The organism is Clostridium sp. M62/1 (genome assembly GCF_020736365.1).
Taxonomy (GTDB): domain Bacteria; phylum Bacillota; class Clostridia; order Lachnospirales; family Lachnospiraceae; genus Otoolea; species Otoolea saccharolyticum_A.
This window is the reverse complement of the sequence record NZ_CP085988.1, coordinates 2,191,789-2,249,459: the sequence shown is the minus strand read 5'-3', so window position 1 is coordinate 2,249,459 and position 57,671 is coordinate 2,191,789. Positions and strand designations below refer to the sequence as shown.

At 52.0% G+C, this 57,671-nt stretch carries 51 protein-coding genes (2 of these 51 only partly in view); 3 read left to right on the top strand and 48 right to left on the bottom strand.

Annotation, left to right across the window (positions count from 1 at the left end):
* From mutS to LK436_RS10345, 31 genes are all read right to left on the bottom strand, one after another.
* Positions 1-1,299, bottom strand: partial view of a DNA mismatch repair protein MutS gene (gene mutS, locus LK436_RS10495; RefSeq protein ID WP_008398170.1) — the start only. 1,347 nt of this gene lie to the left of the window's left edge; only the first 1,299 of its 2,646 coding nucleotides appear in the window; the start codon lies at positions 1,297-1,299; its stop codon lies beyond the left edge, outside the window.
* Positions 1,300-1,451: 152 nt separating this feature from the next.
* On the bottom strand, positions 1,452-2,834 hold the full coding sequence (locus LK436_RS10490) for a L,D-transpeptidase (RefSeq protein ID WP_008398168.1): 1,383 nt from the start codon (positions 2,832-2,834) through the stop codon (positions 1,452-1,454).
* Positions 2,835-2,847: 13 nt separating this feature from the next.
* Positions 2,848-4,299 (bottom strand): tRNA (N6-isopentenyl adenosine(37)-C2)-methylthiotransferase MiaB, encoded by a 1,452-nt coding sequence (gene miaB / locus LK436_RS10485; RefSeq protein ID WP_008398165.1) that lies wholly within the window; start codon positions 4,297-4,299, stop codon positions 2,848-2,850.
* Between the two features lie 297 nt (positions 4,300-4,596).
* A complete protein-coding gene (locus tag LK436_RS10480) occupies positions 4,597-5,838 on the bottom strand; it encodes a glutamate-5-semialdehyde dehydrogenase (RefSeq protein ID WP_008398161.1) in 1,242 nt (413 codons plus the stop codon).
* A 30-nt stretch (positions 5,839-5,868) separates the two neighbouring features.
* Positions 5,869-6,468, bottom strand: a complete 600-nt coding sequence (locus tag LK436_RS10475) for a 5-formyltetrahydrofolate cyclo-ligase (RefSeq protein WP_008398160.1) — start codon at positions 6,466-6,468, stop codon at positions 5,869-5,871.
* A 30-nt stretch (positions 6,469-6,498) separates the two neighbouring features.
* Positions 6,499-6,726: a DUF896 domain-containing protein gene (locus tag LK436_RS10470; RefSeq protein ID WP_015544417.1), complete on the bottom strand. Its 228-nt coding sequence runs from the start codon at positions 6,724-6,726 to the stop codon at positions 6,499-6,501.
* Between the two features lie 42 nt (positions 6,727-6,768).
* The gene (gene proB, locus LK436_RS10465) at positions 6,769-7,611 is read right to left on the bottom strand and encodes a glutamate 5-kinase (RefSeq protein ID WP_044931379.1); all 843 of its coding nucleotides are present in this window, start codon (positions 7,609-7,611) and stop codon (positions 6,769-6,771) included.
* A gap of 111 nt (positions 7,612-7,722) precedes the next feature.
* Entirely contained in the window at positions 7,723-9,339 is a 1,617-nt protein-coding gene (locus tag LK436_RS10460) for an NAD(P)/FAD-dependent oxidoreductase (RefSeq protein WP_008398157.1), read from the bottom strand.
* Positions 9,336-10,571 carry an NAD(P)/FAD-dependent oxidoreductase gene (locus tag LK436_RS10455; protein ID WP_008398156.1) on the bottom strand — a complete coding sequence of 412 codons (1,236 nt, stop codon included), beginning with the start codon at positions 10,569-10,571 and terminating at the stop codon, positions 9,336-9,338. The genes LK436_RS10460 and LK436_RS10455 overlap by 4 nt, the downstream gene beginning before the upstream one ends.
* A gap of 375 nt (positions 10,572-10,946) precedes the next feature.
* Positions 10,947-11,480, bottom strand: a complete 534-nt coding sequence (locus LK436_RS10450; RefSeq protein ID WP_008398153.1) for a hypothetical protein — start codon at positions 11,478-11,480, stop codon at positions 10,947-10,949.
* A gap of 118 nt (positions 11,481-11,598) precedes the next feature.
* A complete protein-coding gene (locus LK436_RS10445; RefSeq protein ID WP_008398152.1) occupies positions 11,599-13,758 on the bottom strand; it encodes a polysaccharide biosynthesis protein in 2,160 nt (719 codons plus the stop codon).
* 12 nt (positions 13,759-13,770) lie between these two features.
* Complete coding sequence (gene ybeY / locus LK436_RS10440) at positions 13,771-14,268, bottom strand: rRNA maturation RNase YbeY (protein ID WP_008398151.1); 498 nt, start codon at positions 14,266-14,268, stop codon at positions 13,771-13,773.
* A 33-nt stretch (positions 14,269-14,301) separates the two neighbouring features.
* Entirely contained in the window at positions 14,302-15,390 is a 1,089-nt protein-coding gene (locus LK436_RS10435) for a PhoH family protein (protein ID WP_008398150.1), read from the bottom strand.
* Between the two features lie 55 nt (positions 15,391-15,445).
* Positions 15,446-16,675 carry a sporulation protein YqfD gene (locus tag LK436_RS10430; protein ID WP_008398149.1) on the bottom strand — a complete coding sequence of 410 codons (1,230 nt, stop codon included), beginning with the start codon at positions 16,673-16,675 and terminating at the stop codon, positions 15,446-15,448.
* A 12-nt stretch (positions 16,676-16,687) separates the two neighbouring features.
* Positions 16,688-16,960, bottom strand: coding sequence for a YabP/YqfC family sporulation protein (locus tag LK436_RS10425; protein ID WP_021966797.1), 273 nt, complete (start codon positions 16,958-16,960; stop codon positions 16,688-16,690).
* 152 nt (positions 16,961-17,112) lie between these two features.
* Complete coding sequence (gene rpsU / locus LK436_RS10420) at positions 17,113-17,289, bottom strand: 30S ribosomal protein S21 (protein ID WP_003504099.1); 177 nt, start codon at positions 17,287-17,289, stop codon at positions 17,113-17,115.
* 183 nt (positions 17,290-17,472) lie between these two features.
* Positions 17,473-20,079, bottom strand: coding sequence for an alanine--tRNA ligase (gene alaS / locus LK436_RS10415; protein WP_008398146.1), 2,607 nt, complete (start codon positions 20,077-20,079; stop codon positions 17,473-17,475).
* A gap of 229 nt (positions 20,080-20,308) precedes the next feature.
* Complete coding sequence (locus tag LK436_RS10410) at positions 20,309-21,637, bottom strand: lysozyme inhibitor LprI family protein (protein WP_021966799.1); 1,329 nt, start codon at positions 21,635-21,637, stop codon at positions 20,309-20,311.
* 175 nt (positions 21,638-21,812) lie between these two features.
* On the bottom strand, positions 21,813-23,192 hold the full coding sequence (locus LK436_RS10405; RefSeq protein WP_008394736.1) for a transposase: 1,380 nt from the start codon (positions 23,190-23,192) through the stop codon (positions 21,813-21,815).
* A gap of 273 nt (positions 23,193-23,465) precedes the next feature.
* Positions 23,466-23,942 (bottom strand): ribonuclease HI, encoded by a 477-nt coding sequence (gene rnhA / locus LK436_RS10400; RefSeq protein WP_008398144.1) that lies wholly within the window; start codon positions 23,940-23,942, stop codon positions 23,466-23,468.
* Between the two features lie 36 nt (positions 23,943-23,978).
* The gene (locus LK436_RS10395) at positions 23,979-25,586 is read right to left on the bottom strand and encodes an MBL fold metallo-hydrolase RNA specificity domain-containing protein (protein WP_008398143.1); all 1,608 of its coding nucleotides are present in this window, start codon (positions 25,584-25,586) and stop codon (positions 23,979-23,981) included.
* 200 nt (positions 25,587-25,786) lie between these two features.
* The gene (spoIVA, locus tag LK436_RS10390) at positions 25,787-27,262 is read right to left on the bottom strand and encodes a stage IV sporulation protein A (protein WP_008398141.1); all 1,476 of its coding nucleotides are present in this window, start codon (positions 27,260-27,262) and stop codon (positions 25,787-25,789) included.
* 324 nt (positions 27,263-27,586) lie between these two features.
* The gene (locus LK436_RS10385) at positions 27,587-28,297 is read right to left on the bottom strand and encodes an ABC transporter ATP-binding protein (RefSeq protein ID WP_008398139.1); all 711 of its coding nucleotides are present in this window, start codon (positions 28,295-28,297) and stop codon (positions 27,587-27,589) included.
* A 108-nt stretch (positions 28,298-28,405) separates the two neighbouring features.
* Positions 28,406-29,164, bottom strand: coding sequence for an ABC transporter ATP-binding protein (locus LK436_RS10380; protein ID WP_008398138.1), 759 nt, complete (start codon positions 29,162-29,164; stop codon positions 28,406-28,408).
* A 2-nt stretch (positions 29,165-29,166) separates the two neighbouring features.
* Positions 29,167-30,267, bottom strand: a complete 1,101-nt coding sequence (locus LK436_RS10375) for a branched-chain amino acid ABC transporter permease (protein ID WP_021966575.1) — start codon at positions 30,265-30,267, stop codon at positions 29,167-29,169.
* 9 nt (positions 30,268-30,276) lie between these two features.
* Positions 30,277-31,158: a branched-chain amino acid ABC transporter permease gene (locus LK436_RS10370; RefSeq protein ID WP_044931459.1), complete on the bottom strand. Its 882-nt coding sequence runs from the start codon at positions 31,156-31,158 to the stop codon at positions 30,277-30,279.
* A gap of 237 nt (positions 31,159-31,395) precedes the next feature.
* Entirely contained in the window at positions 31,396-32,595 is a 1,200-nt protein-coding gene (locus LK436_RS10365) for an ABC transporter substrate-binding protein (RefSeq protein WP_008398134.1), read from the bottom strand.
* Positions 32,596-32,879: 284 nt separating this feature from the next.
* The gene (locus tag LK436_RS10360) at positions 32,880-33,887 is read right to left on the bottom strand and encodes an NAD(P)H-dependent glycerol-3-phosphate dehydrogenase (protein ID WP_008398133.1); all 1,008 of its coding nucleotides are present in this window, start codon (positions 33,885-33,887) and stop codon (positions 32,880-32,882) included.
* A 48-nt stretch (positions 33,888-33,935) separates the two neighbouring features.
* Positions 33,936-34,595, bottom strand: coding sequence for a glycerol-3-phosphate 1-O-acyltransferase PlsY (gene plsY / locus LK436_RS10355; protein ID WP_008398132.1), 660 nt, complete (start codon positions 34,593-34,595; stop codon positions 33,936-33,938).
* A gap of 3 nt (positions 34,596-34,598) precedes the next feature.
* Positions 34,599-35,933 carry a ribosome biogenesis GTPase Der gene (gene der / locus LK436_RS10350; protein WP_044931375.1) on the bottom strand — a complete coding sequence of 445 codons (1,335 nt, stop codon included), beginning with the start codon at positions 35,931-35,933 and terminating at the stop codon, positions 34,599-34,601.
* Between the two features lie 126 nt (positions 35,934-36,059).
* Positions 36,060-37,457 carry a radical SAM protein gene (locus tag LK436_RS10345; RefSeq protein WP_008398130.1) on the bottom strand — a complete coding sequence of 466 codons (1,398 nt, stop codon included), beginning with the start codon at positions 37,455-37,457 and terminating at the stop codon, positions 36,060-36,062.
* Between the two features lie 294 nt (positions 37,458-37,751).
* Between LK436_RS10345 and LK436_RS10340 the strand changes: the two genes are divergently transcribed.
* Positions 37,752-38,939, top strand: a complete 1,188-nt coding sequence (locus LK436_RS10340; protein WP_015574216.1) for a ribose-phosphate pyrophosphokinase — start codon at positions 37,752-37,754, stop codon at positions 38,937-38,939.
* Between the two features lie 121 nt (positions 38,940-39,060).
* On the opposite strand, the gene LK436_RS10335 is transcribed toward LK436_RS10340, so the two are convergent.
* From LK436_RS10335 to LK436_RS10320, 4 genes are all read right to left on the bottom strand, one after another.
* On the bottom strand, positions 39,061-40,008 hold the full coding sequence (locus tag LK436_RS10335; protein WP_008398126.1) for an LD-carboxypeptidase: 948 nt from the start codon (positions 40,006-40,008) through the stop codon (positions 39,061-39,063).
* Positions 40,009-40,051: 43 nt separating this feature from the next.
* Entirely contained in the window at positions 40,052-42,106 is a 2,055-nt protein-coding gene (recG, locus tag LK436_RS10330; protein WP_044931453.1) for an ATP-dependent DNA helicase RecG, read from the bottom strand.
* Between the two features lie 158 nt (positions 42,107-42,264).
* Positions 42,265-43,995 (bottom strand): DAK2 domain-containing protein, encoded by a 1,731-nt coding sequence (locus tag LK436_RS10325; RefSeq protein WP_021966571.1) that lies wholly within the window; start codon positions 43,993-43,995, stop codon positions 42,265-42,267.
* Between the two features lie 20 nt (positions 43,996-44,015).
* Positions 44,016-44,372: an Asp23/Gls24 family envelope stress response protein gene (locus tag LK436_RS10320; RefSeq protein ID WP_015574219.1), complete on the bottom strand. Its 357-nt coding sequence runs from the start codon at positions 44,370-44,372 to the stop codon at positions 44,016-44,018.
* 194 nt (positions 44,373-44,566) lie between these two features.
* On the opposite strand from LK436_RS10320, the gene rpmB reads away from it, so the two are divergent.
* The gene (gene rpmB / locus LK436_RS10315) at positions 44,567-44,752 is read left to right on the top strand and encodes a 50S ribosomal protein L28 (RefSeq protein WP_083794769.1); all 186 of its coding nucleotides are present in this window, start codon (positions 44,567-44,569) and stop codon (positions 44,750-44,752) included.
* Between the two features lie 189 nt (positions 44,753-44,941).
* Here rpmB and LK436_RS10310 read toward each other — a convergent pair whose 3' ends face one another.
* The 11 genes from LK436_RS10310 to LK436_RS10260 form a co-directional block, all read right to left on the bottom strand.
* The gene (locus LK436_RS10310) at positions 44,942-45,079 is read right to left on the bottom strand and encodes a hypothetical protein (protein WP_008398121.1); all 138 of its coding nucleotides are present in this window, start codon (positions 45,077-45,079) and stop codon (positions 44,942-44,944) included.
* 207 nt (positions 45,080-45,286) lie between these two features.
* On the bottom strand, positions 45,287-46,744 hold the full coding sequence (locus tag LK436_RS10305; RefSeq protein ID WP_008398119.1) for an alanine/glycine:cation symporter family protein: 1,458 nt from the start codon (positions 46,742-46,744) through the stop codon (positions 45,287-45,289).
* A 486-nt stretch (positions 46,745-47,230) separates the two neighbouring features.
* Positions 47,231-47,644, bottom strand: a complete 414-nt coding sequence (locus LK436_RS10300; protein WP_008398117.1) for a GerW family sporulation protein — start codon at positions 47,642-47,644, stop codon at positions 47,231-47,233.
* 4 nt (positions 47,645-47,648) lie between these two features.
* Positions 47,649-48,746 carry a hypothetical protein gene (locus LK436_RS10295; protein ID WP_008398116.1) on the bottom strand — a complete coding sequence of 366 codons (1,098 nt, stop codon included), beginning with the start codon at positions 48,744-48,746 and terminating at the stop codon, positions 47,649-47,651.
* A 9-nt stretch (positions 48,747-48,755) separates the two neighbouring features.
* Positions 48,756-49,073 (bottom strand): hypothetical protein, encoded by a 318-nt coding sequence (locus LK436_RS10290; protein ID WP_015574222.1) that lies wholly within the window; start codon positions 49,071-49,073, stop codon positions 48,756-48,758.
* A gap of 127 nt (positions 49,074-49,200) precedes the next feature.
* On the bottom strand, positions 49,201-50,445 hold the full coding sequence (locus tag LK436_RS10285) for a competence/damage-inducible protein A (RefSeq protein WP_008398114.1): 1,245 nt from the start codon (positions 50,443-50,445) through the stop codon (positions 49,201-49,203).
* A gap of 2 nt (positions 50,446-50,447) precedes the next feature.
* A complete protein-coding gene (gene pgsA, locus LK436_RS10280) occupies positions 50,448-50,990 on the bottom strand; it encodes a CDP-diacylglycerol--glycerol-3-phosphate 3-phosphatidyltransferase (protein ID WP_008398113.1) in 543 nt (180 codons plus the stop codon).
* Positions 50,974-52,314, bottom strand: a complete 1,341-nt coding sequence (gene rimO / locus LK436_RS10275) for a 30S ribosomal protein S12 methylthiotransferase RimO (protein WP_008398112.1) — start codon at positions 52,312-52,314, stop codon at positions 50,974-50,976. The genes pgsA and rimO overlap by 17 nt, the downstream gene beginning before the upstream one ends.
* Positions 52,315-52,426: 112 nt before the next feature.
* On the bottom strand, positions 52,427-52,687 hold the full coding sequence (gene rpoZ, locus LK436_RS10270) for a DNA-directed RNA polymerase subunit omega (protein WP_015574225.1): 261 nt from the start codon (positions 52,685-52,687) through the stop codon (positions 52,427-52,429).
* Between the two features lie 103 nt (positions 52,688-52,790).
* Positions 52,791-53,426 (bottom strand): guanylate kinase, encoded by a 636-nt coding sequence (gene gmk, locus LK436_RS10265; RefSeq protein WP_008398110.1) that lies wholly within the window; start codon positions 53,424-53,426, stop codon positions 52,791-52,793.
* A 49-nt stretch (positions 53,427-53,475) separates the two neighbouring features.
* The gene (locus tag LK436_RS10260) at positions 53,476-54,354 is read right to left on the bottom strand and encodes a YicC/YloC family endoribonuclease (RefSeq protein WP_044931371.1); all 879 of its coding nucleotides are present in this window, start codon (positions 54,352-54,354) and stop codon (positions 53,476-53,478) included.
* A 188-nt stretch (positions 54,355-54,542) separates the two neighbouring features.
* Between LK436_RS10260 and LK436_RS10255 the strand changes: the two genes are divergently transcribed.
* A complete protein-coding gene (locus LK436_RS10255) occupies positions 54,543-55,490 on the top strand; it encodes a LysR family transcriptional regulator (protein WP_008398108.1) in 948 nt (315 codons plus the stop codon).
* Between the two features lie 323 nt (positions 55,491-55,813).
* Here LK436_RS10255 and citF read toward each other — a convergent pair whose 3' ends face one another.
* Entirely contained in the window at positions 55,814-57,376 is a 1,563-nt protein-coding gene (gene citF, locus LK436_RS10250) for a citrate lyase subunit alpha (protein WP_015545128.1), read from the bottom strand.
* A gap of 1 nt (position 57,377) precedes the next feature.
* On the bottom strand, positions 57,378-57,671 hold the 3' portion of the coding sequence (locus LK436_RS10245; RefSeq protein ID WP_008398106.1) for an aldolase/citrate lyase family protein. The gene runs 609 nt beyond the window's last position; 294 of the gene's 903 nt are visible here — the last part of the coding sequence; the start codon falls outside the window, past its right edge; its stop codon occupies positions 57,378-57,380.

The following is a 57,671-nucleotide window of genomic DNA, read 5'->3' as shown; positions in this document are numbered from 1 at the left end:
CCGGTCAGCCTCCTCGCTGTAGCCGTCCTTGATGATGCCTCCATCCCGGACAGAGATCGGCGGATCGTCCACAATTGCATGTTCAATCAGCGCCGTCAGCTCCTCCAGGGTGTCCATGCCGGAATCCACCTCCCGCAGCAGGTCTGCTCCAAACTCCCCTAAAATTTTCTTGATGTGCGGCAGCATGGCAAGGGAATTTTTAAAGGCAATCAGGTCCCTCGGATTGGCCGTCTTGTAGCTGATCCGGCCAATCAGCCGTTCCAGGTCGTAAATGGCGTTCAGGTACTCTGCCATCTCCTCCCTGGAAATATAATTCATATTCAGCTCCTCAATGGCATTCTGCCTTGCAAGGATTCCTTCCCTGTCAATCAGCGGCTGCTCCACGAAGGAGCGCAGCATCCTGGCTCCCATGGCCGTCTTCGTCTTATCCAGCACCCAGAGCAGCGTCCCTCTCTTCTGCTTCTCCCGGAGGGTCTCCGTCAGCTCCAGATTTCTTCTGGTGGAGGTGTCAAGCATCATATACTGCCCTGTGGTGTAAGGTGTGATGGCAGTCAGATGATCGAGGGTGCTCTTCTGGGTTTCATAGAGATAGGAGAGCACGGCTCCGGCTGCGATAGTCCCGGCCTCGTACTCGGAAAGCCCCAGTCCGTCCAGGTGGTTTACATGGAAGTGCTCCCTGAGGAGTCTCCGGCAGGAATCATCAGAAAAGAACCTGTTTTCAAGGGCCGTCACCACCACATGCAAGCGGTTCTTCAGCTCCTCCAGGTCGACACCGGACATATAAAACGCTTCATTGCAGATAATCTCCGACGGGGCAAACTTGAATATCTCGTCGAGAAGCGTCCGCTCCGACTTTACCTCTGTCACCAGATAATCTCCTGTACTGATGTCAACAGATGAGATGCCGAACATCCCGTCCATATACACAATTCCCATCAGGTAATTATTCTTTGACTCCTCAAGGGCCTGGGAATTCGTGATCGTTCCGGGCGTCACCACGCGGATAACCTCCCGCTTTACAAGGCCCTTGGCTGTCTTTGGATCCTCCATCTGCTCGGCGATGGCCACCTTATACCCCTTCTGCACCAGCTTGTTCAGGTAGCTTTCCACCGCGTGATAGGGAACTCCGCACATGGGGGCGCGCTCCTCCAGACCGCACTCCTTGCCGGTCAGGGTGATCTCAAGCTCCCTTGAGGCCGTCTTGGCGTCCTCGAAGAACATCTCGTAGAAATCGCCCAGCCTGTAAAAAAGGATGCAGTCGGGATACTGTTTTTTCGTTTCCAGATAATGAGTCATCATTGGTGATAATTGTGCCACTGTCTGTCCTCTCTTCTATCTTCTCTATAGTATAACGGCCGCCGCCCGGCCGTCCCTTACAGGGAGGCCGGGCCGCAGCTTTTCTTATTTCATTCTCTTTATGGTTTCTCTGTCTAATCTTCCGCACAGATGGGCTAGCGCTGAATGGACGGGTCCGTCGGATCCCAGTTCTGGCTGTTTGAGATAGGAATCAGATCCGGCTTGTCAAATGGAGAAGCCACATTTGAATCCTCGTAAATCTCAACTGTAGTTCCAAGTGCGCAGTTGTCATACACCCACTTGGCATTTTCGCAGGTCAGGCGCACGCATCCCAGAGAACGGGAAACGCCCAGCCCATTGTATCCTTCTGTGTTGAGCTTGTAAATATCCGGCTCCGCATAGGTGATGGAGTGGAACAGGAAGCCCTGGGTAATTCTTGTAGCCCACTGAGTGTAGGTGTCATTTACCATAAGTCTCCATCTGTACTTCTCCGGTGTCTTGAAGGTTCCAAGCGGCGTGTCATCGCCCACAGAGGTCAGCATAGCCTTAACCGGGATAATATAGCCGTTGTCTCCATCCTTTGCATAGATGGTAGAGCAGTTAAGCGCTTTATTTACCTTGATCACATAGCTGCTCTGCTTGCCGATCAGGCTGTCCACATCCTGCACCAGACGGCCGGACGGCTCAAAGTAGAATTTCAGGCCGTCGATATACTGCCAGCCGGAAACTGATTTTCCATCCTTAAAGTAGAACTTTTCATGGTCGTAGGAAACCCAGCCATTGTACGGCGTTCCATCCTGGTTTGTCATCGTGCTGCCCTCAGGCGCAATCCTGATGTAATTAGTCAGTTCATTTAAGTAACGGCCTGCAACAGAGACAGGTCCCGGCTGTCCCTTCGGCACAAGCATCACCTCAATGCTGACCAGGTGCTCGCCCAGATTGCTGGTACCCGCTATCTCCCCGTTCTTGGCCCAGCCCATCTTTCCCTGTCCGCTGGAAGTAACGCAGTAGTAAATATCATAGTCTCTCTCTGCGTCTCCGGTGAGGACAATCTCGACGGCCTCCACGTAAGTAGAAGCCTCTGTGCCGCCGGAGGGGCCTCCGTCGTGATTCCACCAGATAAATCCGCCGTTGTTTACATATGGGCGGTAGGATACCCCGCCGATTCCGTTGTAGTTATTGAGGGTCATGGACAGATTTGTCACCTCTGTGCCCACTCCCTGAGTGTAGGATACGCTGACATAGGGGGCTGTGGAGGCCTGCTCCTGCTGCTGCGTCTCTTGGCCCGTATCGGAAGGTGCCGTCCCGTCTGTCCCCGTCTGCCCCTGATCGGCAGGAGTTTCTGCACCCTGTCCGCCGGCATTCTGGCCGCCTTCCTCTGCTCCCGACGGCGCACCCTGATTCTGCTGCTCTTTCTGCTCGATTTCCAGTCCTGGACCGGTAGCAGTCTCCTCTGCGGCAAAGGCTGTGCTTCCTCCCCCTACTGTCATGGCTGCTGCCAGAAGAAGCGCGGCGGCTCTTAAGTTTCGCTTTTTCATATGTATATCCTCCTTAACGGTTACATAATTTTCCCATATAATAAAAACCCTTTGATTCTTCCAAATAGACATCCACGATTTTTCCAATCAGCTCCCTGCTGCCCTCAAAATGGACAGTAATGTTGTTGGACAGTCTTCCGGTCACCATCCCTTCCGCGTGGGTGTCAGGCTCCTCCACGAGAACTTTCTGAACGGTGTGGACATCCCTTCCGCTGATCTCATTTGAGATTCTCTGCACCTCACTTAACAGACGGTCAAACCGCTCCTTAATCACGTCCTCCGGCACCTGGTTTTCCATCACCGCCGCCGGAGTTCCCGTGCGCTTTGAGTAGATGAAGGTAAAGGCGCTGTCATAGCGCACCTTTCTCACCACATCCAGGGTTTCCTCGAAGTCCTCCTTCGTTTCCCCGGGAAATCCCACAATAATATCCGTGGTCAGGGAGATGTCAGGGATAGCTGTCTTAATCTTTTCTGCCAGCGCCAGATACTGCTCCTTTGTGTATCTTCGGTTCATCTGTCCCAGGATCCGGCTGCTGCCCGACTGAAGCGGCAGATGAAGATGGCGGCAGATCTTTTTGGAATCACGCATCACCTCTATCAGCTCATCTGACAGATCCTTGGGATGGGACGTCATAAAACGGATTCGCTCAAGCCCTTCGATCTGCTCCACCCGGCGCAGAAGCTCTGCAAAGGTAATGGGCTCCGGCAGATTCTTCCCGTAGGAATTCACATTCTGGCCAAGGAGCATCACCTCCACCACGCCGTCTGCCACCAGGCCCTCGATCTCCTTTATGATATCCTCCGGCCTTCTGCTGCGCTCCCTGCCTCTCACATAGGGAACAATACAGTAGCTGCAGAAGTTGTTGCAGCCGAACATGATGTTGACTCCCGATTTAAACGGATATTTTCTCTCGCTGGGAAGATCCTCCACAATCTTATCTGTATCCTTCCAGATGTCGATAACCATCTTTCCCGTGTGCAGGCGGGCAAACAGAAGTTCTGCCAGCTTGTAGATATTGTGGGTTCCGAAAATCACATCCACAAAGCGGTACGTCTTCTTGATTTTTTCAACCACCTGATCTTCCTGCATCATGCAGCCGCAAAGGCCGATGAGCATGCGGGGATTTTTCTTTTTCAGGCTGTTCAGATAGCCCAGACGGCCATATACCCTCTGATTTGCATTCTCGCGGACTGTACAGGTATTATAGAGGACCAGATCGGCCTCCTCCGTATCTGTCTTTACAAAGCCGGCCTCCAGAAGAATTCCCTCCAGCTTTTCTGAATCGTGAGCGTTCATCTGGCAGCCGAAAGTCTCAATGTGGAAGGTGACAGCTTCCTTTCCCTCCTCCGCCTTCCAGGCTTCCACAGCCTCCCGGCAGCGCTCCATAAAATAATTCTGGCGCTCCGGCTCCGCAGACGGGGCAAGGTTCCATCCCTCCGTGTATGTTATATTTTTTAAATCCATTCACAGGTTCCTTTCCGTATCAAAGTTCCGCCCCTTATCCTGGGGCGTCCTGGCAGCAGAATGGACGTTTTCCTCCAGACCTGGCCAGCATCTACAGATTATAACATAAATGCCTGCCAATGGAAATACCAAAAAATCTGTTAATTTCTTACAGAATTATAACAGATCGGCTGTTCCTTTGCAAAAAGACAGCAAAACGGCCGGTAATCCTTTCTGCCTTTTTTGCAAAGGCAGAAGCGCTCCGGCCGTTTCAAATACTGTTCGGATTTCTGATCGTCTGTCTCCCGTTTTTTGTTCCTACTCCCTGATCTGTCCGTTCCCGTAGATGATATACTTTGTCGTCGTAAGTTCCTTAAGCCCCATGGGCCCTCTGGCGTGGAGCTTCTGGGTGCTGATTCCAATCTCTGCTCCAAAGCCGAATTCAAAGCCGTCCGTAAACCGGGTGGAGGCATTCACATACACGGCCGCCGCATCGATCTCATTTAAAAACCGCTGAGCATGTTCATAGTCCCTTGTGACAATCGCTTCAGAGTGTCCTGTATTATACGTGTTGATGTGTTCAATGGCCTCGTCTAAGGAATCTACCAGCTTCAGAGAGAGGATGTAATCCAGATACTCCCTGCCCCAGTCCTCCGGCTCAGCCTCCTTCCACTCCGGCATAATGGTCCTGGCCTCCCGGTCTGCCCGGATTTCTACCTGCTTCCTGTCCAGCCTCTCCTTCAGCCTCGGCAGAAACTCCTCTGCGATCCCCTTGTGTACCACCAGCGACTCGCAGGCGTTGCACACGCCGATCCGCTGTGTCTTTGCATTAAAAATAATATCCAGAGCCATATTAAGATCCGCACTCTCATCCACATAGATGTGGCAGTTGCCCGTCCCGGTCTCGATAACAGGAACCGTGCTGTTCTCCACCACAGTCCGTATTAATCCTGCCCCGCCTCTGGGAATCAGGACGTCCACATACTCATTCAGACGCATAAACTGCCTTGTGACCTCCCTGTCGGTGTCTGTGATAAGCTGAACCGCGTCCGCGGGAAGTCCGGCCTCTGAAAGTCCCTTTCTCAGCCATTTTACGATGGCCTGGTTGGAACAGAGGGCATCACTGCCGCCTTTGAGAATCACAGCGTTTCCCGTTTTAAAGCACAGCCCGAAGGCATCGGCCGTCACATTCGGCCTCGCCTCATAGATGATTCCCACAACGCCCAGGGGAACTCTCTTCTGTCCGATTAAAAGTCCGTTTGGACGGGGCTTCATGGAGATTACCTCCCCGATTGGATCCTCCAGCCCTGCAATCTGGCGGATTCCCTCCACCATAGCCGACAGGCGGGCCGGATTCAGTTCCAGACGATCGATCAGGCCCTGGCTCATACCGTTTTCCGCCGCGCGGATCACATCGTCCTGGTTGGCCGCAAGGATCTCCTCCTCTCCCTCCAAAAGAGACTGGGCCGCCGCCAGAAGTCCTCTGTTTTTTTCCGTTGAGCCCAGATTATTTAAAAGCCTCGCGGCCGCCTTTGCCTTCTTTCCAGTTTCAATCAGCATCCTTTGCCTCTCCTTTCTCTTTCCGTCCCCCTATTTTCTTTTCAGGCATCTGTCCGGTGTGACAATGCAGTCCATCCTCACATCGTGTTCCTCGGAAAAAACCGCATCTGTCAGCTGAAACTCATAACAGATGGCTGCCTTCCAGTGCACAGGCTCCCTCTCGAAAAACCGGTCGTAGAAGCCTCCGCCATAGCCAATCCTGAAAAAATCTCTTCCAAAAACAAGTCCCGGAACAATGACCGGCGCAGTCTGCTTCTCTGCCGGACGGCAGGCAGGGCCCGGTTCCGGGATATTCATAAAGCCAGGCTCTATATCACCAGGCCCCCCGATATAGTAAAAGAACATTTCCTTCCCTTCCACTCTCGGAAGCGCCACGCGGACTCCCCTTGAAAGGAGGTCTCTGATGAGGAGCTCAGTACCCGCTTCATTCCTCACATCCGCATAGCAGTATACGGTATCCGCCTCCAGAATCTCCGGCAGAGCCAACAGGCGCTCCCGGATCCTGCTGTCCCAGACAAGGCGCTCCTCCCCGTTCAGTGCTTTCCGGGCAGACAGTATCCTGCTTCGCAGTTCCCCCTTTGAAAGCCCTGAAAGAGCGGGCGGGTGAACAGATAGTTTCCGTCTTTCCATAGCCTTTCCCTGTGTTCTTTTCCCGTTTTCTCAGCTCTTTACCGTTCCCACATTTCCGTATTTCCTGCCGAGATCGGTGATGCTTCCGTCCTTTTCCTTAATCTGAATGCTGTTTAAGGTTCCGCGAAGATTTTTCCGAATCGCCTCTATATACTCTTTTCTCAGAGCGGCCTGCTCCTCCTGCTCCTCCGGTGAAAGCCCTACAGACTGGCTTTTGTGGTAGAGGGCATTAATCCTGTCTATTTTTTCCTGATTCATCTTTGTCATCTCCTGCTGTTATCGCATTTTATCTTCCGCCTGTTACCTGTTTTCCAGGTAGTCACTCAGGCTGAAATTTTCATCCTTTTTTTCTACAAACAGAGTTCCCCTGTCTTCTCCGCCCAGGATCTCATAGATCACATCCAGGCGCTGCGCATTGGCAATCACCATGTCTGAACCGCTTCCCATGGCAATCTGGGCTGCCATGAGCTTGGCGGACATTCCTCCGGTGCCTACGCTGCTGCCCGCGCCCTTTCCCATGGCTAGAAGCTCCGGAGTCAGTTCCCTCACGACCGGGATAAACTGGGCCTTCCGGTTCTTGTTGGGATCGTCTGTGTAAAGTCCGTCAATATCGGACAGAAGAAGGAGAACATCTGCTCCTATCAGCGCCGAAACAAGGGCTGATAGGCGGTCGTTGTCTCCGAACTGAATCTCATAGGTGGATACCGTGTCATTCTCATTGACAATCGGCACAGTCCCCAGCTTTAAAAGCTCGTCAAACGTATTTCTCGCGTTAAAGCGGGATTCCTCGTTGGTCATGGTGTTCTTCGTCATAAGGATCTGAGCTGCCGTCTGGTTGTACTCGGCGAAGAGCTTCTGATAAACCATCATCAGCCTGGCCTGGCCCACAGCCGCAAAGGCCTGCTTTTCAGAAATCTTCCTTGGCCGCTCCGTAAAGCCCAGGGCCTGCCGTCCCGCCGCAATCGCACCTGAGGAAACCAGAACTACCTCCTTTCCCTGTCCCCGCAGATCACTGATTACCCGAACCAGCTTTTCAATTTTCTGAAGGTTCAGATCTCCAGTCTCCGGGTGCGTCAGGGACGATGATCCAATCTTAATTACAATCCTCTTTTTCTCTCTCAGTGCTTCTCTCTCTGCCGTCATCCTCTTATCCCCTTTCTGCGCTGCTCCATCCTGCGTTTCGAAATATGCCGAAGCATTTTCTGAAAGTTTACACCAAACGGCGCGGTTCGTCAAATTCTTTTTCAGAGCCCATCAGTTCTCCGGCCTCTGAAAGCGCCTGACAATGGCTTCCGCCACCTTAATTCCGTCCATAGCCGCCGAAGTGATGCCTCCCGCATATCCGGCCCCCTCCCCGCAGGGATAGAGCCCTCCAATGCTTCCCTCCAGAGTTTCTCCTCTGCCGATGCGCAGCGGGGAGGAGGTTCTGCTCTCTACGCCTGCCAGAATAGCGTCCGGCCGGTCAAAGCCGCGGATCATTTTTCCGAAGGCCTCCATGCCCTCCCTGAAGGAGGCACAGAGGGCGGCAGGAAGCACCTGATTGAGGTCTGCAAAGGCGGTTCCTCCCATAAAGGCCGGCTCTACATCCCCAAAAGATCGGCTTACCCTGCCGTCCCTGAAATCGCCGTAAAGCTGTACCGGAATATTTCCGCCTCCGGCCCTGAAGGCCGCCTCTTCCAGCTGCCTCTGGAAGGCGATTCCCCCCATGGCCGTGGCCTCCGGGAAATCATCCGCCGTAACGGTCACAATCAGAGCGCTGTTTGCATTCACTCCCTCCCTGCTGTGATAGCTCATGCCGTTGACTGCAAGCCTTCCCGGCTCCGAGGACGCGTTGACCACATAGCCGCCGGGGCACATACAGAAGGAGTAGACGCCGCGGCCGTTTGATGTCTGTCTCGTCACCTTGTAGGGAGCGGCTCCGAGCTCTCCCGGCTCCTCCATGCCGTACTGGGCGAGATTGATCTGCTTTTGGGGATGCTGGATGCGAAGTCCCACAGCAAAGGCTTTGGCTTCCATCTCAATCCCCTTCTTATACAGAAGCTCAAAGGTGTCACGGGCGCTGTGCCCCACTGCCAGGACAACCGCCTCGGCCGGAATCACCTCTCTTCCCCGCACAGGATGTTCTGTCTCAACGAAAGCAGCCTTTCCTCCGCGGATGCCAATATCTGCTGCCTTCGTCTGAAAGCGCACCTCCCCTCCCAGGGATGCGATCTCCGTCCGGATATGCTTCACCACCCGGGCCAGCACATCAGTTCCCACATGGGGCTTGCTGGAGTAGAGTATGGAAGGGTCTGCCCCTGCCTCAGTCAGAATTCTGAGCACCTCCCCATTTCTGCCGGAAACATCCTTTACCAGAGTATTCAGCTTTCCGTCAGAAAATGTTCCTGCTCCTCCCTCTCCAAACTGTACGTTGGATTCAGGGTCGAGAATTCCCTCCTCCCAGAACCGTTTCACCTGGGCCGTCCTTGTGTCCACGTCGGCTCCCCTCTCTAAAATCACAGGGCGGTAGCCGGCCCTGGCAAGCATCAGGCCGCAGAACAGTCCCGCAGGGCCGCAGCCGATAATCACCGGGCGCTCCTTCAGCCTCGGCGCCTCCCTGCCCGCCTCCGGAAACTGGTAGCGTTTCTCCTTTGATATGGTAATATTGACATTTTTTGCCCGCCTCACAGCAGACTCCTCATCTCCCTCAAACTCCACGTCCACCGCATAGATATAGAGAAGTTCTCCCTTCTTTCTCGCGTCAATGGACTGGCGCCGGATATGGAGAGAGCGAATCCTTGTCTCCGGCTGACGCAGCAGCTTTGCCGCTTTCTTCTGCAGATCCTGTTTTTTGTGATTCACCGGCAGCTTTAACTGATTGATCCGTATCATCCCATTGTCCCTGCGTGGATTCCGGCCACCGCACCGGTGCTCCACGCCCATTGCAGATTATATCCTCCGCAGATACCATCTACATCCAACAGCTCTCCTGTCAGATAAAGGCCTTTCTTTATTTTTGATTCCATCGTGTAAGGGTTTATGTCCCGTACATCCACTCCCCCGCAGCACACCTGGGCGTTTTCAAAGGGATTGGTGGACACAACCTCTGTTTCAAATTCTTTAAGAAGCCGGGCCAGAGCCGAAAGCTCCCGCTCCGTAAAGCTCTCCGTCTGGCGCTCAGGACGGATACCTGCCATGCGCAGAAACAGAAGGGCCAGCTTCTTATTTAACCATCCGTTAAAAAAGCCTTCCCCGCTCCGCTCTGCCAGAAGCTCTCTCCTCTCCCTGAGGAAACGGCCTGTTTCTTTTTTTCCCATATCCGGACAGAAATCGATCACTGCCGTAACCTGCTTTTTTTCGTAAAGCGCCCGGGCGGCGAACCGGCTCACCTGAAACACAGGGATTCCGGAAATTCCGTAGTCCGTCAGCTGAAGCTCCCCGCAGTCAGAGGCCAGCTCCTCCCCCTCTGCCAGAATTTTCACCTGGACGTCGGTTCTGACCCCCGCTATCTGCTTAAAAAACGGCTCCCTGCACCGAAGTTGCACCAGTGCCGGCAGAGGAGTGAGGATCCTGTGTCCCAGCTTTTTTGCCAGCTTATATCCGCTTCCGTCTGATCCGGTGGCCGGCGCCGCTTTAGAGCCGGCGGCAAGAATCAGGGCATCCGAAAAAAATGTCCCTCTCTCGCAGGTCACTCTCCACTTTTCTGCCGGACCTTTCGGCGCCTCTATATGTACGGGTCCGCATTCTGTGACCACAGCCACACCCCGAAGAGAAAGTTCCGCCCTCAGGGCATCCAGCACCGACGAGGCCTGTCCGGAAGCCGGATAGAGATACCCGTTTCTGTCCTTCAGCACAATGCCGAGATCTTCAAAAAATGCCTCCGTGTCCTCTTCCCCAAACCGGCTGAGCACCTCCATGGGAAATTCCGGCACGCTGCAGCGATAGCAGCCAGGTTCCATACGGCGGTTGGTCAGATTGCATTTTCCATTGCCTGTAGAAAGAATTTTCTTTCCAACCCGATCCATGTGTTCCAGAATCGTTACCTCAGCGCCCTGCCTGGCTCCAAAAATCGCAGCCGCCATCCCGGAGGCTCCGCCGCCTATGATAAGTACGTGTTTCTTCATGACAATTCTCCTGTCCTTGTTTCCCTTCCCGGCTTAAAAGCTGCAGAACCGGAACGCCAAACCGGAGATAACTTTCTCCGGCCGCTTTTCTCTCCGGGGCTGCCCGGCCGTGGCGGGATAATGGTTAAGTATACATGAACCTGTAAAAAAGTGCAATCCGGCAGTTCAGACTTCTCTGTTCGTGCTCCTGTCCTCCCTCCTCTATCTGTCCTGCCGCATACGGCACCGGCAGGGCCTTCAGAATCTTCAACCTTCAGGCCCAAGCGCCCATGCATGCGGAAAAGACCGCGCCCGGAGCACCAGGCGCAGTTCTCTCGCAGCTGCATACCAAAATCGGCAGCCAAGGCTCTGAAAACCCATGCCGGCTGTATTCTCCTAGCTCGTAAAAGATTCCAGGTAGTTGAGTACCTCGATCATGGATGAGAACCAGATTCCGTCTAAAAGACGCTCCTGCTCTGCCAGCGGAAATTCTGCCAGAGGCATATGAGTATCCAGAAAGACGGAGCTTCTGTCCTTGGCAAATACCAGGAGAAATCCATTTTCAGACACCAGACAGTATTCCTCTCCTGTCTCCCTCTCCATTCCAGGCGTCCCCGCCTGGCTTAAACTGTCTTCCGATATCCGGCCCTCTGCCTGCTGCGCCTTTACAAGACTTCCGGGCAGTCCGGCTGCCATCCCGCCCCCGGACTGGTCCCCGTAAGCCTTTCCGGCTCCTGTCTGATCTTTTTCTGACTCCCGCCCGCTGCTGTCCGCCTCATGCTCCTGCGTCACAGTTTCCGATTCCAGAACTGCTCCGGGAACCGGGCTGACCGGCTCAGGCCTTTTAGAGAGCAGGAACACTCCCGCGCCGATTCCGCCGATGAGAAGCGCGGCAGCAGCAATTACAGCTATATAATAATACCGTTTCATGGAAAAAGTCCCTCCTTAACGAATAGTATCGTCAAGAGGGACTTTTTTAAACGCCTGCAGGCGAAAAATGCCGGAAAATTGTTTTCTCACAGTAAAAGAAGATAAGACGTCCCTGATTTTACTGGAGAATTCTGAGCTTCCTGGCGGTTTTCAGAATCCTGGTGCCTCCGGGCATTGTCTGAAGTTCCTGCGCATCCACCCCGCCAATTTTTAACAGCAGGATGCCGTAGACTAAGACACCCGCCAAAACAGCTCCCACAGTTGCAATTCCACTGCCTCCAAAAAGGCGGGAAAGCCCCTGGTAGCAGCCATAGGCCGCAGCACCCATGACGGCAGAGGCGGCCAATGGAATGATGAAAGTTCTCTTAAGCTCCTGGCGGTAATGGAGAATCCTCCGGATAGAGAGCCAGTTGAGCAGGCAGATAATCACTGCAAACAGAATATTGGCAAAAAGGACGCTGTAAATTCCCCAGTGAAGGCCCATCAGCATCACATAGAGGGCCGCCACATGGAGCACCAGGGCTGCTGCCGCATGTCTGACCGGAAGATTCATATGACCCAGTCCCTGCAGAATCGCATTCATCACAGTGGAGAGAGACAGGAAGACGATGGCGGAGGACCCCCACACCATCATTCTCACCGCCTCGGCCGTATCACCGCTGTGAAACAGCAGGCGGTTTACCGGCTCTGCCAGTACCGTAAGGCCCACAGCCGCCGGAATGGCAATCACCATGGAAAAACGGATAGCCATTCCCGTCTTTCTGGCCGCTTCCCCCCTCTGCTTTCTGGCCACTGCCGCCGCCAGAGAAGGAATCAGGGAGGAGGACAGGGCATTTGCCATGGCTAACGGCACATGCACCAGGAGAAGGTACTTGTTGTTGTAGATGCCCCAGAGAGCCAGGAACTCCTCTCCCCTTCCCAGGGCGTCCATCCCGTAGGCCATAATGCTGTTGTCCAGCACCGCATTGATATTGTAGACGGCGGAGCTCAGAATAACAGGCATCACTGTCATAAAAAAGACACCTGAAATATGTCCGTAGGATTCTCTGCTGCCCTGCCTGTCCCTGCGGATCTTTTTCTTCATAAAGGGACGGTATACGGCGAAGAGAAACAGCATAAACAAAAGCGCAGTCAGGGCTCCTGCTCCGGTTCCTATGGTGCCTCCTGCAGCCCCGAAAGCCTCCGGGTAGCCGGTTGTCTCAAATACCCGGTTGGAATCCAGGCCCACCTTAAAGAGTACGCCTGCCGCTGTCACGCTGATAGCAGCGTTTACAATCTGCTCAAATATCTGGGAAACAGCAGTGGGAATCATAGTGCCGTGGCCCTGAAAATATCCCCTCAGAACCCCCAGATAGGCCATAATCCAGATCGTCGGGGCCAGCGTCCTGAGGGCATAGACGCAGAACGGCGTTTTAAAGACTGTACCCGCAAAAAAGCTGCCGAAATGCCAGACCACGCCGCAGGCCACGCCGCCGGCGCAGGTGGCGTAGACCAGAGCGGCACAGAGTACCCTTGACGCATTCCTGAACTCTCCCTTTGCAAGCCTCGCCGACACCAGCTTGGAGACAGCTAACGGAAGACTGTAGGAGGACAGGATCAGCACAATATTGTAGACATTAAAGGCAGTGGAATAGTAGCCCATTCCCTCATCGCCTATGATATTCGTCATCGGGATCCGGTAGAGAAGACCGATCAGGCGCACAATGATTCCGGCAGCTGCCAGAATAGTTCCCTGAACTACAAAGCTTCCGGTGCGGGACTTCGGGCGGGCAGACGCCATTCTGGAAGCCTCTCTCCCCCTCTTTTCTCCCGTCTCCGGCCGTCTTCGCAAGCCCTCTGCCTGCCTGGCCCGCTCAGAGGGCCTTAGTTCCCGCTCACTTCTGCCCTCTGAAGACATCGGACGCCCTGCGTGGGCCTGGCCCTTTCCGCGGCTGCGGCGCGGCTCTGAAAAGAGGCGGCTTCGCCCCTCCTCCATGGAGAAGCCATCTTCCATCTGCCTGGCAGCCGGCCCGGCCTTCTGCCGCCTCTCCTGCATGGGACCGCCCGGAGGTTCTCTCCTTCCCCTGGAGCTGCCTGTCCCATAGGCGCCTGAGCCGGGGCGCCGCATATCCCCGTTTCCCCGAAGGGCAGCTGTTCCCTGCTCCGGCCGGCTGTGCTGTACTTTCTGCCGGCTGCTGCCAGACTGGCTTTCGAGGACAGCCTGAATATCCTCCACTGTGAGGACGGTCTTTTCCGGCCTGTGATCTTTCTGCCTTTTCCCTGCGTTTTTCCTTCTCATAAACAGGCCCGCCTATCTCGTGTAGCCTTTAAGGCTGAGGATCGCTTCCTGCTTCTTCTCCATCACCAGGCGCTCTTCCTCCTCCATGTGATCATACCCGAACAGGTGCAGCATGCTGTGGGCAGTCAGGAAGGCCAGCTCCCTGGCCTCTGAGTGGCCGTATTTTTCTGCCTGCTCCTCCACCTTATCTACTGAGATGACAATATCGCCTAAAAGCAGCTCTCCCGTTTCCGGGTTGAAGTAATCCTCCGGCCGTTCTTCCAGCTTCTCAAACTCTGCCGGCTGTTCATAGTCAGCCATGGGAAACGACAGCACATCCGTGGCCCGGTCGATGCCCCTGAACTCCCGGTTGATCCGGTGAATCTCCTCATCATCTGTCAGGAGCACATTGACCTCCGCCTCATAGGGACAGGCCTCATAGTCCAGCGCGGCAAGCACAACCTCCCTGATAATCGTCTCATATGGCAGGTTCAGCTTTTTCTCTGCCTCGTACTCAATTTGAATCGTCATGGTATATCCTCTCTTCCTCGTCCGTATCCGCCCCTACTTTTTTCTGCCTTTTTTCACTTCGGCAAGCCTGCCCCTGTTTAAGGTAAGACGGCCGGACTTTTTCTCCCGCTCTTTTTCCTTCTGGCGGTCAGCCCTCTGCTCTTTTTTCTCATAGGCATCATAGGCCTCCACAATCTTCTGCACCAGAGGATGGCGCACCACGTCACCGCTGGTCAGGTAGCAGAAGCCGATATCGTCAATCCCCTTCAGGACGCGGATCGCTGTGTCAAGACCTGACGCGGCCCCGGCCGGAAGATCCTTCTGGGACTGATCTCCCGTCACAATGACCTTGGAACCAAAGCCAATACGGGTCAGAAACATTTTCATCTGAGCCGGCGTCGTGTTCTGTGCCTCATCCAGGATAATAAAGGCATTATCCAGGGTGCGGCCTCTCATGTAGGCTAAGGGAGCCACCTCAATGAGCCCCTTTTCTGAATTGTGCATGTAGCTTTCCGCTCCCATAATCTGATACAGGGCGTCGTAAAGGGGGCGCAGGTACGGGTCGATCTTGCTCTGCAGATCCCCCGGCAGAAATCCCAGCCGCTCTCCCGCCTCGATGGCAGGGCGGGTCAGGATGATCCGGTTTACCTCCCCGTTTTTAAAGGCCTGGATCGCCATGGCCATGGCCAGATACGTCTTTCCCGTTCCGGCAGGGCCGATGCCGAATACGATCATCTTCTTCCGAATCAGGTCCACATACTGCTTCTGCCCCAGGGTTTTTGGCTTTACGGGTTTTCCGTTGATCGTACGGCAGATAATATCCTTATCAATTTCCAGAATTTTATCATCATTCTCCGTAAAGGACAGAGAGAGTGCATAGTCTACATTCTGCTCTGTGATCGCATTCCCCCGCCTTGAAAGCTCCAGCAGGTTGTTAAACACGCTCTTTGCCTGCCGGATGGCGTGCTCCGGCCCGATGATCTTCAGGGCTCCGTCCCTGGCTATCATCGTCACATGGAGGGTACGCTCTATTTTTTTCAGGTATACGTCAAACTGTCCGCAGACATTCCGCTCATGCTCCATGGGGATATCGATAATGGTTTCCATCACACTCATTTTCTGTCTCTCTTCTCCTTTAGCCATATTTCACCTTCCCCCGCCGGGCAGGAAGAGCAGAAAGCAGAGGGCCGCCTGATTATTAAGACTCCCCTTCTGAGGGCTGCTCCTGCTCCATTCCCGTCTCAATCGGCGCGGGACTGCCTGCCGGTTCCTCCGTGATCATTTCCAGGCGAAACAGACAGGCTGAATCATTATCTAGTATTGTAACATTATTTTCAATAATTTGTACCCCCTTTTCTATTAATTTTGCCTCCGTCTCCCTCCTGTATTCCTCGGCCATAGCCGAGAGCTCTTCCTCCGTATATTTTGTCCAGTAGCTGACCTGCTCATCTGCCCTGATCGTCCCGCCAAAAAACGGCAGGTAAAAATTCTTCCCGATCCTGGCCTGAAAGGTCTGGGCGGTATAGCTCCATTCCCTCTCCTCAAAATCCGGCATCAGAAGCGTAAAATCCTTCCCAAACGCCTGGACAAACAGCCCCCTTCTCTGTCTGCCGGTAAATATCCGTTTTTTATGCCACAGGGAGATCTCCTTCTCCTCTGTCCTCTCTCTTCTCAGAATAATATCAGCGTCTGACCGCACCATCCGCTCCGATACCACCTGTCCGGAGTCGTCGGTGATGGACAGCCTGCCGCTCACAAGCACCTGCCCCGGTTCCACCACGTCGCCGGGCCTTGCCGCAGGCGTCCCGCTTCTCACTACCATGGAAAGAATCTCTCCCCCTGCATCTGCCACCAGATCGCAGGGCGTTTCATCTTTTTTTGGAACCGTCAGCACCACCTGGTTTTCCTTCACATGGATGTAGAGCCTGGTCCCCTCCACCCGGGCAGAAACCCAGGTAATGTCGGGAAAATTGTTCCGAATCTGGCCTTCCAGCCACTCGCAGTCCACCTGTTTTTTTCGCATTCCGCAGCGGATCTCCTCTGTTTCCAGATAGTGCATCAGCTCATTGTCCGAGTGGCGCAGATTTCCCTGGAAATCAATCTCCCACACAAACAGGGAGAGGAGATAGAGAAGCAGAAAAAACAATAGAAAGCCAAGGGCCCACAGCCCTCTTTTCCTGTTTCTGTATAAAAAAAAGGGAAGTCCCGTTTTTTCAAGGATTTTAAGCCTCACACCGGACTTCCTCACAAAGGGGCGGCAGGAGAAAAATCCCCTGACAGTCATATAAAATTCATATTCCGCGCCAGCGCATGAAATCTTCCAGATCTCCACCTCTCCCTGGCCGCAGAGGTTAAAAAAGCGCTCCGGCGAAAGCCCCTGCAGCCTCACCTTCACCGCCCCTTCCCGGTAATGCCTCCACGCATTCATCTGCTCCCTCCCTTACAGCGGTTCAAATACTGCCGACCGGATCGCCCCGGACAGAAGAAGCTGCTCCCTGTCAAAGTAGGTAATCCGAAGGCGCTTTCCCTCTATGGTGAGGCGGCCGTTTTTCCCCTGGAGCTTCAGTACCGTATCTGTATACAGAATAATGCTCCTGTAGTTCTCTACCAGAGCGCCTCTGCTGCCTGTAAAGGTCAGAAGCATGTCGCCGAGCATGACATCCTCCGGCAGGCTCAGCGCCGACACCACAGCCCGTTTCTGCCTGTCAAACAAGCAAACGCCGCCTTTCCCGATCTTCATACCCAATATATGAAAAAAGCCAGGCTTCTTATGCCTGACCCGGTTCAAAGACAGGGGAAGCAGGAAACAAAGTTTCCTGCCATAAAAAATTCCCGGCCGATAGACAGCCGGGAATTTTGTCTTGATTAATTGTATTTGCGTTTTCTAGCAGCTTCGGATTTCTTCTTACGTCTAACGCTTGGTTTCTCGTAATGCTCTCTCTTGCGAATCTCCTGCTGAATGCCAGCCTTTGCACAGTTTCTTTTGAATCTGCGTAAAGCGCTGTCTAAGCTTTCGTTATCTTTAACGATTACATTTGACATAGCTCACACCTAACCTCCCTTCAGTTGTGTAATAAGTGCATATTAATACAACTGTTTGGGCATTTTTTTAGCACTGTTATGATTATACCACAAATCCCGTATTCGTCAACAGGATTTTTACAAAATTTGAAAATTTATTTATATTTTGTCGGTTCGGCGCCAGAAGCATCTCCTGCAGAGCGGCTATTTCACCTGCTCTGCGATTACCTCCTCAGCCTTTCTGAGGGCATCCTCCACGCCGGCCGGGTTCTTTCCGCCGGCCTGAGCCATGTTGGGGCGTCCGCCGCCACCGCCGCCCACCAGAGAAGCGATGGCTTTGATCAGGTTTCCTGCATGAGCGCCCTTCTTCTGGGCTCCCTCCGTAGCGGAGGCCATCAGGTTCACCTTTCCGTCCTGGACGGAGGCAATGACAACCATGCCCTCGCCCAGCTTCTCCTTGAGCTGATCGCCCAGGTTTCTCAGACCGTTCATGTCAACGCCGTCCACCCTGACTGCCAGGAGCTTCACGCCGTTTATCTCCTTTACCTGGTTTAAAACGTCGCCGAGGGAGTCATTGGCCAGCCTGCTCTTTAACTTCTCGTTCTCAGAGTGAAGGGCCTTCAGCTCATCGAGCATCGCCTGCAGCTTGTCGTGAAGGGCGGCCGGTGTGCTCTTCACAAGCTTGGCAGCCTCGTGAAGCTCCTGCTCCATCTCATGATAGTAATCCATAAGCCCTGTGCTGGTCAGCGCCTCAATACGCCTTACGCCGGCTGCAATCCCCGCCTCGGATACGATCTTGAATGCAGAGATTGTGCTGGTGTTCGGCACATGAGTTCCGCCGCACAGCTCGGTGGAGAAGTCTCCCATCCTTACCACGCGCACACTCTCGCCGTACTTTTCTCCGAACAGCGCCATAGCCCCTGTCTTTTTCGCTTCCTCAAGGCTCATAATATCCGTTACAACCGGAAGGGAAGCCGCAATCTCATCATTTACCATTTTTTCAACTGCCGCAATCTCATCAGGAGTCATAGCGGAGAAATGGGTAAAGTCAAAACGGAGTCTGTCTTTTGTCACAAGGGAGCCCGCCTGCTCTACGTGAGTGCCGAGAACCGTGCGCAGGGCCTTGTGAAGCAGGTGTGTGGCAGAGTGGTTTCTGGCCGTGAGCTCTCTGTTCTCCTTATTCACGGTGAGCGTCACCTGATCGCCTACCTTGAACATTCCCTTTGTGACAGTTCCCACATGGCCTACCTTGCCTCCCTGGAGCTTGATTGTATCCTTTACCTCAAAGGTGCCGTTCTCTGTGGAGATCACGCCGATATCTGCCTGCTGTCCGCCCATGGTGGCGTAGAAGGGGGTTTCCTTCACAATAATCGTTCCGTTCTGTCCGTCCGTCAGAGCCTCCACCAGCTCGTCCTCCGTGGTGAGTACGGTGATCTCAGACTCATGCACCAGCCTGTCGTACCCCACAAACTCTGTGGTGACAGCCGGATCGATGGACTGGTAAACCGTCACGTCTGCTCCCATATAGTTTGTGGTCTTTCTGGCTGCCCTGGCCGCATCCTTCTGCTTCTTCATGCAGGCAGCAAAGCCCTCCTCGTCTACGGAGAGGTCTCTCTCCTCCAGAATCTCCTTGGTCAGATCCACCGGGAAGCCGTAGGTGTCATAGAGCTTGAACGCGTTCTCGCCGGAGAGTACTTTCTCGCCCTTCTTTGCCATCTCAGACTCCATCTCATTTAAAATGGAGAGTCCCTGGTCGATGGTCTTGTTGAACTTATCTTCCTCCTCAGTAAGGACTTTGAAGATCATAGCCTTTTTTTCATCCAGCTCCGGGTATCCGTCCTTGGAAAGCTCGATGACGGTTCTGGAAAGCTCTGCCAGGAACTTGCCCTCGATTCCTAACTTTCTTCCGTGACGGGCCGCACGTCTTAACAGCCTTCTGAGTACATAGCCCCGTCCCTCGTTGGAAGGCATGATTCCGTCGGAGATCATGAAGGTGCAGGACTTGATATGATCCGTCACGATTCTCAGAGACACATCTGTCTCGTGATCCTTCTGATACTCCTTTCCTGCCAGGGCGCAGACGCGGTCAAGGAGAGCCTTGTTTGTATCAATCGTAAACAGGGAGTCCACGTCCTGAACGATAACTGCCAGACGCTCCAGGCCCATTCCGGTATCGATATTCTTGTGCTCCAGCTCTGTGTAATGGCCATGGCCGTCATTGTCAAACTGGGTGAATACGTTGTTCCACACCTCGATGTAGCGGTCACAGTCGCATCCTACGGTACATCCCGGCTTTCCGCAGCCGTATTTCTCGCCGCGGTCGTAATAGATCTCAGAACATGGACCACAGGGGCCTGCGCCGTGCTCCCAGAAGTTGTCCTCCTTGCCGAAGCGGAAAATGCGCTCTGCCGGAATTCCCATCTCCTTGTTCCAGATATCGAAGGCCTCATCGTCATCCTGGTATACAGATGGGTAGAGGCGGTCAGGATCCAGTCCTACAACCTCTGTCAGGAATTCCCAGGACCAGTGAATCGCCTCTGTCTTAAAGTAATCTCCGAAGGAGAAGTTTCCGAGCATCTCGAAAAACGTGCCGTGGCGGGCTGTCTTTCCGATATTCTCAATATCTCCTGTGCGGATGCATTTCTGACATGTCGTCACACGTTTTCTCGGCGGAATTTCCTGGCCTGTAAAGTATGGCTTAAGGGGCGCCATACCGGAATTGATGAGCAGCAAGCTGTTATCATTATGCGGAACCAGAGAAAAGCTCTTCATCGCCAGATGTCCCTTGCTCTCAAAGAATTCCAGGAACATCTTTCTCAGTTCGTTTACACCGTATCTTTCCACGTTGTTTCCTCCTGCCTGTTACATTTAAGTAATATTTTTATCCATTGGTATATCCTATCACATGAAGAACGGTTTTTCAAGGTGCAGGTGGGAGAAAGGGGCGGCGTTCATGAAAAAAGCTGTTAAGCAGAACGGCACAGGCAAAGCTGCTCTGTTTCCTTCTCCAAAACAGCTGTGCCTGTGCCGTTCTGCGGCGTCACTGCGTCTCCTCCTGGGGGAGACAGCTTCCATAGGAGTCTAAAAGAGCATAGGCTCTCTCCCTGGTAGATTTGGCAAGAGATGCCGTGTGCTCCAATCCCTCCAGGGTTCCTCCCTTATACCGGGAAGCCGCCTTTCTGGCATCCTCATCTTTCTGCCGAATCCATGTCCTCTCTTCCTTTTTCAGTTTCTCCGCCTCCTCGGTATCGAGACGGCTCATAATATCCTTATAGATCACATTCAGTTCATCATCCCAGAGCTTCAGCTCATAATCCGCCATATTCAGGTATGACCATGTGCTCGTATCTGCTCTGGAATTTTTCAGCTGCTCCACCAGTACCTCAATATCTGCTAATTCCTGGCGGTAGTCCTGTTCTGTCATCTCCTCCTTTGTTCCCTCGGAGGCTGCCTTTGTATCTGAGGCAGTGCCATCTGCATTTCGGGATGCTGAGCCGGCTGCTTCTGTCTGTCCTCCCGGCTGAGCTGCTGCCTCCGTCCCTTCTCTCCCCGAAAGCGCTGCGGCTTTGGGTACGGATCGAAGCCTGGCGTCAGCCTTATCCGAAGCTGCTCCTCCGGCAGAGCTCTCCTTCCCCCTGGACTGACTGTTATCGGCCTGAAGGGAAAAAGGGGTGCTCCCGGGGCCTGCCTCTGTCTGTCCCGTCTGTCCCTTTGAAGAAGCTTCTGTCTTTTGATTTTTTCCGGGTAGCTCCGTCTGTGCGGAGCTATCTTTCTTTTCATTCTCCTGAACTTTGCCTGCCAAAGGGTTCTCTGTCTGAAGTGTCCCGGCAGATAAGCCGCTCTCCGGCGCCTTCCCGGATTCCTCTTTATATGGCGCTGCACCGTTATTTAACGCGGACTTTGAGTTTCCTTTTTCTGATGTGTTTTTCCCAGTCTCTCCTCCTGCTTGGGCCTGCTCACCGGAAGTCCCGGAAATCTCGCTATTCTTGGCAGCTTGAGTATCCTTTCCTGTCTTATCTCCTGTCTGCTCTTTTCCTTTAGTTCCGGCAGCCTCTGGCTCCGGGGCGCTGTTCTGTGCTTTCGCCGGCCCTATTCCGTCAGAGTAAGATGCAGTGGAAGAAGTATCCGGGCCGTCTGCCTCGTCTGCAGCCCTTCCTGCCGGCGGCAGGCTGTTTTCTGCAGGATCTGCTTCTGCCTCAGCCCCTTCTTTCTGTACCTCAAACTCTTCAGCGGTGTATTCCTGGGCTGTATACTCACCAGGCTGTCCGGTCTCTTCTCCTCCGGATACAAATCGTCTCACATGGAAGGTTACAAAAAAGCCGAACGCGCAGATCAAAAGGACGGTAATGATAAATTCTCTATTTTTCAATCTGAGCCATTCCTTTGCACACTTTGATATAAATACCATATCATAAATGGTGCTGAAAGAAAAGAAGCAGAAGAAAGACGTAATATATTGTAAGATATAATTAACTAAAACTTCCCATACCTAAAATGGGATTCGTTCCTTGAAAATTCAATATTTCAGCTAACAAAATAGCGATTTATGCCGCTGCAGCTTCCAAATGGAGTGCTTTTCTCAGATATTCCGGCAATCTTGCTTCAAAATCAGCGGTAAAAGCATTCAGTTGCTCATCGCTTAGTTTAAAGATTCCCTGAAGACTTGCCATCAAGGCTTCCATCAGGATGCAAAGTGACCTGTTGAAAGTAATGTCTGCCATTTCATCAACAAGGAAGAAGAACAGTTCACCAAGCGTTCTCTGATCTTCATTTTGGCGCTGCTCCATTGCAAGTAACATATATCGGGTAAACACGATCGCCACATGGGCTGTCAGTGCATCATAAGATAAACTGTGGCATTCTCCAACCAGATTCAGCATGGATTTGCAGGTTTTGAAAAAGACCTCGATCTGCCAGCGCTTTCCATAAATACGGATAATCTCTTCCTCGGAAAGTGTTGTAGCTGTACAGATAAAAGCAAGCCAGTCCTTGCGGTTTGCCTTGTTCCTTACGCATACGATTTTCGCCGGAATTGGATTCGCCTTTCCTACCATAACATCAACAGAAAGCAGATACTTTGATCTGCCACGGCGCTTTTTGTTCCGGGAATAGATTTCTTTGATATTCAGCTGTTCACCACCGTACGAATATTTGATCCGGCTACTTTTCTTAATCATGGCAATCACATCCATGCCTTTTGCATGGATGGCTGTGACCTGTGCTGGATTGGAAAACCAGGAATCAAACAGGACATAATCCGCTTTCAGCCCTGCACTGAGGGCTGTATTCAGTAAAGTCATCATTGCCTCTGGTGCTTTTGTTTGGGCTAGCGCACGTCTTTTTCCTGCAAGGGTTCTGTTGTCAAAGTCCTTTACCGGGCCGATGATATTTGTATTCTTTGCAGACGCTAACAGGCAGCTGTTTACAGGGATCAGTGTGTTTCCATCACTCCAGCTTAAAGTAAGCATCCTGAAGCCCTTTTTGAAATGCATATCCGTGTGGTCAAAAACTTTTGATCCCAGTTCCGTTTTCTTACAGCTGGTACGGTTGAAAAGGCTGTCATCAATGATAAAGACATTTTTTCTTTCCGGATCTGTCAGATCACGAATGTCATGATTGACAATATCAGCTGCAAGAAGAGAAGTAAAACGAAGCCAGTTTGTTTTTGAAGAATTAAGGAAACGGTAGAAAGTGTTCTTGGAAAACGCCTCCTTAAAAGAGCCAGTCCGCTGCTGCATATACATACTTCTTCCGACAAAAATGTTGCTGAGTTTATAACGAAGCAGGGAAACAGATGAAACACCTTTTTCCTTCATTCCATTACATCTGGCAAGGAGCCTGCCAACATGATGTTTGGAAAAAAATCTCTGAACACAGTCAATTAAGTCGTTCTCAACGAAATAGTTTTGTGGTATACTGGACATGGCATAAATCTCCTTTGTAAAGATGGTTTCTAGTCAATTCCATTATACCAAACGGAACAGATTTATGCTTTTTTTATTGGCTGAAATATTGAATTTTCAAGGATCAACGCACCAATATGGTGTGGGAAGTTTTAGTAATTAATATTTTCCTGTAGCTGACTCAGGCCGGCATCTGCAATGCCGGCCTGCCTTAACTGTAAATTATTCCGCTGTTTCCTGTTCAGAGCCCTCTGGCTCCCGGCACTTTTCAGTCTGTTTTCCCGTCTTTTTCGCCTATAATACCCCTGGATCTGTCAGAAGGTTTTCCCCGTCTGCAGCAGAGGTTGCAAGGAAGTCACACCTTTCATTTTCCGGGTGCCCGTTGTGCCCTTTTACCCAGATAAATGTGATCTTATGGGGACTGGCTGCAGCCAGGAGGCGCTTCCAGAGATCTACATTTTTAACCGGTTCGTTTTTTCCCCTCTTCCAGCCTTTCTTTATCCATCCGTCAATCCAGTGCTGGTTAAAAGCGTCCACCAGGTATTTTGAGTCTGAATAAAGCTCCACCTGGCAGGGACGGTTCAGCGCTTCCAGCCCGGCTATAGCCGCCATCAGTTCCATACGGTTGTTGGTTGTCCGCCTGTACCCTGCCGACAGTTCCTTCACGTGGAGCTGTCCCCTGGTGTCTGTATAGTGAAGGACGGTTCCAAAACCGCCTGGCCCGTCCGGGTTTCCCCTGGCGGCTCCATCTGTGTAAATTTCCACTTTCACATGTCTGTCCTCTCTGTCCGTTTCTTTTTTGGAAGGCTAGCGATCCCACTTGTCGCAGAGGGAATTGATCTGATCTGCAAATTTTGCCAGATCCTTATTTGCCCCGCCCTCATTGTCCATGACAACACGGCGGAGGCGATCCACAGCAGCCAGAAGTCTTCCGAATACACCGGCCGCTCTCTTGGATGTCTCTCTCTCCTCCTCCCTGCGGATCGGAACACCCTCTGTGATTGTCTCAAATTTTCCTTCAGCCAGATTATAGACCGTTCCGCTGAACGGGGCGAAGGCATTGAGCCCGTACTCTTTTTCCAGCTTCTCGGCAAAGTGAGTGCAGACCTCATCATCGCCGTGAACCACAAATACCTGTTTCGGCTTCTCCATAAAACTGTTGATAAATGTAAGAAGGCCTTTCTGATCCGCGTGCCCGCTGATACCCTCAATCTTCTCAATATGGGCCTCCACGTCAATGGTTTCGCCGAACAGTTTAACCTCCTTTTTCCCTTCAATAATGCTGCGCCCCAGAGTTCCCACTGCCTGGTAGCCGGCAAACAGGATCGTACATTCCGGCCTCCAGAGGTTGTGCTTCAGATGGTGGCGGATTCGCCCGGCATCGCACATGCCGGCAGCAGAGATGATAACCTTGGGCTTATCGTCAAAGTTGATGGCGATGGACTCCTGGCTGCTGACAGACAGCTTAAGACCCTTAAAAGCAATGGGATTGATCCCCTTTTTCACAAGAGCTTTTGTCTCCTCATTGTAGCAGTCCAGCATATTTTTCTTGAACACCTGGGTAGCTTCCACAGCCAGAGGGCTGTCCACGTACACGTCAAAATCGCCGTGTCCTGTCACCAGTCCCTCCTCCTTGATCCTCCTGATATAGTAGAGCACCTCCTGGGTACGCCCCACAGCGAAGGCAGGGATTACCACATTTCCTCCCCGGTCCAGAGTCTCCTGAATCACCCTGGCAAATTCCTCGATATGCTCAGCCGAATGGCGGTGGAGCCTGTCCCCGTAGGTGCTCTCCATCACCACATAATCTGCCTGGGCAATGTATTGAGGATTGCGGATCAGAGGCTTGTTCATATTTCCGATGTCGCCGGAAAATACAATCTTTTTGGAGCATCCGTCTTCCGTCAGCCACACCTCAATAAATGCAGAGCCCAGCAGGTGGCCTGCATCCGTAAACCGGATCTCCACCCCCTCCGAAAGTCTTATAATCTCATTGTACTCGCAGGGCACAAAGTGCTTCAGAACTCCCTCTGCATCATTCATCGTGTAGAGAGGCGGCTCCTGAGGACGGCCGGCCCTCTTTGCCTTCCTGTTCTTCCACTCTGCCTCTGACTCCTGGATATGGGCGCAGTCCTTCAGCATAATATTGCACAGATCGCAGGTAGCACGAGAAGCCATAATCTGGCCCGAGAAACCTCTCGCAAAGATAAACGGCAGCATTCCCACATGGTCAATGTGGGAATGCGTTACAAGCACGTAATCAATATCCGCATAGCTGACTGGCAGTTCCTGATTCTGGTACTTGTTGGAGCCCTGCTCCATTCCGCAGTCAATGAGAATATTCAGCCCGCAGGCCTCCAGATAATGGCAGCTCCCTGTAACTTCATGATCGGCTCCGATAAATGTCAGTCTCATATAACCCTCTCCTGTCTTTCTGCCCGCTGCGTTTTGCCAGTACCGCCCCCCTCTGGCCGCATACCGCCTTCATTCTGGGCCTTTTCTGCGAAAAATCCAGACAAAAGCCGCCTGTTTTCCTCTTTTACTCAGATGCAATACGTCTGTTTGTCCGTCTTTTTTCACATTATCCTGTGTTTTCCTAGATATTATAACTTATTTCAGATAATTATGCAAATCATTCCTCCGTTGCTGTCATTAATTATTTTCTGCAGCGTGTCCTGAAGCTTCATCTGGCAATCCTCGGTCATCTGGGATATCTTAGCCTGAATGCCGTCACTCACGATCTGCTCCACGCTTTTTCCGAAAATATTTGTGTTCCAGAGACCGTCCTCGCTTTCTTTAGCGTTGGCCTTGATATAGTCGATCAGATCCGCCGCCTGCTTTTCACTTCCCACAATGGGAGCAATCTCCGTCTCTATATGAGCCTTGATCAGATTGAGAGACGGGGCCTGGGCTTTCATTTTTACACCGTACTTATTTCCATGGCGGATAATCTGTGGCTCATCAAGCACAATCTCAGAGCGATCCGGCGTCACCACCCCGTATCCCTTCAGCCGCGCCTGGCTCAGTGCGTCCCCTACCTTCTCGTACTCTCTCTCCATGGCGGCCAGGCGCTTTAAGGTCTGCATCAGTCTGTACTCGCCGTCAATGGGCACCCCCACATAGTCGCTTAAAATCTGGTAATAGCACCCGTCATCCACATCGATCTCCACGGAAACACTTCCGTCCGCCATCTTCATACCGGTCACCTTCATGCGCCTGATGGACTCGTCAGGGGCAGTCAGCAGCTCTCCCTGCACATCTTTCATATGGCTGGTCTTTTTAAGAATCTCCTTTACCGCCTGGATGACGTGAGCCTTCAGCCAGTGATCCTGAGGCAGAATTTCCAGCCATTTGGGGATGGAAAAGTCGAGCTCCGACACTGGAAACTCTGTGAGAACCTCCTCCATAATTCTGCGAATGTCCTCTTTTTTCAGCTGTTCGCAGTTGACCGGCATAACCTGCACTCCGTATTTTTTCTCAAGCTCCGAGGCCAGCTGCTTTGTCTCATCTGAGTAGGGGCGCATGGAATTGAGCAGAATCAGGAAGGGCTTATTTAAGTTTTTCAGCTCCTTTACAGTCTTTTCCTCCGCCGCTGTATAGTTCTGCCTTTTTATCTCTCCGAAGGAGCCGTCGGTTGTGATAACAAGTCCGATAGTGGAGTGATCGGTAATGACTTTTCTGGTTCCCAGCTCTGCTGCCTGGGTAAAGGGAATCTCATAATCAAACCAGGGCGTCTTCACCAGACGCTCCGCGTCGTTTTCAATGTGTCCTGCTGCCCCCTCCACCATAAATCCTACACAGTCAATCAGTCTGACTTTGGCGTCAATCCCTTCTCCCAGCGGAATCTGTACCGCCTCCTTGGGAATAAACTTGGGTTCTGTGGTCATAATGGTTTTTCCCGCCGCACTCTGGGGCAGCTCATCCCTGGTGCGTTCTCTCACATGCTCATCCTCCATGCCAGGGAGAACCATCTGCTCCATAAAGCGCTTGATAAACGTGGATTTTCCCGTGCGCACGGGCCCCACCACGCCTATGTAGATTTCTCCGCCCGTGCGGGCCTTAATATCGCTGTATACATTAAAACTGTCCATATTATTACCCCCTTGCTGTGCTGGTACAGTATATGCACCAGGAGGGCGTCATAGACATGACGTTTCAAAGCCCCGTTTCATGCTCCGCCTTTTTCCTGGTTTACCATCGCCCCGGGGCGGTTTCTTTTTTCTGAATATTTTGATGTAGCTGCTTCAAATTTCGGCGCCATACAAAGGCTGGACAGAAAAAACCGCCGCACAGCCATATCTCCTGCTGCCCGGCGGTTTTCAGTATTTTGATTTTTGCTTTCTTTGTTAAACCGCGGACATCCCGTCCCCGGCAGCATCCCTTACAGCCATCTTTTCCAGCACGGATTTTGTCCGCTATTCGCTCAGATACGCCTTCTTCACCTGATCGTTATTCATCAGCTCTTTTGCATCTCCTCTGAGAACGATCTTTCCCGTTTCCAGCACATATGCCTTATTGGCAATGGAGAGAGCTTTCTTTGCGTTCTGCTCCACCAGAAGAACCGTTGTCCCCTCTTTGCTGATTTCCTGGATAATCTCGAAAATCTCATTTACATACAGGGGAGAAAGTCCCATGGAGGGCTCATCCATGACAAGCAGCCTGGGGTGAGACATGAGGGCGCGCCCCATGGCCAGCATCTGCTGCTCACCGCCGGAGAGCGTTCCCGCAAGCTGATTCTTCCTCTCTTCAAGCCTCGGAAAGCGCTGATAGATCCTTTTAATGGTCTCCTCGCTTTCCTGCCTGTTATTTCTCGTAAATGCTCCCATTTTCAGGTTCTGCAGCACTGTCAGCTGGGCAAACACCCGCCGTCCCTCCGGCACATGGGCGATTCCCATGGATACCAGCTTATAGCCCGGTACCTTTGTGATTTCCTTTCCCTCGAATACAATGCTTCCTGATTTCACCGGGATCAGTCCCGTAAGGGCGTGAAGCGTCGTCGTCTTTCCGGCGCCGTTGGCTCCGATCAGGGCGATGACGTCCCCCTCCTCCACCTCAAAGGAGATTCCCTTAAGGGCCTGGATTACGCCGTAATAGACACTTAAATCCTTTACTTCCAGCATTGCCATGACTCTGACCTCCTAATATCTCAAACTTAATCCTATTCTCTTCCAAAGCAGCAAAATCCCTGCTGCAAGCTGAGAGCTTCCCTTCCGCGAAGGCGTCTGCCCTTTGCGCTATTCGCCCAGGTAGGCTTTGATAACCTCAGGGTTATTTAACACCTCTCCCGTCGGCCCTTCTGTAAGCACATGGCCGAAATTCAGCACTGTCAGGCGCTCGCAGATCCCTGATACAAGCTTCATATCATGCTCAATCAGGAGAATCGTCATGTCAAAATTGTCACGGACAAACTGGATGGTATCCATCAGTTCCTTTGTCTCATTGGGGTTCATGCCTGCCGCAGGTTCATCGAGAAGAAGGAGCTTCGGCTCTGTGGCCAGAGCTCTGGCAATCTCCAGCTTTCTCTGCTTTCCATAGGGAAGATTTGAGGCCTTGACTGCGAACTCACCGTCCAGCCCGAATACCTTTAACAGTTCCAGAGCCTGCTCATCCATCTCGCGCTCCACCCTCCTGTACTTGGGAAGGCGGAAAATGCCTGTCAAAGTCCCATATGGGTGGTGGTTGTGAAGCCCGACCTTTACATTGTCAAGCACGCTCAGCTCCTTGAAGAGACGGATGTTCTGAAAAGTTCTGGCAATCCCTGCTCGGTTGATCTCAATATTCTTCTTCCCGGCGATATTCGCCCCATCTAACAGAATGATACCGCCGTCCGGCTTGTACACTCCCGTCAGCAGGTTGAACACGGTTGTCTTTCCAGCTCCGTTTGGGCCGATGAGGCCGTAGAGCTGTCCCTTCTCGATGGTGATGTTAAAGTCATCCACCGCCTTCAGTCCACCGAAGGAGATACTCAAATTTTTCACTTCCAGCATTGCCATAATTACGCCTCCTTCGCCTGCTCTTTTTTCTTCCTGCCCCGGATTGATTCGATGATGCGGCTTCTTATCTCAATCGCTTTCGGACTGGAATTCAAAAGCATCATGACAATCAGGACAATCGCGTAAATCAGCATTCTGTAGCTGCTGAGACCTCTCAGAAGCTCCGGCAGCAGCGTCAGAATCACAGCAGCGATAATGGAGCCGCGGATATTTCCGATTCCGCCAAGCACCACGAACACAAGAATCATAATGGACATGTTGTAGCCGAAGGCCTTTGGCGTGGCAGCCAGAGTAGCCAGGTTATGAGCATAGAGCACTCCTGCCACTCCCGCCAGAGCCGCAGATACGGAGAAAGCCAGAAGCTTATACTTTGTAATATTGATTCCCACAGATTCCGCTGCTATCCTGTTGTCGCGAATCGCCATGATGGCGCGGCCGGTCCGTGAATGAATCAGGTTCTGAACAATGAAGAGCGTGAGCAGCACGAGGATGATTCCGATTGTAAAGGTAGCCGCCTTCGGGGTGCCCGAAATTCCCTGGGCTCCCTTTATGATTACCTCGCCTCCCTCCTCCAGATTCAGGGAAGCTGCATCCTTCAGAGAAAAATGGATTCCCCTGCTGTCGATTCCTACAAACAGAGCGTTGATCAGGTTTTTGATAATCTCTCCGAAGGCAAGGGTGACAATGGCAAGGTAGTCTCCCTTTAAGCGGAGAACCGGAATTCCTATCAGAATGCCGAATACAGCCGCCACAGCCGCCCCGATGACAATGGCAACGATAAACAGGCCGAGAATTGCCATATCATCGTTCTTGGCAATGCCAAATGTCTTCATCATGGCGTTTGTGAAGAAGGCTCCGGAAAAGGCACCCACGCACATAAATCCCGCGTGTCCAAGGCTCAGCTCGCCCAGAATTCCCACCGTCAGGTTCAGGGAAACTGCCAGGATTACATAAGTGCAAAGCGGCACAAGAATTCCCTTTAAGAGGCTTGTCATCCCTCCTGTTGCCGTCAGAATCTGCACCAGAATGAAACAGGCGAGAACAATGCCGTATGTGACGGCATTCTGAACCAGCGTTTTTTTTCTGTATGTTTTGATATTCATGGCCTGCACCTACACTTTCTCACTGATTTTTTTGCCCAGAATTCCCGTCGGACGTACCAAAAGGACGATAATCAGCACGGAGAATACAATGGCATCTGAGAGCTGGGAGGAAATATACGCCTTCGCCAGATTCTCAATCACTCCTAAAAGCACTCCTCCGATCAGAGCGCCCGGTATGGAGCCGATGCCGCCGAATACTGCTGCCACAAAGGCCTTGATACCCGGCATGGAACCGGTGTAGGGAGTCAGGGACGGATAGGCGGAACAGAGCAGTACGCCTGCAATAGCCGCCAGGGCAGAACCGATGGCGAAGGTGACAGCGATCGTTCCGTTTACATTAATACCCATCAGAGTGGCCGCCCCTCTGTCTTCCGATACAGCCAGCATAGCCTGACCGATCTTCGTCTTGTTGATAAAAAGCATCAGGCCGATCATAATGATAATACAGGCAGCAATGGTGACAATGGTGACGCCGGAAATGGAGAGGGCTCCTCCGGCCAGCTTTAACGGCGGCACATTCACAACAGAGGTAAACTGGCGGGCGTTGGAGCCGAAAATTAAGAGCGCCACATTCTGAAGCAGGTAGCTGACGCCGATAGCTGTAATCAGAACTGCCAGCGGAGAGGCCCCGCGCAGAGGCCTGTAAGCCACCCTCTCTACTGTCACACCGAGAACAGTGCAGACTACCACAGCTGCCAGGACTCCCAGAAGCGGGGAGCCGCCCATGGTGCTGACCACCGTAAAGGTTGTAAAGCCGCCCACCATGATGATATCGCCGTGGGCAAAATTCAGCATCTTCGCTATACCGTAAACCATGGTATAGCCCAGGGCGATGATGGCGTAAACACTGCCCAGGCTGATGCCGTTAATCAGATAGGAGAGAAAATTAATCATCTTCCTGCACCTCTTTTTCTTCTATATTTTGTCTGGAGATATACGTGTGAAACGTTTTCTTCGGTTCCATCCCGACTGACATCCCGATGGAACTGCTCGTCAGATGCATGCTCATGCAGGCATGGCATGCGCTTTCCTCGCTATTATACCACAAAACAGGGCTGCCGCATTTTCTGCTGCAGCAGCCCTCTGTTTTATGCGGTCTTTCCGGTGAGCCAAGCCTCTCCGGTTTGATTAGTCCATCATCTCATAAACACCGTTTACAATCTTAGCGGCCTTTGGAGCCTTATCCGGCTCTCCGGCTGCATTCCATGTCATTCCCTCTCCGGTCAGTCCGTCCACCGTGATCTCTGTCATAGCGGTCTTCATAGCCTCACACATATCGGAGATATCCATATCCGGTGTGAGTCCTGCCTTCTCAGCGGCAGCCTTGATTGCGTATACGCTGTCATATGCGCCTGCACCGAACTGAAGAGGCTCAATTCCGTATGCCTCCTCGTAGGCTTTAACGAAATCCTGGCTTCCCTCCTCATCCACGGTGAATGGTGTTAAAAGCATTAAGCCTTCTGCCAAAGCCGGATCAAAATTTTCTACGCTTAAGATTCCATCCATTCCGTCACATCCGAAGAACTGCGGATGGAAGTCCTTGTCATCAGCCTGCTTTAAAATAGTGGAGGCCTCCTGGTAGTAGATCGGAAGGAATACCAGCTCTGCGCCTGCCTCCTTGGCCTTGTCAAGCTGTACGGAAAAGTCCGTGTTGCTGTCTGCGGTAAAGGCCTCGCTGGCCACAATCTCAAGTCCCTTTTCCTCAGCCGTTGTCACGAAGGATTCGCGGATTCCGTCAGAGTACTCGCTGGAGCTGTCGTAGATAATGGCAATCTTTGTGGCGAGGCCATGCTCTGCAATATACTCGGCAGATTTCTTTCCCTGATCCGGGTCAGAGAAGCATACGCGGAATACATTGTCATTCTCCACACACTGAACGGCTGAACCGGACGGAGTGAGCTGGAACATATTATCCACTGCGGACTCTGCTCCTACCGCAATACACGGTTTGGAAGTTACAGTTCCGACCAGCATCTGAATTCCCTTATCCTTTAATGTATTATAGGCATTTACTGCCTTCTCGGCGTCGTTCTCATCATCTTCGAAGTAATACTCTACCTGATATCCATTGATACCGCCTGCCTCATTGATCTCATTGACAGCCAGCTCGATTCCGTTTTTGACAGATTCTCCGTAGGCAGCTGCAGAACCTGTCAGCGGCCCAATGCCGCCGAGGACGAATACTTCTCCCGCCGCTCCCTTTTCCTCTGTCTTGGCCTCCTCTGCACCGGTGCTGTCGGAGCTTCCCGCACTTCCAGAGCCTCCGCATCCTGCCAGTGACAGCGCCATCATGGCTGCCAGTCCTAAACTGAGTAATCTTTTTTTCATACTATCTCCTCCAGACCTTTCATTAACAATTCGCTAATGTTTTTTGATTGACGCCATTATAATTTTCCCTTTTTCAAAAGTCAATACAAAAATGTGATAGTTTTCACGATTTCGTCAAAAAAAGTCGTTTTTTTTGCTGTTTTCCTGAAAATTCATCACTTCAGGTTATAGCTTATATCGGAATAGATTATAATGGTGTCAAATCATCTGTCTGTCCGCAGAATAGCTACAGATGGTTTTTGGAGAAAAACAAACGCGGTCAGAGACCGCGTTAAATTTATCTGCTAATCCCAGGGCAGCAGGCTGTTTTCAATCCGCTTGTCCCTGAGCATCAGATCCCCCACTGCTGCCTTTGCCGCTTTTCCCTCAAACAGCACCTGGTTCACCTGTTCCACAATGGGCATATCCTCGCCGTACTTTTCTGCCAGCGCTCTGGCAGCTCTGGCAGAGTACACGCCCTCCACCACCATCTGCACCTCTTTCATGGCTTCCTCCATGGTATATCCCTTTCCAATCAGGATGCCTGCCCGGCGGTTGCGGCTGTGCATACTGGCGCAGGTAACAATCAGATCTCCGATTCCGGAAAGGCCGAAAAAGGTCTGCTCCCTTCCGCCCATCCGCACTCCCAAGCGTGTGATCTCCGCGATTCCCCTGGTTATCAGCGCTGCCTTGGTGTTGTCGCCGTATCCGAGACCGTCGGCAATGCCCGCGGCCAGGGCGATTACATTCTTTAAGGCAGCTCCTATCTCGATGCCCAGGATATCCGGGCTTGTGTAAACGCGAAAGACAGGGCTCATGAAGACGGACTGGAGATACTCCGCCGTTTCTCTCCGGTGGGCGCCTACCACACAGGTCGTCGGAAGTCCCCGGCTTACCTCCTCCGCATGGCTGGGACCGGATAAAATCGCCACCTCGGCCTCCGGGAGTTCCTCCTCAATCACCTGGGAAAGAGTCATCAGGGTAGCGTCCTCAATACCTTTGGCCACGTCCACCACAATCTGCCCCTTTCTCAGAAAAAGCCGCATTCTGGCCGCTGTCTGGCGCACAAACACAGAGGGCACTGCCATGATCAGCACATCCTTCCCTCCCATACCCTGCTCTAAATCAGCAGTCAGAGAAATTTCCTGTGGTATGACAGTCTCCGGGAGGTTTTTGTGGCGGCGCGTCCGCCCCATCTCCTCGATCTCCTCCGGAAGAGCTGACCAGATCTCCACCTGGTGCCCATTGTTATGTAACAGTACGGCCAGCGCAGTTCCCCACGTTCCGGCCCCGATCACGCCGATTGATGTCATTCTTTCTTCCCCTTCCTTTCGGCTGCTGCGCCTGTTTTCTTCTGTCTCTTACTGCTGTCCGGCCTGTTTTTTTGAGGCCCCCAGCTTATTCTCCGTGCCTGTCAGAAGGCGTTTGATATTTGCCCTGTGGCGCCAGATGGCCATCACCATGAGGATGCCTCCCAGAACGCAGAACTCTGGAAAACAGCCTTCCGCCACCCGGTAGCTTCCCTGGCTTCCAAAAATCACAAGCTCTGCAAAAAAGATAACCGCCACCAGAATGGAGCCCAGGGACACATATCTTGTGATGCCCACCGTCACCCCGAACACAACCAGGCAGGTGAGCATAATGCGAAAATCCATAAAGGTGAGAATTCCCGCCATGCAGGCAATTCCCTTGCCGCCTCTGAATTTCAGATAAAACGGGAAATTGTGTCCGAGCGTCACCCCAAGGCCTGCATACAGAGCCCAGAGGGAACTGTTTACGGCCCCGTCTCCGCGGCCGAACAGCAGCTGGGCCAGAGCCATGGCAAACACTGCCTTGAAAAAATCCCCGAAAAATACGATCGCTCCTGCTTTTTTCCCCATGACACGAAGCACATTGGTGGAGCCTGCGTTTCCGCTTCCATACTGGCGGATGTCAAGCCCCTTAGACCTTCCGTACAGGTACCCCGACTGGATCAGCCCGAAGGCATACCCAATTCCCAAACAGACAAGCCGTTCCATCATCTCCTACTGCTCCTTTCCCTTCCTCTCGCGGATAATAAATTTAAGAGCCGTTCCGCGGAAGCCGAAGGCATCCCTTATGCGGTTCTCAAGATATCTGGTGTATGAAAAATGCATCAGCTCCTTGTCATTCACAAACACGACGAAGGTCGGCGGCTTTACAGCCACCTGGGTCATGTAGTAGAGCTTCAGCCTCTTTCCCTTGTCGGACGGCGGCTGCTGGAGAGCCACTGCCTCTGTCATAATCTCATTGAGAACACCTGTCTGGATTCTCATGGTCTGGTTCTCCCTCACCATGTCGATCAGGTCATAGAGCTTATTTAATCTCTGTCCCGTCTGTGCGGAGACAAACACATACTCCGCATAGGGCACAAAGGAGAGAATCGTCTTGATTTTATTCGTATACTCATAGATGGTCTTGTCATTTTTTTCAATGGCATCCCACTTGTTTACCACAATGATAATGCCCTTCCCCCGGTCGTGGGCAATTCCCGCAATCTTTGCATCCTGCTCCGTCACACCCTCCGTGGCGTCAATGACCACCAGAACCACATCGGCCCTCTCCACCGCCGTCACCGTGCGGATGATGCTGTAGCGCTCCAGCTCCTCCTTGATCTTATTCTTCCTTCTGAGTCCTGCGGTGTCGATAAACACATACTCTGTGCCGTTGTGGACAATCTCCGTGTCCACGGCGTCCCGGGTGGTTCCGGCGATGTTTGACACAATAACCCGGTTTTCTCCCAGCAGCTTATTGACGATGGATGACTTGCCCACATTGGGTTTTCCCACGATGGCAATTCTCGGCCTGTCGTCATCCTCCTCTTCCCCCGTGTCCTCCGGGAAATGAGCCACCACGGCGTCAAGAAGTTCTCCGAGCCCAAGTCTGGATGCTGCGGAGATCGGAATCGGATCTCCGATTCCTAGGTTATAAAATTCGTACACGTCATTTCCGAATTTTGCAAAGCTGTCCACCTTGTTGACAGCCAGGATCACCGGCTTTCTGGATTTTCTCAGCATGTCCGCCACCTTGGAATCTGAATCCGTGAGCCCCTGGCGCACATCTACGATAAAGATAATCACATCGGCTGTGGCGATGGCAATCTCCGCCTGCTCTCTCATCTGTGCCAGGATAATATCCCTGGAATCCGGCTCAATTCCTCCTGTATCGATCAGCGTAAACGCCTTGTCAAGCCAGGTGCAGTCCGCATAGATGCGATCCCTGGTCACGCCCGGCGTATCCTTTACAATGGAAATCATCTCGCCGGCCAGGACGTTAAACAAGGTGGATTTTCCCACATTCGGACATCCTACCACGGCTACGACTGGTTTCTTCCTGCTCATATTCATTCCTCCATCAAGGGTTCTGCTCCCGCTTAACGCCTTTTTCGCCCGGCAGAAAGCAGTCCCGTACTCTCTGTTCCCTCGGCAGTCTCCTGCCGCCTGTCCTCTTCATGGAGCGTTCCGTCCCTACATCCCTTCCAGCGAGTCCAGCTCATAAGGCCCGTGAGCAGGCAGGTTCTGTTCCTCCCCGGCCGGGGCAAGGACAGCATTTACGAAATCGCGCCCGCTTGATTTTACAATATTCACCGGTACTTGTAAAGCGTTTTGTACATCCTCCCTGGTGAGATCATCCAAGAATACCTCCTCGCCGCTTCTGAACATGGCTTCCGGCAGGAGCAGGCGGCTTCCAAGCGCCTTTCCCTTCAGCTGGGCGATGAGATCCCGGGCTGTGATAAGCCCTGCCACCGTAATAAGCTCTCCGAAAAAGTCGTTCCTGATTCCGTAGACATGGACCTTCTTTCCCTTAAATCTGGCCGTTATCTGCTCTGTGTATTCCTTAATATATGGATAGGGCAGAAGTCCTGTGGCAATGGAAATCTCCTCCTCTTTATTGAGCTGGCGCCATTCTTCTGTCCCCTCCTCAGGGAGAGAGGAAAGGGCTTCCCTTACCTCCTCCGTCATCAGGCGGATCATGCCCACGCCGTTTTCCAGCTGAATATAACCGTCATACCGCTCTGCCTCCGGAAGCGGTCTGCCTGCCTGCATGTAGAACTCGTCGCTGGCGTGGATAAAGTGGATTCCGTGCTCCTCATAAATCTTCCTCTGCCAGCTCTCGATCAGATCGATGGCCTGCCCGCACTCCTCCGGCGTAAAGGGCTCCAGCGGATAAAGTCCCTCCCGGTACCGGGAAAGTCCCACCGGCACCACAGACACGCTCTGCATGTAGGGAATATATCTGGTCAGCTCCCGGATGGAAAAATCCAGCTCTCTGCCGTCATTGACCCCCTTGCAGAGCACGATCTGTCCGTTCATGGGGATGCCGGCCTCATAGAGCCGGTCTATCTTTTTCAGTGCCTCCCCTGCAAACCGGTTGTTGAGCATCCGGCAGCGAAGCTTGGGATTCATGGTCTGCACGGAGATATTGATGGGAGCCAGATGGAACCGGATAATCCTCTCGAAATCCTTGTCCTTCATATTCGTCAGTGTAATGTAATTTCCCTGCAGAAAGGAAAGCCTGGAGTCATCATCTTTAAAATACAGGGTCTCCCTCATCCCGGGCGGCATCTGGTCAATGAAGCAGAAAATACATTTATTGTGGCAGGAGCGGTACTCGCTCATCAGGCCGTTTTCAAAGTTCAGCCCCAGATCCTCGTAGTTATTCTCAATATCAAGCTCCCACTCCTCGCCGTTTTTCTTCCTCACCACCATGGTGATGCACTCGCTGTTTATCATGTATTCATAGTCAAAAATATCCTCAATCTCCTCGCCGTCGATGGTGAGAACGCTGTCTCCCGCCTCCAGTTCCAGCTCCTCGGCGATGGAACCCGGATCGACGGATTTGATCAAATGGCCTTTTTTCTTCATTCCTCTGTATCTGCCCTTCTGATTTTTATAAAATTCATTCTTCAGGATTTTCAGAAAGCGGCAGGTTTTCCGTGCAAACCTGCATCCGTAAAGTCCTGCTGCCGCATCACTTTCTTTATCATATCAATATTGTCTGGGTTTGTAAAGAACCGGCTTGGGCGCCGGGCAGCCTTTTCCTTGTCTTTTTCAGGGAAATTCTTCGTTTCCTATTGACGATTTGTGTCTAAAAATGGTATAAACATGGTGCAAAGATTGCTGACAGGACAACCTGTCTGATAAATGGAGGAATTTTTTATGTCGAATGACTATGTATTTAAGGACCGGCTTCCGGTAGCACCTTTAAAAATCGCTGCTCTGGAGAGCTGCCGTGATCTGGCTGCAAAGGTCAATGACCACATTATCAATTTCCGCCGCAATGATGCCGAGGAGCTGAAAAAAAGGCAGGAAAATCTGCAGTTTCGCGGCTATGATGCAGATTCCTATCTGTTAAGCTGCTCCTGTCCCCGCTTCGGAAGCGGAGAGGCAAAGGGCGCTGTCCATGAATCTGTGCGCGGAACAGACATCTATGCCATGGTGGATGTGACCAACTACAGCCTGACTTACAATATCAGCGGCTTTACCAACCATATGTCCCCGGATGATCACTTCCAGGATCTGAAGCGAATCATCGGCGCCACTGCTTCCACTGCCCACCGCGTCAACGTGGTTATGCCATTTTTATATGAGGGCAGACAGCACAAGAGAACCTCCCGGGAGTCCTTAGACTGTGCTATGATGCTGGAGGAGCTTGTAAACATGGGCGTTGAGAATTTTATCACCTTCGATGCCCACGATCCGAGAGTGCAGAACGCCATCCCGCTCAACGGCTTCGACAATTTCATGCCCACCTACCAGTTTGTGAAGGCAATCTTCAAACACGACAAGACTCTTAAGATTGACAAGGAGCACCTGATGGTCATCAGCCCTGATGAGGGCGCCATGAACCGTGCAGTTTACCTGGCAAACAACCTGGGAGTTGATATGGGTATGTTCTATAAGCGCCGCGACTACTCCAAGATCGTAAACGGAAGAAACCCGATTGTGGCCCACGAATTCCTCGGCTCCTCCGTGGAGGGAAAGACGGTTCTGATCATTGACGATATGATCTCCTCCGGCGAGAGCATGCTCGACACAGCCAAGGCTTTAAAGGACAGAAAGGCAGCCCGCGTGCTCATCTGCTGCACCTTCGGTCTTTTCACCAACGGCCTTGAGAAGTTTGACGATTTCTACAACAAGGAATACATTGACTGCGTTATCACAACCAACTTAAACTACAGAACACCGGAGCTCTTAAAGAGGGAGTGGTATGTAGAGGCTGATATGAGCAAGTTTATCGCAGCTATTATCAATTCCTTAAATCACAATGCTTCCCTTGAGAATGCCCTGACTTCTACAGAGAAGATTCAGAACCTGATCAGAAGATACAACGAGGCAAACAGATAGGGAAACGCCATTTATCAGGCATTGCTTTATACCGGACAGGGGGATGACGAATCATCCCCCTGTCCGTATTTTTGTGCTCTTTTGCAGATTTTATATCTGAGTCTTACTGTCTTTTCCGCTCTCAGCCATTCTCAGCCGTTCTAATCAGTCCCCCTATCAGGGCACACCTGGCGTCTGCCCCGTGGCCGATCTCTCTGGTGACTGCCACAGGCAGCTGCCCCGCAAAGGGAAGAACCAGCCTCTCTGCGGCCTGGGGGCCTTCCTCCCGCTCCAGTTCTGAAAAGGTTCCTAAAAGGATTCCCCTGATTTTTTCAAAGGCTCCCATCTGAGAGAGCTGTGCCACACAGGCCGTGATCCGGTCTGCCCTCCCGCTGTTGGCCTCCAGGATCAGAATCTTCCCTTCCAGATCTGGAAAATAGGGGGTGCCTGAAAGTTTCAGAAAGCATCGGATATTTCCCCCCACAGCAGTCCCCTCCAGGGCGCTTCCCTGCACAAAGCGGCAGGACAGCTCCCACAGGGAGCGGGGCTTCCGGGTCAGGATCGTTTCCTGAAAGCTTTCCCGGGTACTCCCTGCATTTTCCGGCCGCAGGGAAGACACAAGGGCCTCCAGCTGTCCTCTTCCCTCCGGCCGTAGAACGTTTCTTAACTGGTAGAGGCCGCACCTGCGTCCCGTTTTGGTATAGACAGCGTTGAGTACACAGGTCAGATCGCTGTATCCAAACAGGAGCTTATCCTCTTTAGCTCTCTTAATTGCCCCGTAGTCGATCCAGGGCAGGATCTCATTTGCATAGTCTCCGCCGGACAGGTCGAAGACAGCTCTGATGGACGGGTCGCAGTACAGGTCCGTCAGCTCCCCGGCTCTCTCCCTGGCTGTGCCCGCGGCGCCTCCCTTCCGGCCGGCAAACAGGAACTTTCCGCAGACCGGCTCTGCCCCTGCGCCCTTTAGGACAGAGAGAAGCTCCTGAAAAGCAGGCTTAAAGCTCTCCGAAAGGCCGTTGGAGCAGCACACCAGGCCGATTTTTACTGGTTTTCCAGCTTCTCTCTCTTCCTTCTTTTCCATCTTTTCCATCAAATTTACTTTCCCTCCGCTTTCGTTTGTCACCTTTTTCCGGCTACAGGTTCAGCCGGCTGTAGCTCTCCTCCAGGTATTCTCCCAGGCGCTTTCCAAGCTCTCTGTTCTCCTCTCCGGACAGATCCGGATCCGCGTCAAGAATCTCCCTGACCTCCTCCGACACGGTTTTTAACAGATCCGCGTCTGTGAAAATGTCTCCCAGCTTAAATTCCAGCTCTCCGCTCTGGCGGATTCCGAAGATGTCTCCAGGCCCTCTCAGCTTGAGATCCTCGGAGGCAATGAAAAATCCGTCGTTTGACTTGTTTAAGATCTCCAGCCGCTTCTGAATGCCCTCGTCTGAGGAAGCGTTTACCATAATGCAGTAGGACTGCTCTTTTCCCCTTCCCACACGGCCCCTGAGCTGGTGAAGCTGGGCCAGGCCGAACCGCTCTGCATTCTCAATCATCATAACAGTGGCGTTGGGCACGTTGATTCCAACCTCGATGACTGTTGTGGACACCAGCACCTGGATCTCACCTTCGGCAAACTGCTCCATCAGCAGATTTTTCTCCTTGGGCTTCATTTTTCCGTGCAGGTACTCGACCCTCACAGACTCCGGCAGGTTTTCTCTGAGCTTTTTTGTGTAGTCCACCACATTTTCCGCCTCTATCATCTCACTGGGTTCCACCATGGGACAGATGACATAGGCCTGGCGGCCTGCCGCCGCCTCCCGCTCGATAAACCGGTAGGCGTTCTTCCTGTAGTCCGTGCCCACCACGCAGTTTTTGATGGGTTTTCTGTTGGCCGGAAGCTCATCGATAATGGAAATATCCAGATCGCCGTAGATGATGATGGCTAACGTCCTCGGAATGGGAGTTGCGCTCATGACCAGGACGTGGGGTTCCGTTCCCTTGTTCCCCAGCATTTCCCTCTGGGCGACACCGAAGCGGTGCTGCTCATCTGTAATGACGAGAGCCAGCTTGTCATAGATGACCTTCTCCTGGATCAGCGCATGAGTTCCCACAATAATGTCCGCCTCGTGGCTCTCGATTTTCTGGTAGGCCATGCGCTTTTCCTTTGCCGTCATGGAACCGGTCAGAAGGATCGCTTTCTTCTCTATGCCGTGGGCGGCAAACAGTTCCTCCATGGATTCCAGATGCTGCCTTGCCAGCACCTCCGTCGGCACCATCAGCGCTCCCTGATACCCGTTGTATGCCGCCTGCAAAAGAGCCAGGATCGCGATAATCGTCTTTCCGGAGCCCACATCTCCCTGCACCAGCCGGTTCATCACCTGGCCCCCTGACAGATCCGCGTACACCTCTTTTAAAACCTTCTCCTGAGCCTTTGTGAGACTGTAGGGAAGGCTGTCCTTCAGCCTCTGCACCTCAGGCCTGGGCTCCATCACATACAGGCTCTTGGTGTCAGCCTTCTTCTCCTTCAGAAGTCTGACAGAGAGAAGGAACATGAAAAATTCGTCAAATACCAGGCGTTTTCTGGAAAACAAAAGCTCCGCCTCATCTTTCGGGAAGTGGATATGTTCCAGAGCAAAGTTGTACTCTGCAAGCTCGTACTTTTCCCTGAGCCGTTCAGGCATGTAATCCCTCTCCAGCTCTCTCTCAGAGAGGGCCTGGGCCACTGCCTTTGCGATGGTCTTATTTCCAAGCCCCTTTGTCTGGCCGTACACCGGCTGCATGGAATGCACAAGGGCGCTGTACTGAGCCGGCCGGTATATCTCCGGCTGCTCCATCACCAGCTTTCCTCTCTTCTTTGCCACCTTTCCCCTGAACACGAACCGCTCCCCTGCCTTCAGGGTGGAGCGCAGAAAGGGCATATTATACCAGTTGAGCTGTACGGTTCCCGTCTCATCCCTCAAATGCACCATAGTCACCTGCAGATGGCTGAATCTGACCACGTCTGCTGTTTTTGTGAGGACCCCCTCCACCGCAGCTGTGGTTTCCGGCACAAGGCTTTTAACAGGCTGCGGCTCTCTGAAGGCGTCATACGCCCTGGGATAATAGTGCAGCAGTTCCTCCACATTGGTTACATTCAGCTTTGAAAAGAGTCTGGCTGTCTTTTCCCCGACTCCCTTAATTGCCGTCAACGGCTGTCTGTCCATATCCTGTCCCCTCACCTTTCCAGCACACGTTTCCTTCCGGCAGAACAGGCCCCGGCATCTGTTTTCAGACACTGGGGCCTCCCTTGCTTTCTGCTGCCTTTTGCTGTGCAGCATATATCAGGCTGGAAATCCTTTCTCTCTGCCGTTTCCGGCTTTCTCTATTCCACAGAAATTATATAATAGTAGACGGGCTGACCGCCGTAATGAAGCTCTATCTCGCAGTTCCCGAACCGCTCCTTTGCAGATGCCAGCAGGGTGTCCGCATCCTCCTGTTTTACGCTCTCGCCGTAGTAGATGGTGATAAGCTCAGATTCTCCGTCCACCATAGCCTCCAGCGTGTCAAGAGCCGTCTGCGTTACACTTGCGCCCGAGGCGAGAAGCCCGCTGTCGCCAAGCCCTATAATATCCCCCTCGCCGATCTCTTTTCCGTCGATGGAGGTGTTTCTCACCGCATAGGTAATCTGTCCCGTCCTGACCCGGCCCATCTCCTGTCCCATTATTTCCAGGTTCTCCTTTACAGGGAGATCCGGGGCAAAATTAATTAAAGCCGTGATTCCCTGGGGAACCGTCTTCGACGGAACCACCACTGCCTTCCGGTCAGAGACAAGACCTGCGGCCTGCTCCGCTGCCAGAATAATATTTTTGTTGTTGGGGAGAATGTAGACATTTTCCGCATTGACCTGTTCCACAGCTTTCTGAATATCTTCCGTGCTGGGATTCATGGTCTGACCTCCCTCAATCACCCAATCAGCCCCGATGCCTCTGAAGATTTCAGTCAGCCCTTCTCCGGCGCAGACGGCGACGAATCCCGCCGGCCGGCGGGGCTCAGTCTTCTCCTTTTCTTCTCTCTCCTTCTGCTCCTTCGTAAGGCGCTCTGCGTCCCGGATCAGCCGTTCCTCATGCTCTTCCCGCATATTGTCAATCTTAATCCGCGAGAGGGAGCCAAAGGAGAGGCCCTTCTGGACAGCCAGTCCCGGATCGTTCGTGTGCACATGCACCTTCACCAGCTCCTCGTCGGCCACCACCACCAAAGAGTCTCCGATGGATTCCAGATACTGTTTAAAATCTTTCTCCTGTGCCTCTCCAAATTCACCTTCCAGATTGATGATAAACTCCGTACAGTAGCCAAATTTGATGGTGGATTCCTCCTGCACAGGCGCTTCTGAAGTTCCCGAAGCTCCCGGCTTTCTCTCCCTGTAAGAGGCCTCTGAGGCCCCGTAAACACTGCTCTTCTCTCCTGAACCATCCCCGAAAGAGTCCTTTAGAGGAACGCTCCCCCTCAGGCCATCCACACATCCCTTGGCAAGCTGCATCAGCCCCTGGCCGCCGGAATCCACTACTCCCGCCTGTTTCAGCACCGGGAGCATCTCCGGCGTCTGGCTCAGCACGTAATCTCCGTGCTCGATGACGCGTCCGGCAAACTCAAGGATATCGTCAATCTGCGGCGCAAGCTCCTGCGCCCTGTCGGCCATCCCTCTGGCCACCGTCAGAATCGTTCCCTCCTTGGGTTTCATAACCGCCTTGTAGGCCGTTTCTGTCCCCCTTCTGAACGCTCTGGCAAGACATTCTGTGTCAATGGTCTCACAGGCCGAGATTTCCCTGGTAAATCCTCTCAAAAGCTGCGACAGAATCACCCCTGAATTTCCTCTGGCCCCCCGAAGGGAACCGGATGAAATAGCCTTCGCCAGGAGCTCCATGTCAGGGTTCTCAATCGCTGCCACCTCTCTGGCAGCCGACAGAATCGTCATTGCCATATTCGTTCCTGTATCACCGTCCGGCACGGGAAACACATTCAGCTCATTGATCCATTCTTTCCTGGCCTCCAGCGCCTCTGCTCCTGCCAGAAACGCCTGTTTCAAGGCCTCGGCATCCATATAATTCATACCCACAGGCACTATCCTCCTTACAATCAGTCAATCACCCGCACGCCCTCGACGTATACGTTGATCTGCTCTACCGTCATTCCGGTCAGATCCTCTACTTTATATTTCACACTCTCCATCAGATTGTCCGCTACAGCCAGAATGCTGACACCATAGGATACAATTACATGAAAATCAATGCTGATGACATTTTCACGGATTGCCACATTGATGCCCTTAGTCAGGCTCTCTCTTTTTAAAAGCCTTGCAAATCCGTCCTTTACGCTGACAGCCGCCATTCCTACAATACCAAAGCACTCTACAGCCGTTGTACCTGCATACAGCGCGATCACTTCCGGTTCAATCTGAATCGAGCCAAATCTGTTGTCAATATGTCCCTTCATAGCCCAGCCTCCATTCTTTTTTGAGGTTCCGCCCCCGGCAGGCACCCTGCCCGGCTATTAGTGATTATAACTTATTTTCAATAAAAAAGAAACAAATTTTTATTTTTCACTTGCAAATTTGGTGTCTTTCTGCTATTATACAGTTGTTGTGGATTTTTACGCAAAATCCGATGAACGGTAGAGGAGGTGCAACCATGGCTAAATGTGCAATCTGTGAAAGAGCTGCTCACTTTGGTAATGCAGTAAGTCATTCCCATAGAAGATCTAACAAAATGTGGAAAGCAAATGTTAAGTCTGTTAAAGTTAAAGTAAACGGCGGAGCTCAGAAGATGTATGTATGTACTTCTTGCTTAAGATCCGGTTTAGTTGAGAGAGCATAATTCCTGTGCGGCTCAGCGTATAAAAGAGGAGATAAAATCACTCGGATTTTATCTCCTCTTTTATATTTTGCGGCGCCTCTCCATGCAGCTGTCCCGGAACAGAGTGTCTCCTGTCTGTCAGACTCCTGCCCTTTCCCTGCAGCCTGCAGGCCCGCCGTTCCGAAAGGGTTCTCCCCCCTCTCATTTTATTTAACCGCAGAACAGATTATAGCCAATAACCAGACATACTACTGTCACACATACCCAGAAAAAGCTCTTGGGAAAGATCAGAATCAGCGTCATTCCGGCTCCCATGGAAAATAAAATTAATCCGCACAAGCGCTTCATGAAAGTCCTCCTGATGCAGAAAAATCCTGCATACTATATAGTATGCAGGTGCGTACGCCATATTCTCTGTTCTTTCTGCGCTTCCTGTGACAGCAGCAGAGGCCGGACGAAAATCTTTCGCCCGGCCTCTGTCTGTCTGAGCTTTTCATTCTCTATGTACAGAACTTCTGCCTGAACTTTTTTCAGCTTTCCTGAGCAGAATCCCGCCTACCTGCTCTCATCCTCAGGATGGTTTGGCAGGAAGTTGGTTCTATAGTCCTTGTAAGTCTTCTTAACCACTCCTGTCAGAGCGAACAGACCGATCACGTTCGGCACTACCATCAGGGAGTTGAAGCAGTCGGACATGTTCCAGATAGTTGAAACCTTCATCAGGGATCCCAGAACGATGAACAGGCATACAAAAGCAATGTATGGCTTTACCGCCTTCTCGCCAAAGAGGTACTTCACATTCGTTTCACCGAAGAAATACCATCCAAGGATTGTGGAAAATGCGAAAAACAGCATGCAGATAGCAATAAAGATGGAACCGAAGGAACCGAATGCAGAATTAAATGCAGTCTGTGTCAGTGCGATGCCATCCAACAGCTTCCCGTCCACATATGCCGGGGAGCCTGGCTCCAGCATCTTTGTTCCGATAATAACGAATGCAGTCATGTTTAATACAAGGATTGTATCGATAAATACGGAAACGATTGCCACCTGGCCCTGCTGACACGGATGTGCAACATTCGCCTGTGCATGTGCGTTAGGTGTGGAACCCATACCGGCCTCGTTGGAGAAAAGGCCTCTGGCAACACCCTTCTTCACTGCCTCTTTCATGGCTACACCGAAAGCGCCGCCGCATACTGCACGCGGGTTAAATGCGCCTTCAATAATGGAAGCAAACATGTAAGGAATATTCTGGAAGTTCATGAGAACGATGATCAGTCCGCCTGCTAAGTAGAAGCATGCCATAATCGGAACCAGCTTCTCAGTGATCTGTGCGATACGTGAAATACCGCCGCCGAAGATCATCCATGCAACAATTGCAAGAAGAATTCCCACAATAATCTTGTCATAGGGGATCTGCTGTCCAAATAAGGTGAAGCTGCCTACGCCTGAGAAAAATGCGGTGTGGAAAGCGTCTGTAATGGAATTCGCCTGAACAGCATTTCCGAACAGTCCGAGTGCCAGGGTAATCAGAACCGCAAAGATTCCGGCAAGTACTTTACCAAAGGTTCCTGTAAAGGCTGCTTTGATGTAGTATACCGGACCGCCTGTAGGCTTTCCGTCAGGGCCTGTAGTTCTGTATACCTGTGCAAGAGTGGCCTCGCAGAAAATTGTGGCCATACCGAGAACTGCAGAAACCCACATCCAGAAGATAGCGCCGGGACCTCCGGCTGCAATCGCTGTAGCTGCTCCGGCCAGATTTCCTGTACCTACCTGAGCTGCAATCGCTGTGGTCAGAGCCTGGAAGGAAGAAATACCGTTGTTTCCCCCTGCGCTTTTATCCTTCTTCTTGAAAAGGCCTCCGAACACTCTGCGCCAGCCGTTTCCAAACTCACGGAACTGAACAAAGCCGGTCTGGATGGTAAACCAGATTCCGCCGCCTACCAGTGCCACCAACAGGACATAGCCTGTCAGTATGTCGTTTGTACCCAAAAGGATTTTGTTAAATAACTCCATACGTTTATCTTTCCCCCTTTTTATAAAATATGAAGTTTATCTCTGATCTATCACCCCGTCATTTTGCTCATGCGGTGTGATACAATCATTAATTTGTTATTATTATATCATACGCGTCATGAATTGTCTTGTTTTTTTTGTGAAACATTGCTATTTTTTGTTATACTTCTGGTTCTATTTTTGTTTTTTTTATATATGTTTTCAGTTTTTGCGAACTCCCTCGACTATGCTGTTAAAATTATGAAAGGATTTTATTTTTTCTGCAATTCTCCCTCTGTTTCTACAATTTGGAATGTTTTTTGCTGGAACAGGCAGTTTTCAGTTCAAAGCTTCTCTCTCCTCCCCTCTTTTCTCCGCTGTCTCCTTTGTTTTTTGACAAAAAAATAACAGGAAACTTTCAAACAGGCGGACACCAGAATTTGAACATTTCCTGTTTTTTCCTTTGTATTTTTCCTTCGCTTCTTTTCCTTCGCCTTTCCTGAGTCTCTACGGCTGCTTCTCCGCACTTTCATCCCCGGTCTCGAAGGAGGAAGCCATCTTCTCTGCCCTCTTCACTGCCTCCTGAGACGGTCCTCCCGCAAAGCGGTTCACAAAGTCAGGAACCATGTCAATGATTTTCGTGACTGCATCCTGATGCTTTACATTGACCAGCTTAGTCACTCCGTTCTGTATCACGAGAACTGCGCTGGGGCTGATCTTTGCGCTCATTCCCCCTGCTCCGTTATTTTTGGACGACTGATTAAACGCTCCTGCAGCCATCCCACAGGACACATCCACTAACGGCAGAATAATCGCATCATCGATCTTTACTGCCTCGCCTACTACGGTTTTTGTAGTTACAAAACTGTCCATACCCTTAAACAGGGCCTCCACGGTGGACGAAAACTGATTATCTGCCATTCTCTTATATTCCTCCTTCTCTCAGGAACTGTCTTAGCAGACGCCTGAAATTTTTGTCAAGTAATATCCTGAGCCCAAAGGCTGCAAATGAGCCGAGGCGCAGCCCTCCCTTCAGGGAGAACTCTCCCTCCAGCCTGTTTTCATCAAATACAGGCGTCAGTACAAAGGTTTTTCCGTACAGAGGATAGAACACCGCCAGAACCGTCAGGATCTTTCCCATCAGATAGGGATCCTCCACACCGAAGCTCAGCTCTCCTCGGAGTCTTGGCAGAAGACGGCGCAGCAGACGTTTGGCGCTCCTTAGAATCAGCCCCGCTGTCTTCCTGTTTTCCTCGTCCTGCAGCAGAGCTGTCAGCCTCTCTTTCTTTCGGGCCAGCTCATAAAGCCTGCGCCTGAATTTCCGGAGAGCTTTCGCCATCCGGTTCTTCTTCTGTCTCAGCCTGGACACAATCCTGCCGGCCCAGGCGAGCAGGCGGCTTCCGGGTCCGCCTGGGCTGCCGCCTTCCCGCCAGCTGTCCTCTGAATGGTTTTCCGGCTTCTTCTCCGGCGGTTTTGGAGGAACGCTGCCGCGCTCCCGGGAAGCCTTCTTTACGGGAATCTCTGAAGGCGCCTCGAAAATTGGGGATTCCCCTGGCAGGCCTTCCTCCCGGCCTCCAGGTCCAACGGGGTCTATTCTGTCCTCCAGAGCTGTCACAGGTTCTCCGGCATCCATCGCTCCCCTCACTTTTTCCGGCGTTTCTTTTTCCGGAGTCTCATTTTCCGCTGCCTCCGTTTCCCCGCTTTCCTTTTCTTCCGTCTCTTTTTCTTCGTCTTTCCCTTTTTCCTCTTTTCTCTTAAAAAGCCGGAAGCCCAGAAGCTTTACTTCTGTCTTCAGTCCCTCCTCGTCCCCCTCGGGGCGGTTTTGGTATGAAAAAGAGACGCTGATCAGGCGAAACAGCCAGGAAATACGCCCCTTGGCATGGATTTCCCCATGCAGCGACGCTTCTGCCCGGTAGCGGATGGGAACCAGAAGCACGGCAAGGGCAATGGCTAACAGAAGCCCCAGCACGGCAAGTATGAGAAATAAAATGATTTTCAGGATTAGAAATACAATATGAAGCATGTTTCCCACCTACCGCACATTTTTCAGCAGATACTGCTTTACATCAAAGCCTCCCGTAGCCCTGTAGACCTCATTTACTATCTGACCGGCCAGCAGACAGGCGTCGTCATATCCGAGAGCAATCCCCACGATCAGAAGATCCTCTTTTTCATACCAGGGCCGGAAAATCTCAGAGCAGTGGTAAATATCAAGTAGATTATTTCCGCCTGACGCAGGTGTTATAACATATACACCAAGCTGAATTTTTTTCCGGCGCAGGTTCTGAAGGATTGTGAAACGCTTTCCCTCCGCCCGTTCTCCTGTGTATAAGCGCTCATAAAACTGCATCGTCTTGATTCCTCCCATAGGCTTGTGCCGTTCTCAGTCCAGGACCATTCAGGGAGCCTCATTTTGCTCCTAGGAAAGCGGCTTCATCGCAGCTTGCAAAATGGACGGGTATGAGAGTCAAAGGGTTTTAGGAAAACGCCAGAATCGATCTTCTCAGCAGATCCAGAGCCTGTACCACCGACTGTTCCCTGATTTTCTGACGGTTGCCCTTAAAATGGAATTCCTCCACCTGCACCTTGTCATTCATATAGCAGGCAATATAGACAAGGCCCACCGGCTTTTCCGGAGTCGCCCCGTCAGGCCCTGCAAGCCCCGTTATGGCCACGCACACGTCCGCATCTGTGGCAAATACGCCTCCCTTGGCCATCTCCTTGGCCGTCTGGGCGCTGACCGCCCCATACTTTCTGAGCGTGCTCTTGCTGACGTCGAGGTGTCTTCTCTTGGCCTTATTGGAATAGGTGACAAAGCCCTCCTTGAACACGTCGGAAACGCCCGGCACACTTACCAGAGTTCCCGCCAGAAGACCGCCTGTACAGGACTCAGCGGTGGTCACTGTAAGCTCGTGCTTCTTCAGAAGCTTTACCACCGCATCCTGAAGTGTCTCATTCTCATCTGTCGTGTAGACTGCATCGCCGAATCTCTTTTTAATCTCCTTCACCACCGGCTTCAGGAGCTTTTTCGCCTCCTCCTCAGAGGCAGCCCTGGCCGTCACCCTCAGATGAACCTCCTTGAGCTTTGCATACGTCGCAAGAGTGGGATTCGTCTGCTTGTCAATTAAGTCGAGGATCATCTCCTCCACCTTGCTCTCCCCGTAGCCGCAGATTTTAATCATCTGAGAGAGGATCACATCTGAGTTCTTATTCTGAAGATAAGGACAGAGCTGCTTTTCCACCATCGGATACAGCTCTCCCGGAGGGCCAGGCAGAAGAATTGCCGTCTTTCCATCCTTTTCAACTACCAGTCCGGGAGCCGTGCCGTTCTCATTGTCAAACACCACTGCCCCCTCGGGGATCAGGGCCTGCTTCCAGTTGCTGTCAGGCAGCTCCTCTTTTTTCCTTCCCCGGTAATACTCCTTTAGCCTCTCCTCCGTGTGCGCATCCTTCACGAGGGGAAGTCCCATCACCTTTGCGCAGGTCTCCTTCGTCAGATCATCTTCGGTAGGTCCCAGGCCGCCATTTAAAACCACAATATCCGAGCGGTTCAGGGCAGTCCTGATGACCTCGGAGAGGCGCTCCTCGTTGTCCCCTACCGTTGTCTGATAGTAGACGTTCAGTCCCAGCATAGCGCATTTCTCGGACAGATACCTGGCATTAGTATTCACGATATTTCCCAGCAGCAGTTCTGTCCCCACAGATACCAGCTCTACAACCATATTTATATGCTCCCTTCTGTCAGAACCTTATGGTTCTTCACAATGTAGTCCACCAGAGAGATGATGGTGAGCGCAAGGGCAATCCACACGCAGAGCGTTGTCAGCAGAGCGAGAGACGGAATGTCCAGAATCAGAAGCACCACCGCAATCATCTGGAAGGTAGTCTTAAACTTGCCCCAGTAGCTTGCCGCAATCACCACTCCGTTGTCGGAAGCCACCAGACGGAAGCCGCTGATGATAAACTCGCGGCTGATAATGATAATGACCATCCAGGCCGGGAGCTCTCCCAGCTCAATCAGGCAGATAAGGGCGGAGCAGACTAACAGCTTGTCCGCCAGCGGATCCATAAATTTGCCAAAATTTGTCACCAGGTTATATTTTCTCGCAATCTTTCCGTCCAGAAGATCCGTCAGGCTGGCCACAATGAAAATAGCCAGGGAGATCAGGCGGAAGGTCTGGTTCTGCCCTCCTTCCCACAGAAGGAAAAATACAAAAAACGGAATCATAATCACACGCAGTACAGTTAATTTATTTGGCAGATTCATAGCACATCTCTCCTATCAAATCATAATCAAGGGCTCCTGTGACTCTGACCTTGCAGAAATCTCCTGACATCAGGGGCTCGTCGGTATTTACAAAGATAAGTCCGTCCACATTCGGGGCATCCATGTAGGTTCTTCCCACATAGGCGTTTTCATCGGCCACCTTTCCCTCTATCATCACATCGAGAATGCGGCCTACCATGCGCTCTGACTTTTCAAAGGCAATCTCCTGCTGAAGCTCCATGAGAGCGTCCCGCCGTTCCTCCTTTATCTCCTGGGGGACCTGATCGGGGAAGGATGCCGCCGGCGTATCCTCCTCAGCCGAGTAGGCAAACACGCCCAGCCGTTCAAACTCCATCTCGTCCACAAAGTCCATGAGGAGCTCATGATCCTCTTTGGTCTCTCCCGGGAAGCCTGCGATCAGGGTAGTCCGAAGGGCAATGTCCGGGATCGCCTCTCTTAAACGGGCAATGTTTCGTTTCAGCTCCTCCATCGTGGTTTTGCGGTTCATTCTCTTTAAGATCCGGTCGCTGGCGTGCTGAATCGGAATGTCCAGATAGTGACAGATTTTTTCCTCTGTGCGGATAGTCTCAATGAGCTCCTCTGTAATCTCTTCCGGATAGCAGTACTGGATTCTGATCCAGTAAAGCCCGTCAATCGCTGCCAGCTGCCTTAAAAGCTCGGGAAGCATCTTCTTCCCGTAGAGATCCACACCGTAGAGCGTCGTCTCCTGGGCCACCAGAATCAGCTCCCTCACCCCCTGCTCTGTAAGCTCCCTGGCCTGCTCAATGAGCCGTTCCATGGGAACGCTCCTGTAGGGTCCGCGAAGGGACGGGATAATGCAGTAGGTGCAGTATTTATCGCAGCCCTCCGCAATCTTCAGAAAGGCGTAGTGGCCTCCTGTGGTGACAAGCCGCTTCGCCTTCACATCAGGGAGAGCCGTAAGCTCGTGGAAGCAGGAAATGTGCTCCTCTCCGGAGAGAGCTTTTTTCAGCACATTGGAAATCTCATCGTAGGTGGAGGTTCCCAGAATTCCATCCACCTCCGGTATCTCCTGCATGATCTCCTCCTTATATCTCTGAGCCATGCATCCTGTGACGATCAGAGCCCTGCATCTGCCCTTCTTTTTAAGCTCCGCCATCTCCAGGATCGTGTTCACGCTTTCCTCCTTGGCGTCGTTGATAAAGCAACAGGTATTGATGAGGATAACATCCGCCTCATTTTCGTCGTCTGTAAACGTGTAGCCGTCCCTGTTTAACAGGCCCAGCATCATTTCCGTGTCCACCAGGTTTTTGTCGCAGCCAAGGGAAACACAAAGTATTTTCATAGTTCATCTCCTGATTCTGTTTGATAGGTTCCTAGGGAAACTTTTCCAGAAACTTTTCCCATAGTAAAAACGCCATCTCACGACCTGAAGCCATGAGACGGCCCTCTTTTCCTTAGAATTGAATATCATCCTCAGAGCTGTCGTCCTCGCTGACAATCTTTACCTTGGAATTGTAAAGCTCATCGATGGCAACAGACAGAGGCTTTCTGCTGGCAGATGCAATAGACGGATCCTCCTTGGCAATAAGCTGTCTGGCACGCTTTGCCGTGGCAATCACGATAGAATAGCGGCTCTGGATAATCGGATCAGCGCCCTCCTCCACTCCGCTGTTTACAACCTCCATCAGGTCGGTATAGGATGGTTTTAACATCATAATTATCATACTCCTTTTACTGTTTCATACTGTTTATTTTATATAGATTACTGCTGTCTCTCTGAATAACCGAAAGTCAGGCCCAGGGCCGGGACTCTTCTTCTCAGCCCTCATCCGATGTGAGATGCTTTACATCCTTCTGGACTCTGCTGATAAACTCCCTGTGGTTTTCCACCCGCGCTCTCTGACTCTGGATGAGGGTGTGAAGTTCCTCCACACAGCGGTCAACTGTGTCATTCACAATGACATAGTCGTACTTTGGAATATCCTCGGCTTCCTCCCCGGCTCTCTTCAAGCGGGCGTTGATGGTGTCCATATCCTCTGTACCCCGTCCGATCAGCCGTCTCTTTAACTCCTCTGCGCTCGGCGGCATGATGAACACAAGCATCGTCTCCGGGAATTTTTTCTTCACCTTCAGAGCACCCTGAATCTCAATCTCCAGCAGCACGTCCTTTCCTGCCTGGATATTGGAAAATACATACTCCTTCGGAGTCCCGTAATAATTATTCACATACTGGGCGTACTCAATCAGCTCATCCCGCTCAATCATGTCCTCAAAGGCCTGGTGCGTTTTGAAGAAATACTCTTTCCCGTCCGTCTCTCCCTCTCTGGGAGCCCTGGTAGTGGCGGAAACGGACAGCGCATAATTATCATATCTGGAAATGAGCGCCTTCATCACAGTTCCCTTGCCCGCGCCTGAAAAGCCGGACACTACCACTAATGATCCCTGATTGTCCATAGCAACTCTCCTGTCTGTTCTTTATGGTTAAAGCCTTTTTGGGGCTTCTCTATTCAATGTTCTGAATCTGCTCCCTGACCTTTTCGATCTCTGTCTTAAGGGCAATGGCCCTGTCGGAAACCTCCAGATCGTTGGCCTTGGAGAGTATGGTGTTTGCCTCCCGGTTCATCTCCTGGGCGATGAAATCCAGCTTCCGGCCCACACTGCCTCCGGAAAGAAGCTCTGCCCTTGTCGCCTCAATGTGGCTTTTTAAGCGCACCGTCTCCTCATCCGTACAGATCTTGTCTGCAAAGATCGTCACCTCCGTGGCAATTCTCGCCTCATCGATAGCTGAGCCCTGAAGAAGCTCCTTCACCTTATCCTCCAGCTTCGCGCGGTATTCAGCTACAATCTTCGGAGATCTCTCTTCTATCTCCGCCACAAGTCTGTCCATATAGTCAAGTTTTCCCAGAAGATCTGCCTTCAGATTTTCCCCTTCTGTGACCCTCGTCTCCACAAACCGTGATGCTGCCTCCTCGACCGCTTCCTTAAGAATCGCCCACATATGTTCCTCATCCTCAGGGACCTGCTCCATCACCAGCACATCCGGGTATCTGGCCAGATCGGAAACCGTTATGTCATTTTCGATGTGAAACTGCTCTGCCATTTTTGCAAAGTACTCCATGTATTCGGATGCCAGGGAACGGTTGTACTTGAGAGCCATCTTCTCTTCTGTGTAGTCCTCATAGGTAATAAATAAATCTACCTTCCCCCTCTGAATGTACTGCTTGAGCAGGCTTCGGATTGAGGCCTCAAAATAGTTGAACTTCTTGGGCATCTTGATGCCCAGATCCAGATAACGGTGGTTCACCGCCTTCATTTCTACGGAAATTCTGTACTCTTCCGTAGTGATCTCGCAGCGTCCGAAACCCGTCATACTTCTTAACATGGCTGTACCTTCCTTTGTCCATAGATAATGGTATTATAATCCATATAAAAAATCTAGTCAACAATAAATCAGGAGGGCGCTGTCATCAGCCGGCATCCCATTGTAATTTTGCCCGTAAGATAGTATGATAAATACAATGCTGAAACAGCAAAGATAAGGAAACCGTCAGACATTCAAAGGAGGCTTTCGTGAATCTGAAGCACGCACAGTACATTATGACCATATTGCAGGAGGGCAGCATCACCGCAGCGGCGAAGAAGCTTTTTATCTCCCAGCCCTCCCTGAGCCAGGTGGTGAAGCTGGCCGAGACAAACCTGGGAGCCCCGGTCTTTAACCGCTCCACAGATCCTATCTCTCTCACTCCGGCCGGGGAAAAATACGTGGAGGCCGCCAAGCAGATCCTCGCCATCCAGCAGAATCTGGAAAGGGAAATCGAGGAAATAAGGACGGAGGAGCACGGAAAAATCCGGTTCGGCATTCCGGTCCAGAGGGGGATGCAGCTTCTGCCCCTGGCTCTCCCTCCTTTTTTTGAGAAATACCCCCATGTGGACATCGAAATTCTGGAACAGGGCTCCAGCCGCATGGAGGATCTGGTTCTGAACGGAAGCGTGGATCTGGCCTGTATGACAACTGTGGCCCGCCGTGAGGAGCTTTCCTACCACCTGCTGGAGAGCGAGGAGCTGGTGCTTCTGGCCGCAGGGACAACTGATCTGGCAAAGCGGATTCCAAGCGGAACCCCCATCTCCATCACCGAGGCCGGACACGAGCGTTTTATCTCCAATAAGCCGGGCCACAACGTGCGGACCATTCAGGACAGTCTGTTTATCGCAAGCGGCATCCATCCGAAGATCCTGCTGGAAACCGGCAGCATTGAGGTGGAAAAGAAGGTGTGCCTGGCCTGCGGCGCCGTGATGCTCTGTCCCAGAAGCTATCTCGACGACATCAGAGAGTCCGGATGCCAGGCAAGCATCTATCCCGTTTTAAACTCCGCGACGGAGCGGCACTGCTATATCTGCCACAAAAAAGAACTGTACCTGACGAAATATATGCGTGATTTCATCGGGATCCTTCTCTCCTGCGTAAAGAGGGAGCAGGAAGTCCAGGACTCAAAGCCCGGCACTGTTTCTGCAGTCTGAACGTCCCGGCCAGGAGCGTTCCGGGAAACTTTTCCGGAAATGTTTCCGGAAAAACTGCAGAAATTTTTTCAGACGGACTGAAAAAGAAACGAACTGGAAAAAAAGACGGACTGGTAAAAGAAACGAACTGGCAAAAGAGACGGACTGGAAAAAGAGACGGACTGGAAAAAGCCGGAAAGCAGAAAAGCACTCCCTCGAAAATTGGGAGATAAACTCCGCCCTTTCCGGGGAATGCCCTCTTTCAGGCTTCTGTCCTCAGGCTCTGGCCCTGGACGTACCTTCTTATCTTCTTTATTTATATTTATTTATAATTCAAATTCTGTTTAAAATTCAAATTCTTTAACCTTTCTCACCACATCCATAATAGTGCCGTCACGGCTCTCGATAATTCCCACCACACGGTGGTCAAACTGAACCGGCTCCGGCTTTCCGGTGATGGCGTAGGCTCTGTCCCGCAGCTCCTCGATGGTGCAGAACGGCAGCTTTACCCTGCTCTCCCTCATGCAGTCGATGAGATCCTGGCGCCTTGGGTTAATGGCAATTCCGTAATCAGTGATTACCACATCCACCGTTTCCCCGGGAGTCGTAACCGTCGTCACATCCGTGCAGACAGCCGGTATTCTGCCCTGTAAAAGAGGAGTGATGACAATGGTGCACTTGGCCCCTGCTGCCGTATCGGGATGTCCTCCCTGGGCCCCTGTGATGACTCCGTCGGAGCCGGTCACCACATTGCAGTTGAAATTCACATCCACCTCAAGGGCAGCCAGGATCACAAAATCCAGCTTGTTGACATAGGCCCCCTTGTTAAAGGGATTGGCATACTCAGACGCGGAGATCTCCACATGGTTCGGGTTTTTCTTGATGGACTCGATGGCTCCCAGATCAAAGTCCTGGGTGTCCACCAGCGTCTTTATGAGCCCCTTTTCCAGAAGCTCACACATGGGGGTTGTAATTCCTCCCAAGCCCAGGCCCATGGTGATCCCTCTCTCCTCCATGATTTTTCCCAGAGAAATCGTGGAGGCGATGGACGCTCCCCCCACTCCCGTCTGATAGGAAAAGCCGTCCCTGAAATAGGGCGTGTGGATGACAAACTGGGTGCAGTAGTCGGCCATCATCAGCTTTCTCACATCTGTGGTGGGCTTGGCCGCTCCCGTGGCGATCTTAGCCGGATTTCCAATGGCATCCACCACGCAGACATAGTCCACATTTGTCATGGAAATGCTGGCCGGAATGTTTGGGAAGGGCACCAGACAGTCTGTAACTGCCACAACCTTGTCCGCATACTGGGCGTCCACCATGGCATAGGAAAGCACGCCGCAGTCGCTCTTTCCCCCGTTTGGCCTGCAGTTTCCGTACTCATCGCAGGTGGGCGCGCCGATGAAGGCAATGTCAATGTGCACCTCGCCGGACTCAATGGCCCGCACACGGCCGCCGTGGGAGCGCATAATCGCCAGATCTCTGAGCTTTCCCGAAGATATGGCCTGTCCGATTTTTCCCCGCACGCCGGAGGACTGAATGCCCGTCACCGTCCCGTCCTCGATGTAGGGCACGATCGCATCATTGGCCTTTCCCATGGAGCTGGCGCAGATGGTGATGCCCTTTACTCCCATCCGGTGGACCTCTTCCATGACCATGTTCAGCACATAGTCGCCTTCACGGAAATGATGGTGGAAGGAAAGTGTCATATTGTCACGAAGCCCGCATTTTTCCAGGGCCTCACGGATGGAGTCCACCATCTTCGACCGCTTCGGGTCAGACAGGGCCCGCACTGTTGGAGCCGCTTTTTTGTACTCATAATTGTCGTAGGCATATGCGCCTTCAAAGGGCTTCTTTCCAGTAGCCTTTAAGATTTCTTCCGGTATCTCTCTGCCTGCTTTATTGATCATCTTACAAATCCCCCTCATAAACGCCTGACGCCTTTGCCAGGGCCAGAGTCCTCCTTGCCCCGTCATAGAAGGCAATGTCTATCATTTTTCCGTCAACGGTAAACACGCCGATTCCCTTTGCCTTCTTCTCGTCAATCTCCCTGACTACCTTTTCGGCAAAGATGATCTCTTTCTGGGTCGGAGTAAAAATCTGGTGAACGACTGCTATCTGCCGCGGATTGACCAGCGATTTCCCGTCAAAGCCCATGCGCTTAATCATCTCCGTCTCCCTTGCAAACCCTTCCATATCGTCCAG

What these genes read in the sequence shown, in the direction of transcription:
- LK436_RS10490 (WP_008398168.1), bottom strand. Translation starts at nt 2,834, where the DNA reads ATGAAAAAGCGAAACTTAAGAGCCGCCGCGCTTCTTCTGGCAGCAGCC.
- miaB (WP_008398165.1), bottom strand. Translation starts at nt 4,299, where the DNA reads ATGGATTTAAAAAATATAACATACACGGAGGGATGGAACCTTGCCCCG.
- LK436_RS10480 (WP_008398161.1), bottom strand. Translation starts at nt 5,838, where the DNA reads ATGCTGATTGAAACTGGAAAGAAGGCAAAGGCGGCCGCGAGGCTTTTA.
- LK436_RS10475 (WP_008398160.1), bottom strand. Translation starts at nt 6,468, where the DNA reads ATGGAAAGACGGAAACTATCTGTTCACCCGCCCGCTCTTTCAGGGCTT.
- LK436_RS10470 (WP_015544417.1), bottom strand. Translation starts at nt 6,726, where the DNA reads ATGAATCAGGAAAAAATAGACAGGATTAATGCCCTCTACCACAAAAGC.
- proB (WP_044931379.1), bottom strand. Translation starts at nt 7,611, where the DNA reads ATGACGGCAGAGAGAGAAGCACTGAGAGAGAAAAAGAGGATTGTAATT.
- LK436_RS10460 (WP_008398157.1), bottom strand. Translation starts at nt 9,339, where the DNA reads ATGATACGGATCAATCAGTTAAAGCTGCCGGTGAATCACAAAAAACAG.
- LK436_RS10455 (WP_008398156.1), bottom strand. Translation starts at nt 10,571, where the DNA reads ATGAAGAAACACGTACTTATCATAGGCGGCGGAGCCTCCGGGATGGCG.
- LK436_RS10450 (WP_008398153.1), bottom strand. Translation starts at nt 11,480, where the DNA reads ATGAAACGGTATTATTATATAGCTGTAATTGCTGCTGCCGCGCTTCTC.
- LK436_RS10445 (WP_008398152.1), bottom strand. Translation starts at nt 13,758, where the DNA reads ATGAGAAGGAAAAACGCAGGGAAAAGGCAGAAAGATCACAGGCCGGAA.
- ybeY (WP_008398151.1), bottom strand. Translation starts at nt 14,268, where the DNA reads ATGACGATTCAAATTGAGTACGAGGCAGAGAAAAAGCTGAACCTGCCA.
- LK436_RS10435 (WP_008398150.1), bottom strand. Translation starts at nt 15,390, where the DNA reads ATGGCTAAAGGAGAAGAGAGACAGAAAATGAGTGTGATGGAAACCATT.
- LK436_RS10430 (WP_008398149.1), bottom strand. Translation starts at nt 16,675, where the DNA reads ATGAATGCGTGGAGGCATTACCGGGAAGGGGCGGTGAAGGTGAGGCTG.
- rpsU (WP_003504099.1), bottom strand. Translation starts at nt 17,289, where the DNA reads ATGTCAAATGTAATCGTTAAAGATAACGAAAGCTTAGACAGCGCTTTA.
- alaS (WP_008398146.1), bottom strand. Translation starts at nt 20,079, where the DNA reads ATGTTCCTGGAATTCTTTGAGAGCAAGGGACATCTGGCGATGAAGAGC.
- LK436_RS10405 (WP_008394736.1), bottom strand. Translation starts at nt 23,192, where the DNA reads ATGTCCAGTATACCACAAAACTATTTCGTTGAGAACGACTTAATTGAC.
- LK436_RS10395 (WP_008398143.1), bottom strand. Translation starts at nt 25,586, where the DNA reads ATGAGACTGACATTTATCGGAGCCGATCATGAAGTTACAGGGAGCTGC.
- spoIVA (WP_008398141.1), bottom strand. Translation starts at nt 27,262, where the DNA reads ATGGACAGTTTTAATGTATACAGCGATATTAAGGCCCGCACGGGCGGA.
- LK436_RS10385 (WP_008398139.1), bottom strand. Translation starts at nt 28,297, where the DNA reads ATGGCAATGCTGGAAGTAAAGGATTTAAGTGTCTATTACGGCGTAATC.
- LK436_RS10380 (WP_008398138.1), bottom strand. Translation starts at nt 29,164, where the DNA reads ATGGCAATGCTGGAAGTGAAAAATTTGAGTATCTCCTTCGGTGGACTG.
- LK436_RS10375 (WP_021966575.1), bottom strand. Translation starts at nt 30,267, where the DNA reads ATGAATATCAAAACATACAGAAAAAAAACGCTGGTTCAGAATGCCGTC.
- LK436_RS10365 (WP_008398134.1), bottom strand. Translation starts at nt 32,595, where the DNA reads ATGAAAAAAAGATTACTCAGTTTAGGACTGGCAGCCATGATGGCGCTG.
- LK436_RS10360 (WP_008398133.1), bottom strand. Translation starts at nt 33,887, where the DNA reads ATGACATCAATCGGCGTGATCGGGGCCGGAACGTGGGGAACTGCGCTG.
- plsY (WP_008398132.1), bottom strand. Translation starts at nt 34,595, where the DNA reads ATGATGGAACGGCTTGTCTGTTTGGGAATTGGGTATGCCTTCGGGCTG.
- der (WP_044931375.1), bottom strand. Translation starts at nt 35,933, where the DNA reads ATGAGCAGGAAGAAACCAGTCGTAGCCGTGGTAGGATGTCCGAATGTG.
- LK436_RS10345 (WP_008398130.1), bottom strand. Translation starts at nt 37,457, where the DNA reads ATGAAGAAAAAAGGCCATTTGATCAAATCCGTCGATCCGGGTTCCATC.
- LK436_RS10340 (WP_015574216.1), top strand. Translation starts at nt 37,752, where the DNA reads ATGTCGAATGACTATGTATTTAAGGACCGGCTTCCGGTAGCACCTTTA.
- LK436_RS10335 (WP_008398126.1), bottom strand. Translation starts at nt 40,008, where the DNA reads ATGGAAAAGATGGAAAAGAAGGAAGAGAGAGAAGCTGGAAAACCAGTA.
- recG (WP_044931453.1), bottom strand. Translation starts at nt 42,106, where the DNA reads ATGGACAGACAGCCGTTGACGGCAATTAAGGGAGTCGGGGAAAAGACA.
- LK436_RS10320 (WP_015574219.1), bottom strand. Translation starts at nt 44,372, where the DNA reads ATGAAGGGACATATTGACAACAGATTTGGCTCGATTCAGATTGAACCG.
- rpmB (WP_083794769.1), top strand. Translation starts at nt 44,567, where the DNA reads ATGGCTAAATGTGCAATCTGTGAAAGAGCTGCTCACTTTGGTAATGCA.
- LK436_RS10310 (WP_008398121.1), bottom strand. Translation starts at nt 45,079, where the DNA reads ATGAAGCGCTTGTGCGGATTAATTTTATTTTCCATGGGAGCCGGAATG.
- LK436_RS10305 (WP_008398119.1), bottom strand. Translation starts at nt 46,744, where the DNA reads ATGGAGTTATTTAACAAAATCCTTTTGGGTACAAACGACATACTGACA.
- LK436_RS10300 (WP_008398117.1), bottom strand. Translation starts at nt 47,644, where the DNA reads ATGGCAGATAATCAGTTTTCGTCCACCGTGGAGGCCCTGTTTAAGGGT.
- LK436_RS10295 (WP_008398116.1), bottom strand. Translation starts at nt 48,746, where the DNA reads ATGCTTCATATTGTATTTCTAATCCTGAAAATCATTTTATTTCTCATA.
- LK436_RS10290 (WP_015574222.1), bottom strand. Translation starts at nt 49,073, where the DNA reads ATGCAGTTTTATGAGCGCTTATACACAGGAGAACGGGCGGAGGGAAAG.
- LK436_RS10285 (WP_008398114.1), bottom strand. Translation starts at nt 50,445, where the DNA reads ATGGTTGTAGAGCTGGTATCTGTGGGGACAGAACTGCTGCTGGGAAAT.
- pgsA (WP_008398113.1), bottom strand. Translation starts at nt 50,990, where the DNA reads ATGAATCTGCCAAATAAATTAACTGTACTGCGTGTGATTATGATTCCG.
- rimO (WP_008398112.1), bottom strand. Translation starts at nt 52,314, where the DNA reads ATGAAAATACTTTGTGTTTCCCTTGGCTGCGACAAAAACCTGGTGGAC.
- rpoZ (WP_015574225.1), bottom strand. Translation starts at nt 52,687, where the DNA reads ATGATGTTAAAACCATCCTATACCGACCTGATGGAGGTTGTAAACAGC.
- gmk (WP_008398110.1), bottom strand. Translation starts at nt 53,426, where the DNA reads ATGGACAATCAGGGATCATTAGTGGTAGTGTCCGGCTTTTCAGGCGCG.
- LK436_RS10260 (WP_044931371.1), bottom strand. Translation starts at nt 54,354, where the DNA reads ATGTTAAGAAGTATGACGGGTTTCGGACGCTGCGAGATCACTACGGAA.
- citF (WP_015545128.1), bottom strand. Translation starts at nt 57,376, where the DNA reads ATGATCAATAAAGCAGGCAGAGAGATACCGGAAGAAATCTTAAAGGCT.